Here is a 57,671-nt window from a genome sequence, read left to right as displayed (position 1 = left end):
ACCGCGATCATGAGCAGACCCGTGGTGATCAGCACCGAGATGACGACCAGCGCGCCGAGCTTGGTCTTGATCGAGAACGGGCGAACGCCGCCCCAGGGTTCCCCGGGGCTTCTCCGTGCGGCCGGCCCGGAGCTCATGGCGTCGGGGTCTCCAGCGCGTAGCCCACGCCGTGCACCGTGCGGATCCGCTCGGCGCCGATCTTCCGGCGCAGCGCCTTGATGTGGCTGTCGACGGTCCGGGTGCCGGAGGCGTCCGCCCAGTCCCACACCTCCGCGAGCAGCTGCTCGCGGGAGAGTACGGCGCGGGGCGTGTTCGCCAGGCATACGAGCAGGTCGAACTCGGTGGGCGTCAGATGGACGTCCTCGCTGCGCACACGGACCCGGCGCTGGGCGTGGTCGATCTCCAGTTCGCCGAGGCGCAGGATGCCGCTGCGCGGCGTCGAGGCGGCCAGTGCGGCCCGCTCCACCCGGCGCAGCAGCACGTGCACCCGCGCCGCGAGCTCGCGCATCGAGAACGGCTTGGTCATGTAGTCGTCGGCGCCGACGCCGAGCCCGACCAGCATGTCCGTCTCGTCGTCGCGTGCGGTGAGCATCAGCACCGGCACCGGGCGCTGTGCCTGCACACGGCGACAGACCTCCAGGCCGTCGAAGCCCGGCAGCATGATGTCGAGGATCAGCAGGTCCGGCTGCCATGCCTCGGCCGTATCGACGGCCGCCGGGCCGTCGCCGGCCGTTTGCACGAGGAATCCTTCGGCGCGCAAGCGGGCGGCGATGGCCTCGACGATCGTCGGGTCGTCCTCGACCACCAGAACCCGCCGCTGAGCGCCCGGGGTCGCCGTCGTGCCGTTGTGCGCGGTGTGTGTCTGCTCCATCGCCCGCCCCTGGGGTTGCTTTCCGGAATCCGTGGGGTGATCCCATGACTGCGTTTGACGCTTGAATGATCCGCGTCAGGGATGCAGCGTACGGGGAGTTACCGCGAGTCGGCTATCCAGGTCTGACGGCGAGGTGCACGACGTCGGGAACGCCCCGGGCAACGGGCACCTCTTCGGTACGCACCTGCTGGAACCCGGCATTCCAGAGGGATCCTTCAAATTCGGGAGAGGGCTGCGCCGACCACACCGCCAGTACCCCGCCGGGCCTCAACACCCTTGCGCAGCTTGCCAATCCGGCCGTCGAGTACAGGCTGTCGTTGTCCTCCGTGACCGTCCAGCCGGGCCCGTTGTCGATGTCCAGGCACAGCGCGTCGTACGTGTCCGATGTCTCATGCACGTAAGTGACCAGATCGGCGGCGAGGATGCGTGTGCGCCGGTCGGCGAGCGCATCCGCGGACAACGCGGACAGCGGGCCGCCCAGGTGCCAGTCGATGATGGCGCGCTCGCGTTCGACGACGGTGATCCGTCCCCAGCGCGGATCGGCCGATGTGTGGGCGAGCGAGAAGCCGACGCCGAGCCCGCCGATCAGCACATCCGGCTCGGGGCGTCCGTCCAGGGCGTCGTACGCGGCGTCGACGAGCAGCCGCTCCGAGCGTCCGTCGGAGGTGTCCATCAGGAAGCAGCCGTTGGCGATGATCTGCAGCAGCGCGCCGTGGCGTCGCAGCACGACCTCACCGTGGGGACCCTCGCGTCGGTCCAGGACTTCCGGGGTCTCGCAGGTGTCGTACGGATGAGGCATGGGCCTCATTCTGGTGACGGAGTACGCAACGGACGAGGGATTTTCCCGGACGGAGGGCGCGCGCGACGAGCGCCCGCGCCCCCGGCGTACAGGCCTCGCGCCCCCGTTGCCCGTGCCTGGGTTCGAAGGGGCGAGAGGACGGGCATGGTGGACGGCTGCCCGTTTGCCGGGCGCCCCGGTGTCGCGCTCGCCCTCCCGGCCGCACGGTGTTGCCGCCTCGACGGGGCCGCGCGGCGGTTCCCGACGGTGGCCCCGCGGCTGCCCGGCGTGCCCCGGGACCGTCAGTGGCTGCCGATGCCGGCCGAGGTCCGAGGCCGAACTCCCTGTGGTCGAGCCGGTCATCGAGGATCGGGGCACGGAACTCGCCGCATGCACCGCCGTGTTGAGACGTACGCGCACCCGAGAACGTATCCGGACGCGTAAGCAGGCCACGCCGCCCTGATTCCGAACATGCGTTCGCAGGTTGGCCCCGGACGCAGAAAGCATCTGAGAAGTTGCTATGAATCGCGTCTCCGGTGGCGTCGGTCATAGACAGCGACCCGCGCGGCACGAAGGGTGGAGCGTGACGGAAGGAGTTCCTCGCCTTGGAACGTACGGTCTCGGCGGCTGACGCCACGCTCACGGCCCCCGGGACGGGCGCGCCACTCCTGGACGGCATGCCGCGCCAGCGGACGGTGCTGCCCCCGGAAGACCAGGCCCCGGCGCAGGCCACGACCGCAGTCGTTCCGGACGCGGCCCCGGCACCGGCCCCCAGGACGGTCCCGCGCTCCTGGCTGCTCCTGCCGACCCCCACGGGAACGCCCTTCACCTTCGGGTACGCGGCCGTGCTCGTTGTGACGTCCCTGTTCGCCGAGCACGCCGACCCGACGCTCGTGCACACCCTGTACCAGGACTCCAGCACCGACGTCGCCCATCTGGTCCAGAGCCCGGTGCTGGTGCTGGTAGCCAGCGCGCTGTGGATCGCGGGCGGGATGATGTCGTCGTACTCGCTCGTCTTCCTGATCGTGCTGACGTCGCTGGAGCGGCGGATAGGCGGCCGGCGCACGGCCGTCGTCTTCCTGCTCGGCCATGTGCTCGCCACCCTGGCCACCGAGGTCCCGATCGGGCTCCTGGTGCTGGCGGGCCACCTCCCCGAGAGCTCCCTGCACCGCCTCGACTACGGCATCAGCTTCGGCGTCGCGGCGAGTGTCGGCGCACTGGCGGGCCTGCTGCGGCCGTGGCTGCGCTGGCCGGTGCTCATCGTGTTCGGCGGAATGCTGCTCCAGGACCTGGCCGAGTTCGCGGATCCGCTGAGCGACTGCGGCCACCTGCTCTCCCTGGCGATCGGCATCGCGACCTGGCCGCTGGTACGCCGATGGCGGCAGACCGGCCCCGAGGCCCTCTCGGCGTCGGCTGCGTAACTGAGGCCCCGGCGGACGACCCTCGGCGACAACTGCCTTTCTCCGCAGCTCAGGAGGCCGTCCGACGTGATCGCTCACAGCGAACACCCGTGAGGGAACAATCGAATCCTCTCAGGCATTGAGTCGGCATAACTCAACTTGACTGCCGAAGGGGAGATCATGGCTTCGACGTCCACACCGCTCACCTTGCCTGTGCTGCCGCTCGACGACGAGGTCGTGCTGCCCGGGATGGTGGTACCTCTGGACCTGAACGACGCCGATGTGCGCGCCGCCGTGGAGGCCGCCCAGGCCGCCGCGCGGTCGGAGCCCGGCAAGCCGAAGGTCCTTCTGGTACCCCGCATCGACGGGACGTACGCGAGCACCGGCGTGCTCGGCACCGTCGAGCAGGTCGGCCGGCTCGCCGACGGCGACCCGGGTGCGCTCATCCGGGGCCGGGGCCGGGTGAAGATCGGTGCCGGCACGACGGGGCCCGGTGCCGCGCTGTGGGTGGAGGGCACCCGGCTCGACGAGACCGTGCCCGACCCCCTGCCCGGACACATCGCCGATCTGGTCAAGGAGTACAAGGCCCTCGCCACCAGCTGGCTGCGGAAGCGGGGTGCCTGGCAGGTCGTCGACCGGGTGCAGGCCATCGACGACGTGTCCGCGCTCGCCGACAACTCGGGCTACTCGCCCTTCCTGACCACCGAGCAGAAGGTGGAGCTCCTGGAGACCGCGGACCCGGTCACCCGGCTGAAGCTCGCCACCCAGCAGCTGCGCGACCACCTCGCCGAGCAGGACGTCGCCGAGTCCATCGCCAAGGACGTCCAGGAGGGCGTCGACAAGCAGCAGCGCGAGTTCCTGCTGCGCCGTCAGCTGGAGGCCGTCCGCAAGGAGCTGCGCGAGCTGAACGGCGACAGCAAGGAGGGCGAGGAGTCCGACGACTACCGGGCGCGCGTCGAGGCCGCCGATCTCCCCGAGAAGGTCCGTGAGGCCGCGCTCAAGGAGGTCGACAAGCTGGAGCGGTCGAGCGACCAGTCGCCCGAGGGGTCGTGGATCCGGACGTGGCTCGACACCGTGCTGGAGCTGCCCTGGAACGAGCGCACCGAGGACGAGTACGACATCCGCGGCGCCAAGGCCGTCCTCGACGCCGAGCACGCGGGCCTGGAGGACGTGAAGGAACGCATCACCGAGTACCTGGCGGTGCGCAAGCGGCGCTCCGACCGGGGGCTGGGTGTCGTCGGCGGCCGCCGCGGCGGGGCGGTGCTCGCCCTCGTCGGGCCGCCCGGCGTCGGCAAGACCAGCCTCGGCGAGTCCGTCGCGCACGCCATGGGCCGGAAGTTCGTCCGGGTCGCCCTCGGCGGCGTACGCGACGAGGCCGAGATCCGCGGCCACCGGCGTACATACGTCGGTGCCCTGCCCGGCCGGATCGTCCGCGCCATCAAGGAGGCCGGGTCGATGAACCCGGTGGTCCTGCTGGACGAGATCGACAAGGTCGGCTCCGACTTCCGCGGCGACCCGGCCGCGGCCCTGCTGGAGGTCCTGGACCCGGCGCAGAACCACACCTTCCGGGACCACTACCTGGAGGTCGAGCTCGACCTGTCCGACGTCGTGTTCCTCGCGACCGCGAACGTCCTCGAAGCCATCCCGGAGGCCCTGCTCGACCGTATGGAGCTGGTCCGTCTGGACGGCTACACCGAGGACGAGAAGGTCGTCATCGCCCGTGACCACCTGCTCCCGCGCCAGCTGGAGCGGACGGGTCTGAACAAGGACGAGGTCACCCTCGACGAGGGCGCGCTGCGCAAGCTCGCCGGCGAGTACACCCGGGAGGCGGGCGTACGGAACCTGGAGCGGTCGATCGCGCGCCTGCTCCGCAAGGTCGCGGCCCAGCATGAACTGGGCGAGCGGGAGCTGCCGTTCACGGTCCGGGACGAGGACCTGCGCGGGCTGCTCGGGCGTCCGCACCACGTGCCCGAGTCCGCCCAGGACCCGGCCGAGCGCCGTACGGCCGTTCCCGGTGTGGCGACCGGTCTCGCGGTCACCGGTGCCGGCGGTGACGTCCTCTATGTGGAGGCGTCGCTGGCCGACCCGGAGACGGGCGCGGCGGGCCTGACCCTGACCGGTCAGCTCGGCGACGTGATGAAGGAGTCCGCGCAGATCGCGCTCAGCTTCCTGCGCTCCCACGGCGCCGAACTCGAACTCCCGGTGGGCGACCTGAAGGACCGGGGCGTGCACATCCACTTCCCGGCGGGCGCGGTCCCGAAGGACGGCCCGAGCGCGGGCATCACGATGACGACCGCGCTGGCCTCGCTCCTGTCGGGCCGGCTGGTCCGTACGGACGTGGCGATGACGGGTGAGGTCTCGCTGACCGGCCGTGTCCTGCCCATCGGCGGGGTGAAGCAGAAGCTGCTCGCCGCGCACCGGGCGGGTGTCACGACCGTCATCATCCCCAAGCGCAACGAGCCCGACCTGGACGACGTCCCGGCCGAGGTGCTGGACAAGCTGGACGTCCACGCCGTCACGGACGTCCGCCAGGTCCTGGAGCTGGCGCTCGCGCCGGCCACGAACGGTGCGACGCCGGAGGTTCCGGTGGCGGCGTGACGGACGCTACCGGATCAAGGGAAGGCCCGGGTTCCGTGAGGGAGGCCCGGGCCTTCGCCTTGCCCTGCGTCCGGAGCGGTCACCGGTCGCCGCCCTCCGGCGAGCCGCCGACCACTGCCTGTTCGCCGGGGCCGGAGGCTGCCGTTGGTCCACGCCTGCGAAATACTGACGGAGCTGCGGCGATGGAGACGTTTCGGCAGAAACTTTCAGGATCGGGAAACCGGGTCAGGGGTACTGAGGTGCACGTGGACGGAAACGGCGAGGGGCGCCTGCCCGGTGCGCCGGCGAGCGGCGCCGGGTCGGCGGGCGCGCCCGGCGGTGGTGCGGACCGGGAGTTCCTGTCGCTGGAGCGGGAGCTCACCGTATTCCTGCGCCGCGCCCGTGCCAGCCAGGGCGAGATGGCCCGCGAGGTCCACCCGGACCTGGAGTCCGCCGCGTACGGCCTTCTCGTACGGCTCGACGAGTGCGGCCGTCAGCGCGCCACCGAACTCGCCGCCTACATCGGGGTCGGCAAGGCCACGATGTCCCGCCAGCTCCGTGCCCTGGAGGACCTCGGCCTGGTCGCCCGGGAACCCGACCCGGCGGACGGACGCGCCTGGCTCGTCCACCTCACCGACGAGGGCCGCAGCCGCGTCGGCCGCGTGCGCGAGGCCCGCCGCGCCCGCTATGTGAGCCAGCTCGCCCACTGGGACCCGCGCGAGGTCGCGGAACTGGCCCGGCTGCTGCACCAGTTGAACCTGGGCATGGAGAAGTAGTCCGCCCGGGCTGCCCGGCCCGCTCTCACAGTTCCACGTACACCACGGTCGCGTCGTCGTGCGTCTTGCTGCGGCCCAGGTGCGCCCGCTCCTCACGGTCGGCGGTCTCCAGGGCCCGTACGCGCTCGACGAGCGCGGCCGCCCCCTCCTTGCGGACGAATGTGAAAAGGTCCGTCCAGTCGCCCTGGTGGAACTTCTCGCTCCAGCGGGTCGCGCCGTCCGTCAGTGCCGCGAGGGCCCGTACCTGCGTGCGCGGGAGTTCGCCCGTGACCGCGCGGGCTGCGACCGAGGGGTCCGCGGCCGCCGTGAAGAAGCCGCCGTCCTTGTTGCGGACCGTGGCGTCGGCTGTCGCGTCCGTCGCCAGACTGGCCCGTGGGACGCGGGCCAGGCGGTCGTCCAGCAGGGCCGTGATCGTGCCGTCGGGGGCCTCGGCCAGGAAGGCCGAGTCCGACAGGACCAGGTACTCCACCGTGACCCCGGACCAGCGGGCGAGCACCGCGGTTGCCTGGGGGGTACGCGGGTGAGAAAGGTCACAGGTGGTCTTGTGGGCCTCGGCGGTACGACGAATGGCGTGGGAAAGGATCTCCGGCAGCGTCAGATCACGGCGGGAAACGGACAGTTCGGTCAGTGTTCCGCCGAGATGTGCGCAGAACCAGTGGACGGAATGAAGACAGCCGTCGTCGCCCGGCGGCGGAGTCACGCCGTCCAGGACGACCAGCGCCCCGCCCTGTCCTGAAGCCGGAAGGACGAGTGCCGCGAAGTCCTCGTTGGGACGGGCCGGGTCGCCGGGCTCGGAAATCAGTTCAGTACGCATTCGGCCAGTCTGCACGACCCCTTCACACGGTCCACGAAAGGCTGGCAACGGTTGCGGAAACGGTGCGAGTCGGCAGGTCAGGCGCCTGGTTTGGTACGGAATGATCTATTCCGGTGAACCGTGGCGGCGAATACTGCCAAAGTGTGCCGCCTGCGTGCAACCGGCCCGCCCTGTGCGTGCCCCGAACGGGCCGGAGGAACTTGCCCGCCAACTCCCCGCCGAGGTTCACTCCTTCGGGTGGCGGGTCAGGCGAAGCGGGACCTCTGCCCACCGGCACTGGGAGGGTCGGAAGCCGTCGTACCGGGATGACGCCCCAGTTGACGGACCGTCACCCGGGCCCATGGGTACACGAGTCAGGAATGCGAGCACCGGTGCAGAAGATGCGGCCTCGGCGCGCAGGCAAGCAGACGGCCCCCGAACGGGACACCTCGTCCGAGTCCGCGGGCAGCGGCCGTCGTCCTGCCCATGTGCGCAACCGGCTCATCGTCGCGGTGGCCGTGGTCGCCGCCGCGATCGCCGGCGCCGGGGCGCCGGGCATCGTCGCCGCCTCCGGTCAGCTGAACGACTCCCAGAACCTGGTGACGCTCGCCGAGCAGACCCAGGACGCCCTCGCCCTCGCCCACTCGCTGGCCGACGAGCGTGACGCGGTGACGTCGTACGTGGCCGCCGGGCGCCCCAAGTCGAAGGTGCCCGCCGAGCAGCAGAGCGCCCGTGTCGACCGGGAGATCGAGGACCTGCGCGCCAATGCGGACATCTCCGCCGCGCTCCGCAGGGTCCTCGACGAGGTGGGTTCCGTACGGAGAGCGGCGCTCGTCGAGAAGAGCACCGCTCTCGAAGCGCACCAGGCGTACTCCGCCACCATCACCGAGCTGCACGCCCTCGCCGAGGAGCTGGCGGAGAAGATCCCGCCCCGCGCCGGGTCCGGCACCCATGCCCTCGCCGAGCTCGACAGCGCCGTGCAGCAGGCCGCCGCCGCCCGCGGACTGCTCCTTGCGGCCCTGAACATCCCGCACACCACCCAGACCGTCATCAACCCGGTCACCGGCCTGGCGACGACCACCACCGGCTCGTCGGACGCCGACACCAAACAGCGCGACGCGCTCAGCGCCGCCGCCCAGCAGGCCGCCGTCAGGTCCGACGCGGCCGTCGCCGACTTCCGCGACACCGGGGCCAAGGAGGCCCGGGCCTCGTACGACTCCACGGTCACCGGCCCCGAGGTCAACTCGGCCGAGAAGTACCTCACGGCCCTCACGGACCAGCCCACCCTCTCCGACAGCGACCTCGGCCTCAGTACCAAGAAGGTCGACGCGGCCCTCTCCGCCCGTGTCGACCTGATGCGCGGAGTCGAGGCCTCCCTCTACGAGAGCCGCAGCAAGGACCTCGCCCGGCTGCGCGACGACGACGTCACCGCGCTGGAGATCCGCATCGCCGTCCTCGGCGCGCTCCTGCTCGTCGCCGTCGGCATCGCCATGGCGATGGCCCGCAGCCTCACCCGCCCGCTCGCCGTCCTCCGCCTCGGCTCGGCCCGCGTGGCCGCCGATCCGGCCACCGAGGAACCGGTGAAGTTCACCGGGCGCAACGACGAGTTCGCCCAGGTCGTCCGCTCGGTCAACGCCCTGCACGCGCATGCCGTCGCCCTCCGGGAACGCCTCTCCACCCTGGAGGCCGACCGCAAGCACCTCGTCGGCCAGCGGCAGACCATGGCCGACGAGCGGGCCAGGCTGCGCAGCGAGCTCGCCGAGGCCGCCACCCACCTGGAGCAGGTCCGGCACAGCATCCACTCCACCTTCGTCAACCTCGCCCTGCGCACCCTCGGTCTGGTCGAGCGCCAGCTCACCGTGATCGAGGGCCTGGAGGAGCGGGAACAGGATCCGGAGCGGCTCTCGACGCTCTTCCGGCTCGACCACTTCGCCACGGTCATGCGCCGGCACAGCGAGAACCTCCTGGTCCTGGCCGGTGCCGAGCACGTCCAGCAGCACGCCGGGCCCGTACCGCTCGTGGACGTCGTGCGCGCCGCGGTCAGCGAGATCGAGCGGTACGAGCGCGTCCGTATCGCCGCGCTGCCGCCGCACGCGCACATCGCGGGTTTCGCCGCCGACGACCTCTCGCATCTGCTGGCCGAACTCCTGGAGAACGCCACCTCCTTCTCGCCGCCGGACGTCGCCGTCGAGGTCTCCGGCTGGCTCCTGGAGAACGGCGAGGTGATGCTCTCCGTGCAGGACGAGGGCATCGGCATGAGCGGCGAGCGGATGAGCCGGCTCAACACCCGGCTCTCCGATTTCGACCCGGACGACCCCTACGACCAGGAGAGCGGCGAGGGCCTCGGGCTCGGTCTGTACGTGGTGGCCCGCCTCGCCCACCGGCACCACGTCCGCGTCCGGCTGCGTGAGCAGAAGCAGGGCGGCGTCACCGCGGTCGTCGTCCTGCCCGAGCCGCTGCTCGCCCAGGCCCCGGCAGCCGCCGTTCCCACCGCGGGACCGGTCGCAGGCGGTGCGTCCTCACTGTCCCTGCCGGGCGCCGACGCGGAGGCCAACTCCAACGTCCTCAGCAGCCGTCCGCGGATCACCGTCCCTCCGCCGAAGGGCGACGAGGACCCGCTGATCGCGGCCGCGGAACACGCCGTACGGGAGCGGGAGACGAGCGAGGAGCCGCAGACGCCCGTACGGGAGGGGGACGCCGTACGCGAGGGTGCGTCCGTACGGACGGAAGACGCCGTACGTGAGGACGAGCCCGTGCTGGACGACGCCTCTGTGCCGGACGGCGACGAGCCTGCCCGCGAGCAGCTCGCCCAGGCGGACCCGGAGCCGCACCCGGTCCCGGGGCCGGGTGCCGTCGAGTCCGGCCCGGAGACCACGATGGAGCTGCTGCTTCCGTCGCCCCGGGTGGACGAACCCGCCCCCGCTCCCGCGGGTTTCCCCGCCCAGTCCTCGGCCGACCCGTACGCCATAGGACCCGACAGCCACGAACGCACCGCCGACGAAGGCGGGCAGCCGCCCGCGCCCGAGCTTCCGGGCGATTCCCAGGAGCAGCCCCAGGCGCCCGAGGAGCCCGAGGTCCCCCGGCTCACCGCCAAGGGCCTGCCCAAGCGCACCCCGAAGATCTCCGCACCCGTCCCGGCCCCACGGCCGCGCGTGGGTGGTGTGGACGCCGAGGCGCTGCGTCGCAGGCTCGGCGGGTTCCACCGGGGTGCCAAGGAGGGCCACCGCCATGTCGAGGCGGAGATCGCCGAGAGGACGGGGGAGACGAAGGCGCCCGCGCACCGGCCCACGGAACCACCCCAGAGCGCAACACCCGGCACAGCACAGGACGTAGAACCATCGGGGGGCACAGTCGAGGAGGCAAGCAGTTGACCGCGCCCAGTACCTTCGGACTGAGCAGTGAGGCCCGCAATCTGCACTGGCTGCTGACGAACCTCGTCGAGGAGGTGCCGGGACTGCTGTCGGTCGCGGTGGTCTCCTCCGACGGCCTGCTCCTGCTCTCGTCCGACCCCGGACGGAACGCAGAGGCCCGCGCCGGCCGGGACGACCGGCCCCGCGGCCCGAGAGGGTCCTCCGCCGACCTCGCCACCATCGTCTCCGGCGTCGGCAGCCTCACCATCGGCGCCGCCAAGCTGATGGACTTCGGCAGGGTCAAGCACACGATGGTCGCGATGGACGAGGGCAGCCTCTTCGTCATGTCCATCAGCGACGGCTCGCTGCTCGGCGTGCACGGGTCCGCGGACTGCGACATGAGCGTGGTGGCGTACCACATGGCGCTCTTCGTCGGCCGCGCCGGACACGTCCTGACGCCCGAACTCCGCAGCGAGCTGCGCAGGTCCCTGGAGGCCGAGTCGGCGGGTGGCGTCCGATGAGCGGCAAGCACAAGAAGCTTCCGGTGCGCGGCGGCGACCGCAAACCCGCCCGCGTACGCCCCTATTCGCTCACCGGGGGCCGCACCCGCTTCGGCCATGTCCTGCTCGTCGAGACCTTCGTGGCGGCCCTGGAGGCCCCCGAGGAACGGCGTGAGCTGACCAATGGTTCACTGGCCACCCGGGTCATGCCCGAGATGCGGGCCATCGTCGAACTCTGCCGCCGTATGCGCACGGTGGCGGAGATCGCGGCTCTGCTGAGGATGCCGCTCGGGGTGGTCCGCGTGCTCCTCAGCGACCTCGCGGACCAGGGAAAGATCCGTGTGTACGGAACCGGTCACGGCCCCGGACAGCCGGACCGCGCTCTGCTGGAAAGGGTGCTGAGTGGACTCCGTCGTCTCTGACGCCTCCCCGGGCGTCGACCGACTCGTCGAGCCCGGCGAGGATCTGAAGGCCTGGCAGACGGACCGCACGCGGGCCCCGATCGCCACGAAGATCGTGGTGGCGGGCGGCTTCGGCGTCGGCAAGACCACCCTGGTGACCGCCGTCTCGGAGATCACGCCGCTCCAGACGGAGGCGCTGATGACCGAGGCCAGCGAGGAGACCGACGACCTGACCGGGACGCCGGGGAAGCTGACCACCACGGTGGCCATGGACTTCGGCCGCATCACGCTCGACGACGACCTGGTGCTCTACCTCTTCGGCACGCCGGGTCAGCAGCGGTTCTGGTTCATGTGGGACGACCTGGTGCGCGGAGCGATCGGCGCGGTCGTCCTGGCCGACACCCGGCGGCTCGCGGACTGCTTCCCGGCGCTCGACTACTTCGAGAGCAGCGGGCTGCCCTACATCGTCGCGGTCAACCACTTCGACGGCAGCGAGCGGTTCGATCCCGAGGATGTGCGCGACGCCCTCACCGTACCCGCACATATACCTGTCATGATCATGGATGCGCGCCGCCGGATCTCGGTGATCGAGACCCTCCTGGCCCTCGTCGGCCACGCGCTGGACGTCACCCCCGAGTGAGGGGGTGTCTTATGGATCTTCGCGGCGTTCATGAGACACCCCCTCGTCCTGACTAGGAGCACCACCCGCATGCGGAAGATACTCGTCGTCGGAGCCGGCCAGTCCGGACTCCAGCTCGCCCTCGGCCTCCAGTCGCACGGCTACGAGGTCACCCTGATGTCCAACCGGACCGCGGACGAGATCCGCACCGGCCGGGTCATGTCGACGCAGTGCATGTTCCACACCGCGCTGCAGCACGAGCGCGACCTCCAGCTGAACTTCTGGGAGTCCCAGGCCCCGAAGATCGAGGGGCTCGGGGTGTCCGTGGCCGGTCCGGAGTCTGGGGGCACCCCCAGCGGTAGCTGGGGGAGCGTGATCGACTGGGTGGGCAGGCTCGACGGGTACGCGCAGTCCGTGGACCAGCGGGTGAAGATGTCCGGCTGGATGGAGACGTTCGCGCAGCGCGGCGGCCAGCTGGTCATCCACGGCGCGGCGGTCTCCGACCTCGACTACTTCTCCCGCACCTACGACCTGGTGCTGGTGTCGGCGGGCAAGGGCGAACTGGTCTCGATGTTCGGCCGCGACGCCTCGCGCTCCCCGTACAGCGAGCCGCAGCGCGCCCTCGCGGTCGCCTACGTCCACGGCCTGGGCCCCCGCCCGGAGCATCCGGACTACGACGCGGTCCGCTGCAACCTGGTCCCCGGCGTGGGCGAGCTGTTCGTCATGCCGACCCTGACCACTGCCGGCCGCGCGGACATCCTCTTCTGGGAGGGCATCCCCGGCGGCCCGCTCGATGTCTTCCACGGCGTCAAGGACCCGGCGGAACACCTCTCCCTGACCCTGGAACTCATGGAGAAGTTCACGCCGTGGGAGTACGCGCGTGCCACCAAGGTCGAACTGACCGACGCGAACGCCACGTTGTCGGGGCGGTACGCGCCCACCGTCCGCAATCCGATCGGCCGGCTGCCCGGCGGCGGCCTGGTGCTCGGTGTCGCCGACGTGGTCGTCGCCAACGACCCGATCACCGGGCAGGGCTCCAACTCGGCATCCAAGTGCGCCGCCTCGTACCTCGCCTCGATCCTGGAACACGGGGACAAGGAGTTCGACGAGGCCTGGATGCAGCAGACCTTCGACCGTTACTGGGACGTGGCCCAGCACGTAACCAAGTGGACCAACGCGATGCTCGGTGTCCCACCGGAGCACGTCCTCAACCTGATCGGCGCGGCGGGTGCGCTCCAGCCGGTCGCCGACCGCTTCGCCAACGGTTTCAACGACCCGGCGGACTTCGAGAACTTCTTCTACGAGCCCGAGAAGACGGAGGCATATCTGGCCTCGGTGTCCGGAGCCTGACGCTCGCGGAGGCGAGTTGCCGGGTGCACAGGTACTGCTGGTGGTCGTATCACCGGGTTTCGGATCGGGTAAGTTACGGGCTGTGCGTCGCGAGAACCAAGCGTGTACACCGTGCTGAGCCAGAGCCAAGCCAGCACATGCACCTCCAAGCTGTGCCGTACCAAACCGGGCTGGTTCCAACCCGGCTGGTGTTGATCGTGTAAGACCTGTTGGGCCGCTGGCCTGTAGGCGACGTGAGCCAGGAATCCCTGCTTCAGCTGGGGGAGGGTTCAAAAGAAGTACTGTCGCTGGGTGAGGTCCTGATCCGGCAGTTCATAGTGCCGTAGGGGTCTGCTCAGGGGGTCGGGGCGGACCGCGCCCAGGATCGGGTTCGCGGCGATCGGTGACACCCTGACCCGGTCGCCGGTGCGCGGGGCCTGTACGACCATGCCGTCCCCGAGGTACAGCGCCACGTGCGTGGCCTCGGGGTAGTAGACGACGAGGTCGCCGGGGCGCAGGTCCCGCAGCCGTACATGCGGCAGCTCGGCCCACTGCTCCTGGCTGGTGCGCGGGATGGTCCGTCCCGCGTGCCCCCAGGCCTGCGAGGTCAGCCCCGAACAGTCGTACGCCCTAGGGCCCTGGGCGCCCCACTCGTACGGCTTCCCGATCTGCTCGACGGCATACCGCACCGCCATGTCGCCCTCCGCCGTCGGTGTGCGTTCCGGGCCCAGCGCCCCGGAGTCCAGGAGCTTCTGCTGCGCCGCGGCGGTCCCGTTGCGCTCGAACTCGGCCAGCAGGCCCCGCTGTTCGGCGGTGAGCGAGGACAGCAGCTTCTCGACGTCCGTCAGCCGCCGCTGGACCTCGTCCCGTTCCTTCTGCTGCTGTCCGGCCAGGGTGAGCTTCTCGTCGAGGGCCTTGCGCGCCTTGCGGGCCAGTTCGTCGGCGCGCTTCTCGGAGCCGGACAGCCGGCGCACGTTCTCGGCCCGCTCCCGTGCCAACTGCCCGATCACATGACCCTCGTCGAGCGCGTGCTGCGGATCCCGGGCCATCAGAAGGCGTACGTACGGGGAGATGTCCGTGCTGTTCTGGTACTGCTGCCGGGCGAGCCGGCCGACCGCGCCACGGCTCTCCTGCAGCGCGAGCCGGGCCCCGGACAGCCGTCCTTCGAGCCGCGCCACGTCGGCCTGCTGCTTCTTCAGCTTCTCGGCGGTGGCGTTGAAGGTCTCGGTGGCCCGCTCGGCCTGCCGGTACTTCAGCTGAAGATCCGTCAGGAGCTCTGATACGGGGCGGCTCTTCGGCGGGGCCTTCTGGGCGGCACCCGGGTCGGGGGCGGCCGTCGAGCGTGCGGGGACGAGCACGGCCGAGGCGGTCACCGCCGCCGTACAGGCCAGGCGGAGCAGCATTCCTGACACGTCATCACCTCCGGTGCGGGGATGGTCGGTCCATCTCGCACCGGCAGGATCAGGCGTATGCAACCCGGGTGCCCGCCGGGTGGTCGGTTCGGCCCAGGGAGGTCACTCGTCGGCGGTGTCCGGCCCGCCGCCCGGCGTGGCGCCTGGCTTCGGACGCGGCTTGGACCACGGCCACCGCAGACCCCGGCCGGTGTCCCCCTCGGGGTCGTACTCGTACTTCCACCCCTGGGGGATGCCGAGCCGTTTGCTCTGACCGGCCTGGACGCGCCGGTAGACGAGGACGGTGGGCGGGCCGCCGGCCGCGTCGGGGACCGGGACGCGATACGTCTTCGGCGGATGGCCGGTCGGACCGAGCAGAATCGGCAGGACGCGCCCGTCCAGGGGGCCGCCCACGAACGGGGTGTCTTGGCTCTTCACCGCACCAGTGTCCTCCGCAGGGGACCGGTGTCCGTCGGGTGGCTCCGTGTCACAGCAGGTGTCCCGCGTCGCCGACCACGGGCAGGACGCGCCGGGCCAGGGCGCCGGCCGGTCCCTGCGGGCTTTCCAGGGCCAGGGCGCCCCGGACCACGGCGACGGTCTGCGGGTCCCGCGTCGCGGTGGTCACCAGGCATGCCACGAACTGCTCCACGAGCCAGTCCCGCAGCTCCTCGACCGGCGGCTCCTTGTCCTCGTCGAGCCAGATGAGGGAGGCGGCCTCGACGGCGGTGATCCACATCCGTACGGTCATCCGCAGCCGCGGGCCCGGCTTGTCGACGTCGAGGTGGCTGAGGATGTGCCGGGCCGCGGCGCGCCGCACCCCGTCCACGATGGCGGTGGTGCGGGATGTCTCGACCACACTGCCGCCCTGGAGCAGGGCGCTGAAACCGGCGTCGTGCCGCCGTACGAAGGCGAGGTAGCGGTCCAGGGCCCGGCTCAGCCGGGGGAGGAGGGGCCCCTCGCGCGGCTCGTCGAAGCACTGCTGGAGTTCCTCCGCCGCGGAGCGCAGGGCGGCCTCGTACAGCTGCTGCTTGCCGCCGGGGAAGTAGCGGTAGACGAGGGGACGCGAGACCCCGGCCGCCTCGGCCACGTCGTCCAGGGAGACCTCCTCGGGAGTGCGGTGCGCGAACAGGGACAGCGCGGCGTCGAGGAGCTGGGTGCGGCGTTCCTCGACGCTGAGCCGACGGTAGGCGCGGGTGGGGGCCTCGGAGGTCATGTCCCGCAGCGTAACCGTGTTGTCCTGCGAAACGGTGCCGCAAGCCGTCCGGACGCTCAGGCCAGCAGCCCCGACGACCTCCACAGCCGTCGGCCCACCCCCCGTAGCACCCCGATGTCGTCCAGGAAGTCCGTCAGCCGCTTCGCGCCCGTCTGCATGACCTCCCGGCGGTGGCCGCTCGCCTGGACCTGGGCCATGGCCTCCCGTTTGTCCAGGCCCACGTTCGTGTAGACCTCGGGGTTCACGAAGGCGACCGAGAACACCCGTGCGAACTCGCCGGAGGTGATCCGTGTGAACTCCTGCGACCAGCGCGGAGCGGTCAGCATCTGGCGGCGCAGTTCCTCGCGTGCGTAGCGGACGTGCCGGGCCTCCTCGACCACGTGGATGCGCGTGACCCCGCGGATCAGCTGCTGCACCCGCTCGTCGGGGAAGGTGAGCCGCTGCATCCAGTCCAGGACCTCCTCGCCCAGCAGCGTGGCCGTGAACGACCCCGGCGTCGTCGAGATCGTCTTGAAGACACGGCCCAGGTTCCGGTGCACCCGGCTCACCGGGTACCAGGGCGTGTCACCGTGCGCGATCAGCCGGGCGAACATCTTCGAGTGCCGGCACTCGTCCTCGATCTCGGTCAGCGCGTACCGCACGTGCGCGCTCGTCGCCGCCTTGTCGTAGATGTGCCGGACCAGCAGCTGCATCAGGATGAGCTCGAACCAGATGCCGAGCGAGGCGAGCGCCGCGGCCTCGTGCCGGGAGAGCAGGATCCGCTGCTCCTCGCTCATCCGCTGCCACAGCGGGGTGCCGTACAGCGACACCAGCTCCGGCGGCCAGAACCACTTGCCGTCCTCGAAGGGCGCGTCCCAGTCCAGTTCCCTGTCCGGGTCGAAGGAGTGCTTGGCGGAAGAGTCCAGCAGCCGCTCGGCCACCTGTTCCCGGTCCTTGAGCAGGCCCAGCGCGTCGCGCAGCACCTCGGCCTCCGTCACGGTCGTCATCGCTGTCCCACCTTGTCGTACGGGCCGCTGTTACCCGCGGTCGCGTCTTATGAGACTGCTTGTCAGCAAGGACGTCAATCCCTTGCGCCGCACTTGTTGACGCCGCGTCTACCGCGTGTGAGCGTGGGCGTATGCCGACTCATGACCTGTACGCCATGGACCCGGGCGACCCCCTCTGGCAGGTGCCGGCGAGCGGCTCGGCCCGCTTCAGCTGGGAGTACGACGACGGACGCGACCGGCTGCTCGCCCTGTACCAGAAGGGCAAGGACAAACAGTGGGACGGGCAGAAGCGGATCGACTGGGACCTGGAGGTCGACCCGTACGACCCGCTCGGCACGCCGGACGAGGCCATGACGCTCTACGGGACGCCGTACTGGGCGAAGATGACCGACCGGGACAAGGGCGAGCTGCGCAGGCACTACGCCTCCTGGCAGTTCAGCCAGTTCCTGCACGGCGAGCAGGGCGCCATGGTGTGCGCGGCGCGGATCGTGGAGTCCGTCCCCGATCTGGACGCGAAGTTCTACTCGGCCACCCAGACGATGGACGAGGCGCGGCATGCGGAGATCTACGCCCGCTTCCTGCAGGAGAAGGTCGGGATGCTCTACCCGATCAACGACAACCTCCAGTCACTGCTCGGTGACACCCTCCGCGACTCCCGCTGGGACATGCCGTACCTCGGGATGCAGGTGCTGATCGAGGGACTGGCGCTGGCGGCCTTCGGCATGATCCGCGACACCACGGACAAGCCCCTGCCGAAGCAGATCCTGGCGTACGTCATGCAGGACGAGGCCCGGCACGTGGCATTCGGGCGTATGGCCCTGCGCGACTACTACAAGCAGCTCACCGACGCGGAACTGCGCGAACGCGAGGAGTTCGTCATCGAGGGCTGCTATCTGATGCGCGACCGACTGCGCGGGGTCGAGGTGCTGGAGAACTTCGGCATCCCGAAGGCCCAGGCCGAGGAATTCAGCGAGAACTCCGAATTCCTGCGGCTGTTCCGGCAGTTGCTCTTCAGTCGAATCGTCCCCTGCGTCAAGGACATCGGCCTGTGGGGCAAACGCCTGCAGCAGGCGTACGTCGACATGGGCGTCTTCGAGATGGGCGACTCCAACCTGGATCTGCTGATGGCCCAGGACGAGGAGATCGCGGAGAAACTGGACGCGGAGCGGTTTGCGGTGGAGGAGAAGGAGCGGGTTGCGGAGGTGGAGGAGGCGATCGAGGTGGGTCAACGCCTCGGCGGCTGATCACTCGATCGACGGGCGAATCGGCATATTCCTCTGGGTAGGCTGACTGTGCCAGGCAGACTCCGGCACATGGGAGCAATCATGAGCGCCGCGCGTGACCACGGGCTGGACGAGGACTACGAGTGGCCCCGTCCGCCTGAGGGCGGCTGGACGGCGGACGACCTGGACCGACTCCCGAACCTTCCTCCGCACACGGAGCTGATCGACGGGAGCCTCGTCTTCGTGAGCCCGCAGACCCGCTTTCACCTGCGTACGATTCGGCTTCTGGAGTACTCCCTGCTCAGCCAGGCGCCTGAAGCGTACGACGTCGACCGGGAGTTCAGCGTCAAGCTCGACCGGCGCAACCGGCCGGAGCCTGACGTGCTGGTGTACCGCGCGGACGCCGACACGGGCCCGCACCAGACCTGGCACCACTCCGATGCCGTCGTCCTCGCCGTCGAAGTTGTTTCCGAGGACTCGGAGGAACGTGACCGAGAGGCCAAGCCGCGCAAGTACGCTGCGGCGGGTATCCGGTACTTCTGGCGTGTGGAGGAAGGCAGCGACGGCCTTCCGGTGGTCTACACCTACGAGCTCGATCCGTCCACCAACACGTACGTCAGCACAGGCATTCACCATGCCCGACTGAAGCTGACCGTTCCGTTCCCCCTCACCATCGACCTCACCGCCATCAATCGCCGACCGCCGGTTGCGCCTCCCCCCGAGTGAACGACGTCCGCAGGGTGAACGCGTACTCGGTCGGACCGTGTGCGCGGAGGTGCAGCTCAGTACGCGGACCCCTCAACCCCCCTTGTGATGCCGTGACTTCAGCACCGCCTCCATCACCGCCTTCGCGATCGGCGCCGCGTCGCCGCCCCCGCTGATCTCCGTGCGCCTGCCCGCCGCGTTCTCCACCACCACGGCGACCGCCACCGCCGGCTCCAGCGCGTCGTCCGGCTGCGCCCAGGAGATGAACCAGGCGTAGGGCCTACCGGTGTTGGCGACGCCGTGCTGGGCCGTGCCCGTCTTGCCGCCCACCGTGGCGCCGGGGATCACCGCGTTCTTGCCGGTGCCCTCCTCCACCACGTCCCTCATCATCTCGCGCAGTTGCTCCGCGGTCGCCGCGCTCATCGCCCGGTGCAGTTCACGCGGGGCGGTCGTCGAGACCGTCTCGCCGTCCCTGGTCGTGGTCCGTTCCACCAGGTACGGCGCCTTCACCGAGCCCCCGTCCGCCACCGCCGCCGCGATCATCGCCATCTGGAGCGGTGTCGCCCGGGTGTCGAACTGCCCGATCGAGGACAGCGCCAGCTGCGACTTGTCCAGCTTCCGGTCGAAGGTGCTCGGTGCCACCGCGAACGGGATCCTCAGCTTCCGGTCGTTGAAGCCGAACCGGGCCGCCGTGTCCGCCATGGTCTTCAGCCCCACCTCCGCGCCGAGCTTCGCGAACACCGTGTTGCAGGACCACTCGAAGGCGTACCGCACGGACGCGTTCGCACAGCCCTCCACCTCGTTGGTCAGCCGGGTCGAGCTGCCGGGCAGCCGGTAGGGGTCCGGGGACGTCGTCGGCGCGTCGAGGTCGAGCACCGCGCCCGCGTCCAGCGCCGCCGCGGCCGTCACCACCTTGAACGTCGAACCCGGCGGATAGGTCTGCCGGATCGCCCGGTTGAGCATCGGCCGCGCCGTGTCCCCGTTCAGCCGCTCCCAGGCCCCGGTGACGGACTCCCGCGCCCCGGACAGCTGCCCGGGGTCGTACGACGGTGCCGAGACCAGCGCCAGGATCCGCCCGGTCGACGGTTCGATCGCGGCCACCGCGCCCGTGCGTCCGGCCAGCCGCTGGTACGCCGCCCGCTGGGCCGCCCCGTTGAGGGTGGTGACGACATTGCCGCCGGGGTTGCGGGACCGTACGACGTCGTTCCACAGGGGCACCGGCGTCAGCAGCGGGTCGGTGCCCGCGAGCAGCGCGTCCTGCGTGTCCTCCAGCAGCGTCGTCCCGTACACCTGCGAGGCGAAGCCGGTGACCGGCGCGTACAGCGGGCCGTCCCGGTACGTGCGCTCGTAGCGGAACAGCCCGCCCGTGTCCCGCGAGCCGGTCACCGGACGGTCGTCGACCACGATGTCGCCGCGCGCCTGGGCGTACCGGGCGATCATCTGCCGGCGGTTGCCCGGGTTGTCGTCGTAACGGGAGGACTCGAAGATCTGCACCCGGGTCGCGTTCACCAGCAGGGCGATCAGGAGCACCGCGCACAGGGCCGCCGCCCGGCGGATGTACCGGCTCACGGCGCCGCCGTCCCGTCGTACTGGCTGCGTGCCGAGTCGCTGATCCGGATCAGCAGCGCCACGATGATCCAGTTGGTGACGACCGACGAGCCGCCCTGGGCCAGAAAGGGCATCGCCATGCCGGTGAGCGGGATCAGGCCCGTCACCCCGCCCGCGATCACGAACACCTGGAGCGCGACGATCGACGCAAGGCCGATGGCGAGCAGACGCCCGAACGGATCGCGCAACGCCAGGCCCGCCCGGTAGCCCCGCTCCACCAGCAGGGCGTAGACCAGGAAGAGCGCGGACAGGCCCGCGAGACCCAGCTCCTCGCCCGCCGTCGCGAGGATGAAGTCCGACTTGGCGGCGAAGCCGATCAGGATCGAGTGGCCGAGGCCGAGACCGGTGCCGAGCGCGCCGCCGGCGGCGAAGGCGAACAGGGACTGGGCGAGCTGGTTGGGGCCCTCGCCCGCCTCGATCGACGCGAAGGGGTGCAGCCAGTCCTCGACCCTGGCGTGCACATGCGGTTCCACCCGGCCCACGGCGAGCGCGCCGAGCACCGCGAGCAGCAGTCCGACGGCGATCCAGCCGGTGCGGCCCGTGGCGACGTACAGAAGCACCACGAACAGGCCGAAGAACAGCAGCGAGGTCCCGAGGTCGCGCTCCAGGACCAGTACCCCGACGCTCAGCAGCCAGGTCGCCACGACCGGGCCGAGCACGCGTCCGGTGGGCAGCTGCAGCCGCCACACCCGGCGGCCCGTGAACGCCAGCGCATGACGGTTGGCGGCCAGGTAACCGGCGAAGAACACCGCGAGCAGCACCTTTGCGAACTCGCCCGGCTGGATGGAGAACCCGGCGGCGCGAAGCCAGAGCCGGGCACCGTTCACCGGCGGGAAGAAGATCGGCAGGATGAGCAGGACGAGGGCGGCGACCACGCAGACGTATGTGTAGCGCTGGAGCACCCGGTGATGGCGCAGCAGAAGCACGACGGCGATGAAGAGCGCCACGCCGAGCGTCGACCAGTACAGCTGGGCGGGCGCCGTCCGGTCGCCGGGGGTCTCCAGGTCGAGACGGTAGATCAGCACCAGGCCCACGCCGTTGAGCAGGACGGCGATGGGCAGCAGCAGGGGGTCGGCATACGGGGCCCGCAGACGGACCGCGCAGTGCGCGAGCAGCGCGAGCACGCCGAGCCCGGCGCCGTAGCGGGTGATGCCGGGCGGGACGGTGCCGTGTTTCGCAAGGCCGACGGCGCAGTAGCCGTACACGGAGAGCAGCACGGCGAGGACGATGAGGGCCAACTCGGTGCCACGGCGCCGGGGCAGGCGCAGGGCGGGAGCGGGGGCGTCCGCCACCGCCGTCCTCGCGCCTGGCACTCCTGACGTTCCGGGCTGGATCATGTGCGGAACGTAGCAAGCAGGCGACCGCGATGTCCCGTTATGTGACGGTAAACGAGCCGTTCCGGTACACCTCTCCTATCTCTCTTCGTTCGTCTCTTCGTTCATCTCTTCGTTCTCCGTGTGCTGGGGGAGGATCAGCGTGGCCACCGCGCCGCCGTCCGGGGCGTTGGCGAACTCCAGCCGGGCGCCCAGCACTTCCGCCTGGCCGAGCGCGATCGTCAGACCCAGACCGTGCCCCTTGCCGCCGCTCTCGGTACGAAAGCGCTGCGGCCCGTGCGCCAGCAGGTACTCCGGATAGCCGTCCCCGTGGTCGCGTACGGTGATCCGCGGACCGTCGACCGTCAGGACCACCGGGCCGCGCCCGTGCCGGTGCGCGTTCGCCACCAGATTGCCGAGCACGCGCTCCAGCCGGCGCCGGTCCGTCTCCACACGCGTGTCCCGCCCGACCCGGACCTCGGTCGCAGTGCCGGATGCCTGCACCACCCGTTCGACCAGCGGCGCCAGCTGCTCGGTGGCCGGCTCCAGGCGTTCGCTCCTCGCGTCCAGGCGGGAGATCTCCAGCAGGTCCTCGGTGAGCGTGCGCAGCGTGGCCACCCGGTCGCGCACCAGCTCGGTGGGCCGACCGGGCGGCAGCAGTTCGGCCGCCGCGTGCAGTCCGGTCAGCGGGGTGCGCAGCTCGTGTGCCACGTCCGCGGTGAACCGCTGCTCGCTCAGCAGCTTGCTCTGCAGTGTGGCCGCCATGGTGTCGAGGGCCCCGGCTACCGCAGCCACCTCGTCCTGGGGGCGTTTCGGCTCCCTCGCCCGGGGATCGTTCACCCGCGCGTCCAGGTCGCCCGCGCTGATCCGCCGGGCCACCTGCGCGGTGTCCCGCAGCCGCCGGGTCACCCCGTTCACCGCGAACGCCCCGACGAGCAGCGTCGCGCCGATCGCCAGGCCCGAGGAGAGCAGGATCGCCCGGTCGAGGGCGTCGATGATGTGGGCGCCCTGCGCATAGTCGACCTGCACGGCGAGCACCCGTCCGCCGTCGGCGGGGCCCGCCGCCCACATCGTGGGCTGCGGGTCGTTCGTGCCGACCATGGTGCCCCGGCGCCCGTGCGTCGCCAGCTTCCTCAGCCGCGCGGGCAGCCCCGGTAGGTCGATGCCCGCGCCCAGGGGCAGCCGGTCGCCCGCCTCGTACGCACCCGCCGCCTCGGTGAGCCGGGCCAGTGCCCGGTCGCGGGCCTCGCCGACGGTCTGGTCGGTGACCTGGACATGGACGAGCACGCCGAGCAGGGCGGCGAGGCCGCAGCACATCACGATGATGAAGGCGGCCGCCTTCCAGGTGAGCGTGGCGGTCCAGTGGGGCAGCCGGCCGAGGGCTCGTCGCATGGGGGTCACCGGGCGCTTCATGGGGATCATCGGGCGCTCTCCGACGGGACGGGCCGCACCGGCCGGCGCGGGGGCGCTGTACCCACCCGCAGGATCTCGTCCCGGGTCGCCAGCATGGCGTGCTGGCGCGGATCCCAGGTCCACTCCGTACGGAACTCGTACCCCGGCAGCGTGGAGGGCGAGCGGATGATCACCTCACGGCCGGCCAGCTCCACACTGATCACACTGTCCGTGGTGCCCATGACCTGGACCAGCCTGTGGTGCTCGAAGGTGTAGACGCGCACCGCCAGCTGGTCGCCCGGGAAGCGGATGCCGAGCACCATGTCGTCCTTCCCGTCACCGGTCAGGTCGCGGTAGTACGCCCGCAGCACCGGGCACGACCGGCCCCGGGCGCCCTTCTTCCCGCAGTCCTCGAGCTGCTCGCGCGTCCGGGCGTAGGGCGCGGTGGGGCCGGAGTACGCGTCCGGGTGCGCGGCGACCTCGGCGCGTACGACGTCCAGTGGGTTCACCCGATGGATATCGTCACCCGGAGCGGTGACGCCCTTGACGGTCTCGGTGTCCGCCTCGCCGTAGTCGAGGGCGGGGGTGGCGGCGGGCGGCAGCTGGGGCCACAGCTTCACCGGGCCCACGGCGGTGGCGGTCGGGCCCGCGCCGCGCAGGGCGCCGGAGTCGCCGCAGCCCGCCAGCAGCAGGGCGGTGGCGGCGAGGCCGAGGGCTGCGCGCACGGGGCGGCTGGGGAACACTGCACACGTCCTTTTGATCACTGGGTGGCCGGCGCACGTGATGGCCGGGTCGGTCACGTGACGGCCGGGCAGCGACGTTACTCCGCGAGCTCCTCCAGCAGTCGGGCGGTGTCCAGACCGGCCTGCAGATACTCCACGAACAGCTCGTTGTGCAGCGCCCAGGGACCGCGGCGGGCGCGAATCATCATGATCGCCTCCTCGGCAGTGTGACCGGCCCGGATCAGGGCGTGGGCGACGACAAGACCCGAGCGGTTGTACCCGTGGTAACAGCGGACGAGAACCCGGCGGCCGTCCTCCAGGGCGTCGTCGGCGGCCTGCGCGAGCCGCATCACACCCGCGAGCTGCGTCCCGTCGAGCGGCCCGTCCGGAATCGGCCACACATGGTGTTCGACACCGTCGTCCGGACCGTGCCCCGGCAGTCGCAACAGGGTCAGCACCAGATCGAACTCATCACGTACGACGGCGAACTCCAGCCCTCCGGAACGCCCCGTGAACTCGTGCCCGCCCATCCACAGGCCGGGGACGATCTCGCTCCACGGACTGTCCGGAGCGGGAACATCGGGTTGCTCTCCGCGGGTCCGCAACGGCACCTCCCACCAACTCCCCCAACTGCTGACAAAGGTAACCGGGTTCTTGCCCCTGGAGCACCCCGCCTGTTCCCATGGTCGAGGGGTGATGGTGCATGAGCGGACTGCGCGTCATACCGGCCTGGCGGCACGGACAGGAACGCCTGTACGTGTGCGACACCGACGGGAGAAACGTCGCCTGGTACGACCGTGAGGCGGGCCGGGTCAACCTGCTCAGCGAGGACCGGCGGGAGGAGGTGCTCGACGCCCTCGGCCCGTTCCTGACCGGCCCGGTGACGGTGGGGCCGCCGCCCGTCCCCACCCCCGCGGAGCTGGCGCGGCTCGCCCTCCACCCGGACGACGACCTGGCGCCCAACCGGCCCGGCGAGGCGCTGATGATCGCCATCGATCGAGACCCGGGGCCCGCGCACCGGCTGCGCCCGGACCCACGGCGCCGCGCCCTCGCCGCCGAGCAGACCGTCGGCGACGCCCTCGACCGGCTGGAGGGCGGGGGCTGGCACACCCTGCACTCGGTGCCGCTGCCCGGCGGTGACCGCATCCACCACTTGGTGATCGGCCCCGGCGGCCTGTTCGCGGTGCGGTCGCTCTACGCCCGCAGGCAGCGGATCCTCGTCGCCGACCCGATGGTGACGGTGGGCCGCCATGAGCCGCAGCCGTTGCTGCGTCGGGTGCGGGCGGACGCGGACCGGGCTTCCTACGCCCTGACCGCCGAGGTCCACCCGGTCCTGGTCCTGGCCGAGCCGGCCCGTCTGGAGGTCACGACCCCGCTCCGGGAGGTCCGCGTCCTCAAGGACACCGACCTCGCCGGCTTCGCCCGACTGGGCGGTGTGCTGAAGCCGGCGGACGTGGAGGCCCTGCACGCGATGGCACGGGACCGGCACACCTGGTCGAGGGTGTGACGAGGGCGGGGCAGTGGTGGCGGGTGTGAGTTGGGCGGGGCAGTGGTCGAGGGTGTGACGGGGTCAGGGCAGCGGCTTCGCTCGGGCGGGGTCGAGGAGCGGCGCCAGTAGGTCGCCGTAGGCCTGGAGGCGGGGGCCGATGTCCGGTGCGCGGAAGACGAGGCTGCCGGGCGACCCGCAGTCCTCCACCTCCTCCCACATCACCGGCGCCGACACGGTCGGTTCCGCCCGGGCGCGCAGGGTGTAGGGCGTCGCCGTCGTCTTGCGCGCCGCGTTCTGGCTCCAGTCCACGAAGACCTTCCCGGGCCGCAGACTGCGGGTCATACGGTGGACGACGAGGCGGGGCAGCGCCTTCTCCGCCTCCACTGCGAGCTGTTTGGCGTACTCCGTCGTCCGCTGCGACGGCGTCGGCTCCACGGCCGCCAGCAGGTGCAGCCCCTTGGAGCCGGACGTCTTCGCGTACGCCTCGATCCCGTCCGCCGCGAGCCGTTCCCGCAGCCACAGGGCGACCTCACAGCAGTCGACGACGGTCGCCGGCGTCCCCGGGTCGAGGTCGAAGACCAGCCGGTCCGCCTCGTCGGGCGCGTCGATGCGCCACTGCGGGGTGTGGAACTCGGTGACCAGGTTGGCCGCCCACATCAGGCTGGCCAGGTCCTGGACCAGCACCATGCGGGCCGGTCCCTCCGAGCGCGGCACCTCGGCCGTGGTGACCCAGTCGGGCGTGCCCGGCGGCACGTTCTTGGCGAAGAAGAGCTGGCCGTCCGGGCCGTCCGGGTAACGCAGGAACGACAGCGGGCGGTCGTGGAGATGGGGCAGCAGTGCGTCCGCAGTGGTCGCGTAGTAGTGCAGCAGCTCGCCCTTGGTGAAGCCGGTCGCGGGATGGAGGACCTTCTCCAGGTTGCTGAGCGCGAGCCGCCGTCCCTCCACCTCTGTGATCGGCGTCATACGATGAGAATCTCACGAAATCCGATAAAACATCTGGAATGCATCTGAAAGGTGCTGAACGTGCGATCCATTTGGAACGGCGCCATCTCGTTCGGCCTGGTCAGCATCCCCATCAAGCTGGTGAACGCCACCGAGAGCAAATCGATCTCCTTCCGTCAGATCCACACGGAGGACGGCGGGCGCATCCGCTACCGCAAGTTCTGCGAGCTGGAGGACCGCGAGGTCTCGGGTGCGGAGATCAGCAAGGGGTACGAGGACGCGGACGGCACGATCATCCCGATCACGGACGAGGACCTGTCCCACCTGCCGATCCCGACGGCCAGGACGATCGAGATCGTCGCCTTCGTTCCGTTCGACCGGATCGACCCGCTCCACATGGACAGCGCGTACTACCTCGCCGCGAGCGGTGCCCCGGCCGCCAAGCCGTACACGCTGTTGCGCGAGGCCCTGAAGCGCAGCAACAAGGTCGCCATCGCCAAGTTCGCGCTGCGCGGCCGCGAGCGCCTGGGCATGCTGCGGGTGGTGGAGGACGCCATCGCCCTGCACGGACTGCTGTGGCCGGACGAGGTCCGCGCCCCCGAGGGCGTCGCCCCGGACACGCACGTCACCGTCAATGACAAGGAACTCGACCTCGCGGACGCCCTCATGGACACGCTCGGCGAGGTCGACATCGGCGAGCTGCACGACGAGTACCGCGAGGCCCTGGAGGAGGTCATCGCCGCGAAGGCCGCGGGAGAGGCGCCCCCCGAGGCCCCCGAACCGGCGCCGGGCGGCAAGGTTCTCGACCTGATGGCCGCGCTGGAGAAGAGCGTTCGCGCCGCGAGGGAGTCGCGCGGCGAGGAGCCTGCCGAGGCGGCGGAGGTCAGACCCCTGCCGGCCCGGAAGCCGGCGGGTGGGGCGCCGAAGGAGGTCGGCGGCAAGAAGTCGACGGCGGCGAAGAAGACGGCCGCCAAGAAGACCGCGACGAAGACCGCGACGAAGACTGCGACGAAGACCGGGGAGAAGGCCGCGGCAAAGAAGACGACGGCGAAATCGGCGTCCGCGGCGAAAACGGCGTCCACGGCGAAGAAAACGGCGGCGAAGAAGACCGCGGCGAAGAAGACGACGGCACGTAAGCGCACGGCGTGAGGCCGCGTGGCCGGGTGGCCGCAGTCTCCTGCCCCGGGCTGTCTACGCCATGCTCGTCCTCCGCAGCGCCAGCACCGCGTTGTGCCCGCCGAAGCCGAAGGAGTTGCTCAGGGCAAGGTCGCCCGCGGAAGGCAGGGGTCGTGGGGTGCCCCGGACCACGTCCAGTCGGATCTCCGGGTCCTGTTCCGAGCCGCCGATCGTCGGGGGGATGACCCCGTGGTGCAGGGTCAGGACCGTGGCCACCGCCTCGACGCCGCCCGCCGCTCCCTGGAGATGGCCCAGGTGCCCCTTGAGGGCCGTGACCGGTACCGCGCCGCCCAGGACCGCCCGGAGCGCGGTCGCCTCCGCGAGGTCGCCGTCGGATGTGGCGGTCGCGTGGGCGTTGACGTGGACGACGTCCACGGCGTGCGCGTCCGCGTCCCTGAGCGCTCGCCGCAGCGCGAGCGCGATCCCGCTGCCCGACGGGTCCGGGGCCGCCATGTGGTGGGCGTCGGCGGAGAGCCCCCAGCCCGCGGCCTCGCAGTAGATACGCGCCCCGCGGGCTCGCGCATGCTCCTCCGCCTCCAGCAGCAGGAACCCGGCACCCTCGCCGTTGACGAAGCCGTCGCGGTCCTTGGCGAACGGGCGGGAGGGGGAGACGTCGCCCACCCCGTGGGCCGACAGGGCGCGCATCGACGCGAACGACGCCATGATCGCCGGTGTGACCACCGCCTCCGCGCCACCCGCCAGGGCCAGGTCCACATGTCCGTACCGGATCCGGTCGATGGCCTGCCCGATCGCCTCCGTCCCCGACGCGCAGGCGCTCGTCACCGTGCGTGCCTCACCCGTGATGCCCAGGTCGAGCGATATCTGGGAGGCCGCCTGGGAGGGCACCGTCATGGGGGTGGTGAGCGGGGAGACGGCGCGTGGGCCCTTGTCGCGCAGCTTGCGGTCGCCGCCCACCAGGATGGACGCGTCGCCGAGGATCGCGCCCACCGAGACGCCGACGCGCTCGGGGTCGAGGCCGCTCTCGACCGTTCCCGCCGTGGAGAACCCCGCGTCCTGCCAGGCCTCCCGCGCCGCGAGCACCCCGAACTGGGCGGCGCGGTTCATCCGGCGCGCCTGCGGTCCGGGCAGCAGTCCGACGGGGTCGACGGGCACCGTGCCGGCCACCCGTACGGGCAGTCCGGCGAACTCCTCGTCCGCCAACTCCCGTATGCCACAACGACCTTGGACGAGTCCCTCCCACAGCTCGGGCACGCCGACACCCAGCGGGGTGACCGCCCCGAGCCCGGTGACCACGACCCGCCGTGCAGCCGCGCCGCGGGACGGGCGGAGCGGGCGCGGGTGGTGCCGTACGAGATGGCCCCGCCGCGCGGCGTCCTCGGCCAGCTTCCGCAACTCCTCGTCGGTCAGCGGCCGTTCGGAAGGGTTCTCCAGGTCGCGGTGCCAGACTCCCCAGCGGCGTACGTACGTCTCCTCCTGCGCCCGGGGGTCAACGGCACGCAGGGAGGTGACCCGGTCCCCGTCGCATAAGGAGGTCCGGGCGAGGTCGCTCGACGTGACGAGCGGGACGGCGGCCACGTCCGTCCGGTGGCCGGCGACCGTGACGCGCCGGGAGCGGGCGACGACCTCGTCGTGGTCGGTGCCGCCCAGCGGTGGCCGCAGGGTCAGCCGGATCGACTCCGGGCCCTCCGGCACGGTGCGCATGACGACGTACCAGGTGTGCTCGGCGATGTCCTGCTCCGCCAGGGCGAGCAGATCCCCGGGGACGACCTCGGCGGCGGTGACGGTGTGGGGCTGGGGGGTGATGCCGGAGGAGTGGCGCATGGTTCGTCCGCTGCTCTCTGGGAAGCGCAACTCGGCTTCCTCCCAGACAAGTTTACGCTTGAATCTGTCAACAGGCGTGCGCGAACGGGGCGGGCCGCCGGTGGATCCGGCGGCCCGCCCCGCTCGTCTCGGCAGGTCTGCTCAGTCGACGTCGGAGGCATCCAGGCGGTAGAGGCCGCCGCTGGACGTCGAGGACGTCGAGGACGTCGATGACGACGAGGACGTCGATGACGACGAGGACGTCGATGACGTCGATGACGACGATGACGACGATGACGACGAGGAACTGGAGCTGTAGGCCGAGGCCTTGACCGCCGTGCCGTGCTTCTCGACCCAGGTGGCGATCTCGGAGTCGGTGCCCCGGCCGCCCTCGCTGCTGATGACGATGTAGTGCAGCTTCCCGGACTTCACGAGGCTCTTGAGCTTGGCGAGGGTCATGGCGTTGTCGCTGCCGGACCAGCCTCCCATGGAGATCACAGGCCGGCCCGACTCCAGGATGATCGAGGAAGCGGTCTGGTCGGTGGACACCGCCACCAGCCAGGTGGCGCCGTCCTGGTGCTTCTTCAGGTAGGTGATCATCTCGGAGGTGACCTGGGTACCACCGCCCATTCCGCCGACCGTCCCACCGCCGCCGGTCCGGCTGCTGTTCTCGGACGAGGACGAGGAAGTCGAGTTGCCGGACCCGGCGGAGGACGGTGCCCCGCCGCCGGACGGCGGCTGTCCCAGGCTGCGACCGCTACCGGAGCCGCCCGGAGCGCTGCCGGTCCTGCCGGAGGAGCCGCTCGGGGCTCCGCCCGTACCGCCGCCCGGCCCACCGCCCATGCCGCCCCCGGTGTTGGGACCGGCCGTGGGGTTGGTGCCGTTGCTGCTGACGGAGGTGGCGGCCGAGACGGAGTACGCGGCCGGCCCGGCCAGCAGGGCGACGACCGCGGCCAGCGTGGCGAAGCCGAGGAGCCGCTGCCGTCGCATGAACCGCCCGGCGAGCAGCCCGATCACGGAGACCGCACCCGCGACGCCGACCACGGCCTCCGCGACGGTGTAGACCGTGCCCGAGCCGGAGACCCGCTGGAGCAGCACGATCGCCCAGACCGCGCTGACCGCGACGGCCGCGGGCAGCACCCAGCCCCACTTCGCCGCGGACCGCTCACGGAACGCCTGGTGGAGGGCGACGCCGCCCGCACCGGCCAGTGCGGCGATGCCGGGGGCCATGGCGGTGACGTAGTACGGGTGGAAGGTGCCCTCGGCGAGGGAGAAGGTCAGGTAGTGGAGCACGAACCAGCCACCCCAGAGCATGAGCGCCGCACGCCGCAGGTCGGTTCGCGGAGCCCGCCCCCGCAGCACGAGCCCGCCGGCGAGAGCGATGGCCGCGAAGGGGATGAGCCAGGAGATCTGCCCGCCCATGATGTCGTTGAACATCCGGTAGATGCTCGCGCTGCCGCCGAAACTGGCCCCGTTGCCCTGTGAGCCCACCGACGAACCGGCGCCGAAGATGCGCCCGAACCCGTTGTAGCCGATGACCAGGTCCCAGACGGTGTTGTCGGTCGAACCCCCTATGTACGGGCGGGAGGAAGCGGGCCACAGATCGACGATCACCATCCACCAGGCACTGGAGACCACGAGGGCGACGGTGGCGACGGCGAGGTTGCGGATCCGCCTGCCGAGCCCGGTGTCGGCGGCCCACAGATAGACGAGGAAGAAGGCGGGCAGGACGACGTACGCCTGCATCATCTTGGTGTTGAAGGCGAACCCGATGGCGACGGCGGACCACACGAGCGGCCCGAGCCGCCCGGTGCGGACGGCCTTCAGCAGCCCGGCCGCACCCAGCAGCATCAGGAAGACGAGGATCGGATCGGGGTTGGTGTCGCGATTGATGGCGACCGTGATCGGGGTGAGGGTGAGTACCAGCGCGGCGACGGTGCCGGCCACAACTCCGAAGTCCCGCTTGACCAGGCGGTAGAGCAGTCCGACGGACCCGACGCCCACGGCGACCATGGGCAGCATCAACTGCCAGGTGCCGTAACCGAGGACACGGGCGGAGAGCCCCATCACCCACAGGGCGAACGGCGGTTTGTCGACGGTGATGAAGCTGCCGGCGTCCAGGGCGCCGAAGAAGAGCGCCTTCCAGCTCTTGGTGCCGCTGTAGACCGCGGCGTTGTAGAAGGAGTTTCCGGTGATGGAGGACAGGTTCCAGGCGTACAGGCCGGCCGCGAGCACGAGGATCGCCCAGAGGGCGGGCCGGGCCCAGCGAGGGTCGTCGGGAGAACCGGCGAACAGCGCACGGGCGCGCGAGGCGAGGCCGCCGTTGCCGTCCGGGGCCGCCCGGTGCGAGTGGCGGACCCCGTCCTTGCGGGGCGGTGGGGCGAGGGTCGTCATGACGCGTACTCCAGGTGCTCCGGGGAGGAAGAGGGATGGCTGACCAGGACCGCACGGGGCGCGGGCACGTGAGGGACGGGAACCCTGCGCGGCACACCTGCGACCCGCACCCGCCGCGTGGCGATACGCCGGACCATCCGCGCCATGCCCTTGAGGTCGTCAACTGCCGTACGGACGATGTCGACCCGGCTGTCGGGATCGTCGACCCAGTCGACGGGAACCTCGTGGATGCGCAGCCGATTGCGCTCGGCGAGCACCAGCAACTCCGTGTCGAAGAACCAGGCGTTGTCCTCGATGTGCGGGGCGAGCGCCAGGAAGACATCGGTGCGCACGGCCTTGAACCCGCACTGGGCGTCCGAGAAGCGAGCGGCGAGCCCCAGCTTCAGCAGCAGGTTGTAGGACCGCGAGATGAACTCCCGCTTCGGCCCGCGCACGACGTCGGCCTGCCGGTGCAGCCGGCTGCCGATGGCGAGATCGCTGTGCCCGCTGAGCAGCGGCGCGACGAGCGGCAGAAAGCCTTCGAGCCCGGTGGAGAGATCGACGTCCATATAGGCGACGACGTCGGCCGTCGACTGGCTCCACACGTGCTTCAGGGCCCGGCCCCGGCCCTTGAGGTCCAGATGCACGGCGTGGACGTGCGGCAGCCGGTGCCCCAACTCGACGGCCCTGCACCAGGTTTCGTCGGTACTGGCGTTGTCCGCGATGGTGATCCGGAACGGGAACGGAAAGGACTCTTCGAGGTGTGAGTGGAGGCGTCCGATGCTGTCGTCGAGGACATGCGCCTCGTTGTGAACCGGCACCACGACCTCAACCGACCGCTGCCGGACGCCTCCCGCGTTCGTTTCGTTCATGCCGGCGACGATCCGGGCCCGATCTGGGGGACCGCTGAGCCGGTGCTGAGGGAAGGATGAGAATCAGGGAACTCACAGGCTGGGCACAGGGGAGTTGGGGCCTGCTCCCAGGAATCGGCCTGGGAGCAGGAGTCGGCTCGGAGCAGAAGCCGGTCCGGGAGCGGGAGTCGGACCCGGGGAAGGCAAGAGTCCCTCCGACGGCGTGCCGCGCAGTGCGGGAGCCGTCGGAGGGATCCGGTGCGTTCAGCAGGCGGTTTGCCCTAGGGCCTGTCACCCGCCGGTGGAGGTTGCGCCGGTCACGGCCGCTCCGGTGCTGGTGCCTCCGAAGCCGCCGGTGGAGGTTGCGCCGCTGACGGCTGCGCCGGTGCTGGTGCCGCCGCCGATCTGGCCGCCGGTGGAGGTTGCGCCGGTCACGGCCGCTCCGGTGCTGGTGCCTCCGAAGCCGCCGGTGGAGGTTGCGCCGGTGACGGCTGCGCCGGTGCTGGTGCCGCCGCCGATGGCGCCGCTGGTGGAGGTTGCGCCGGTGACGGCTGCGCCGGTGCTGGTGCCGCCGCCGATGGCGCCGCTGGTGGAGGTTGCGCCGGTCACGGCCGCTCCGGTGCTGGTGCTGGCGCCGGTCGCGGTCGAGGTCGCGCCGGTGACGGACGCTCCGGTGGTGGTGCTGGCGCCGGTCGTGGTCGTGGTGGCACCGGTCACGGCCGCTCCGGTCGTGGTGCCGCCTCCGATGCCGCCGATCGTGGTGGCGCCGGTGACGGCCGCGCCGGTAGTGGTGCCGCCGACCCGGCAAAGCCCGACGATCGCGCCGTTCTGGGTGTTCACCAGGCGAGCCACGAGCCGGCCGTTCACATTGACCAGCCTGCAGACCAGGGCCGACGGCACGTTCGCCGAGTTGGTCGCAGCCTTCGCTGTTTGAGGCGTCGCCCCCACGCTCAGTACGCCCGCCGTTCCGGCAAGCGCAGCAGCCAGGCAGGACGCGCCGATCGCGCGTGCAAGGTGCCTCCGGATGCCCGTCGCCATGATGCCTCCTTGAGGGATGGGCTACATACCTCCCCCAGCCTGGGAGACCGGCCATGACCGCGGCGTTGATCCGGCGTGACCCCGGCGTGACCGCGCCCGGCCACCATTCGGCCCAACAGAAGATTCGTACTGGTATGGGGGTTTTTATCTTGGTTTTGCGATGATCCGCTCAACGAGCCGGGTGATTCGCCACTGCATTCGCCGAATGTCCCGGGACCCCAGATCGGGGGAGCGTTGTGGAGCAACACGAGGCCTTGGACGAGACCTGCCTGGAGGGTGCGGCGCTGCGCGAGTCCGCCGAAGCGGATGTGCTGCCGCCCTCTCCGAGCGGGTCCTGGTCGCTGCTGTCGCGGATCGTGATCACTGGGGCCATCGTGGTGACGGCGATCGCCGTCACCGTCCACCTGCTCCTGATCTGCCTGTATCTCGCACCGTCGAATGCCATCAACAGGGAACACGGCGAGCTGGTACGCGCCTACGTCTATCCGGAGTTCGATCAGAACTGGCAGCTCTTCGCCCCGAACCCGCTCCAGACGAACATCACCGTGCATGCGCGCGCCGAGGTCAGGATGCCCGACGGCTCACTGCGCACGACGCCCTGGGTGTCCCTGGCCGACCAGGACTTCGCCCACATCAGGAACAATCCCGCGCCCAGCCACACCTACCAGAACCAGCTGCGCCAGGCCTGGGACTTCTACACCAGGCAGCACGACATCAACGGGACTGCGAACGGTCTGCGCGGCCGGCTCTCCGAGGACTACCTGCGCCGGATCGCGGCACAACGGCTCGGACAGCGGCTCGACGGCGGCCAGGTGGTGAAGGTGCAGATTTACGCGGCATATGCCCCCATCGTTCCGCCGAAGTGGAGCAATGAGCCCGTGGACGCCCGGACGACCAACCAGGCCCTCCCATGGTGGCCGGTCTCGAAGGAGGACTTCCGTTGAACGTCGAGAAGGACACCGCCCGGGTGCCCTCGCCCTTCGAGGGCATGGGCGCGAAACTCGATGCGGGGATCACCAGGGGGATGCAGAAGATCACGGGAACGGCGCTCTTTCCGTACCAGGCCGCGATCGTCCGGATCGGCTTCGCGCTGACCTTCGGGCTCTACCTGATCCGGGAGTGGCCGCACCGACTGGTGCTGTACGGACCCGCCAACCCCTGGGGATTCGGCCTGGCCCGGCGCCTGATCGATGAAAACGGCGCGTTCTCGATGCTGGTGTGGACCAGGAGCGAGCTGTGGTTCGAGCTGGTGTACAACGGCACGATCGTCGTGAGTCTGCTCCTGTTCCTCGGGTGGCACACCCGCACGATGTCACTGCTGTTCATGGCCGGCGTGTTGTCGCTCATGAACAGCAGCGTCCTCCTTGGCGACGGCGGCGACACCCTCATCCACCTGGTCGCGAGCTACCTGGTGCTCACGCGGTGCGGGCAGGTGTGGTCGCTGGACGCGCGGCGGCGGGAGCGCGCGGCGGTGCTGGGCCGGGCGGGCGGCGATCGGGTGGGCGTGGCCCTCTGGGTGTTCTTCGGCCTGGCCCTCGCCATCGGGCAGATGACGGGATTCGCTCAGCTCCTTTGGGGCTGGGCCCTGTTCTTCTGGGGGATGTGGATCGTCCACGCCTTGTGGTTCCTGGCCGAGCGGCGCCCCCTCTCCCAGTTGCGGGCGACGTCGGACGTCATCGCCAACCTCGTCCACAACGCGGGGATGCTGGTGATCGCCGCCCAGGTGTGCATCCTCTACACCACGGCCGGCTGGTACAAGATCCAGGGCGCGCGGTGGCAGGATGGAACCGCCGTGCACTACCCGCTCCACCTTCACTACTTCGAGCCGTGGGCCCCGCTGTCCCGGGCGCTCGACAGCAACTCCACGATGCTCACGGCGATCACCTACGGCACGGTGATCGTGCAGGTCGCCTTCCCCTTCACCCTCCTCAACCGCCGGGTGAAGAACGTGCTGCTTCCCATCATGATGGCCGAGCATGCGTCCATCGCGGTGATCTGCGGCCTGCCGTTCTTCTCCATGGCGATGGTCTTCGCGGATGCGATCTTCCTGCCGACGGGCTTCCTGCGCTGGGTGGGCTCGAACGTGGTGGCGGCACGCGACCGGATGATCGGCCGAGTCCGCCGCAGAGGGGCCCCTCAGACGGAGACGGCCGGTGCGGGGGCCGGCGTATGACCGTCCGGCGCCCTGCGTGAGGGCGCGTGTCCGGATGTGGGTTCACGGCCGCAGCGACCCGTTGCCGGGGCGTGACCGCTGCAGTTCGGCCACGAGCTGGCGCAGCCGCTGCGTCGGACGGAGTCCCAACTCGTCGCGGAGGCGCTGTGCATAGCGTTCGAAGTGGTGCAGCGCCTCGGACGGGTTGCCCTCGGCCAGGTGGGCGCGGATCAGCGACGCCTGGCTGCTCTCCCGCAGGGGATCGGCCTGAACGGCCGCGTGGGCGGCCGACACCGCTCCGGCGAACTCCTTGGCGTCGATGAACTCCCCTGCCAGGGCCTCCAGGGCGTGCAGCCGCAGCTGCCGCCAGTGCTCCGCCTCCAGCAGCGCCCACTCGTCGTACCAGCCGGGCAGCAGGTCGGCCGAGAGCTGGTCGACGGTTGCCGCGTTGAGGCGGAGCTCCTCGGCCGGGGCGCGGGGATCGACCAGATGCTGGGCCAGCGAACGGGAGTGGTAGAGGTCCACCGTGACATCCCGCGCGAGACGCACCTCGGTGGGGGTGACGTCGAGCGCCTTCCTGCCGATGCCGCGCAGACGCGAGAGTGCCGCCCGCAGGTTCGTGTACGCACTCTGCTCGGACGCCTCGGGCCAGAGACTTCCGGCGACCAGGGCTCGGGGTACGGAAGCACGGTAGTTGAGGGCGATGAACGCCAGAAGCCGCTTCGAGCCGGCCGGAACCGTCACGGGAACATCGCCGACCATGAGATCGAAGCCACCGAGAAGAGCGATGTGCACCGAGGGCTTGGTCCTCACGGCCGGCGAAGAAGAAGCGAGATCAACTGTGCTCATGGCTGTGTGATCGCGTAGGGGTCGGTCCAACCAGGCGCCCGCCGGACGGCTGCGCCGCCGTTGCCCGAAGGCTTACGATCTTCACACTTTCCATAGATCCATGCTGCTTTGTCCCCTGAGGGTTGTCGAATCGTCATGATTCGGACAAGTGGGGCCTGGGGTGTGGGGTGGTGCGGCACCCCTCCGGCTCCATGGAGTGCGGGTGATGTCGGGCATGGTTCTCACCGCTGTGCAGTCCTGTCGATACGTGGAGTGACGAGCTGCCGTACGGCCGGCGCAAGCCGCTGCGCTCGCAGGTCCCCGTCGCCGATGCCAGACTGACGGCGTGGGCGTCTTGCCCGAGCTGGTCACCGACATCCGCACGGTCAGCCATACCTGCACACCGCCACCTCCTCGTCGCCGCTCCGTCGGCGCCCTCCCGTTCGCTGCCGGTCATCGTCCGCAACCACGTGCGGCCACCCCGAGGCCCCTGATCGGGCCTCGTTCCGGTGGAAGGGCCAGGGAGGTCTCTCAAATGAAGACCTGCATACGGGACGTCGTCCTCGTCGTGGCAGCCATGTCGACGGCCGTCGCCCTCGCGGCCTGCGGACAGGGCGGAGGCGGCGCCGGCGGCGGGAGTGCTCCGAAGATCGGTCTGCTGATGCCGGACGCCACCACGCCTCGCTGGGAGACGAACGACAGGCCCCTGCTCGAGAAGAAGATCAAGGAGCTGTGCCACGAGTGCACGGTCTACCACGCCAACGCCAGGAGCGATGTGGCGACCCAGCAGCAACAGTTCGACTCCATGATCACCAAGGGGGTCAACGTGCTGGTGCTCGTGGCCGTGGACGCCCGTTCACTCGGCGCCGCGGTCAGGAAGGCGCACGACGCGCACATCTCCGTGATCTCCTACGACCGCCTCGCCGAGGGCCCGATCTCGGGTTTTGTCTCCTTCAACGGCGAGGAGGTCGGCCGGCTCCAGGGCCGGTCACTCCTGAAGGCCATGGGCGCCAAGGCGAAAGGCGGCCAGATCGTCATGATGAACGGCGACCCCACCGACCCCAACGCGATCTGGTTCAAGAAGGGCGCCCTGTCCGTGCTCAAGGGCAAGGTCAAGATCGGCAAATCGTACGACACGCTCATGTGGCGGACCGAGGCCGCCAACATGAACATGTCGGGAGCCATCGCCGACCTGGGCGCCAACAACATAGACGGCGTCTACGCAGCCAACGACGGCCTCGCCGCCGGCAGCATCTCGGCCCTCAAGGCGAACAAGGTCACCCCGCTGCCCCCCGTCACCGGTCAGGACGCCGACCTCGGAGCAGTACGGCGCATCGTCGACGGCGAGCAGTACATGACCGTCTACAAGCCGTTCCCGCCCGAGGCCTCCGCGGGCGCCGCCATGGCCGTGGCCGCGGCCCGCGGTGAGAGTCTCGACCGCATCGCCACCGGCAAGGTGAGGACCCGCACCGGGCAGGAGGTTCCGGCCGTCCTGCTCACCCCGATATCCGTGACCGTCCGCAACATCAAGAACATCCTGGTCAAGGACGGCGTGTACACGATCCGGCAGATCTGCACGCCCGAGCTCAGGGCGGCCTGCGACAAGGCCGGACTCACCGGATGACTCCCGGATGACTCACTGGATGACTCACCGGACAACTCAGCGGACAGGACTCACGGACAAGACCCACCGGATAGGAAGGTATGCCCCTATATATAGAGGTATAGGTCGTTTCACTGAGGCCGGGCGCGGGGAAGGAGATGGTTCGCGTGTCGCCCTCACCCCTGCTGGCTCTGCACGGCGTGTGCAAGCGCTTCGGTGTCGTCCAGGTCCTCTCCGACATCGACCTGGAGGTTCGCGCCGGTGAGGTCGTCGCACTCCTGGGCGACAACGGGGCCGGCAAGTCCACCCTGGTCAAGGTGATCTCGGGCGTCGCCCCCGCGGACACGGGCGTCATCGAGTGGGACGGAAGGGCGGTTCACATCAGGCGCCCGCACGACGCCCGGGCACTCGGTATCGCCACCGTCTACCAGGACCTTGCGCTGTGCGGGAACCTCGACGTCGTCGGCAACCTGTTCCTCGGGCGGGAGATCCGCAGGTTCGGATTCCTCGACGAGGTGGAGATGGAACGCCGCAGCCGGGACCTGCTGAAGCGTCTGGCGATTGGCGTCCCCGATCTGCGCGCACCCGTCGTCTCCCTGTCCAGCGGCCAGCGGCAGACGGTCGCCATCGCCCGCTCGCTCCTGGGCGACCCCCGGGTCCTTCTGCTGGACGAACCGACCGCGTCTCTGGGATTCGAACAGACCAGCGAGGTTCTGGACATCGTCGACCACCTGCGTGACCGCGGCGTGGGGGTCCTGCTCATCAGCCACAACATGGGTGATGTCAAAGCGCTCGCGGACCGGGCCGCGGTGCTGCGACTCGGCCGCAACAACGGCTTCTTCAACGTGGGCACCGCGTCTCAGGAAGAGATCATCTCCTCCATCACCGGCGCTACGGAGAACGTGCCCCGCCGGACGGCTCCCTAGGAGGCGGAGTGGTGAAAGGGATGCGCAAGCGGGTGGGCAACGCGCAGGCCGACTCCGCCACGCCCGCCGCCGAGCCCGGTCGGACCCAGCCCCGGCGGGGCATCGTCCGGGCCCTGGAGGGCTGCGCCGCCACGTCCCGGCGCAGGCTCAGGGCGGGCGATCTGGGCTCGCTCCCGGTCGTGTTCGTCCTCGTCGCGGTATGGGTCGTCTTCCAGATCCTCAACCAGAACTTCCTCTCACCCCGGAACCTGTCCAATCTCAGCGTGGACATCGTGGGCACGGGCCTGATCGCGGTCGGCATCGTCTTCGTGCTGCTGATCGGCGAGCTCGACCTGTCGGTCGGCTCGGTCAGCGGTCTGTCCGCGGCCGTCTTCGCCGTGCTGAACGTGAACTACGGCGTGCCGGAATGGCTCGCCGTCGTCGTCGGGGTCCTCACGGGTACCGCGGCAGGGGCTCTCCAGGGATTCTCCTTCGCGAGGACCCGCGTGCCGGCGTTCGTCGTCACCCTGGCGGGGCTGCTGACCTGGAACGGCCTCATGCTCTACATCCTCCGCACCAGCGGCACCATCAACCTCGACGAAAACGGCTTCGTCGCCAAGCTGACCAGCTACTACTTCAGCAACGACGGCGTCGCCTACGGTCTGGCGGCGCTCGGCGCGGGCCTGGTCTTCCTGACGTCCTACCGGGACAGGCGACGTCGTATGGCCCTGGGCATGCCGCACCACTCGCTCCGCTGGATCGTGGCGCGCGCCGGAGTGCTCGCGGTGATCGCGTTCGCCGCCGCCTACGTTCTGAACCGGTTCCAGGGCCTGCCGCTGGCCCTCCTGATCTTCCTCGTCGTGGTGGCCGCCCTGGACGTCGTCCTGCGTCGCACGCACTACGGGCGGCAGATCTACGCACTCGGCGGCGGTGTCGAGGCGGCCCGCCGCGCCAGCCTCAACGTGGTGGGGGTACAGACCGCGGCGCTCGCGGTCTCGGGCGCGATGGCCGCGATCGGCGGCCTGTTCCTCGCCTCACGGATCACCTCGGTGAGCCAGTCCTCGGGCGGGGGCGTCCTGCTCCTGAACGCCATCGCGGCGGCGGTCATCGGCGGCACCAGCCTGTTCGGAGGCCGCGGAACGACCTGGTCCGCGGCCCTCGGCGCGCTGATCATCCAGTCGATCGCCTCGGGAATGGCGATCACGGACACCCCGATCGCCGTCCAGTTCGTGATCATCGGAGGGGTGCTGTTCGCCGCAGCGGTCATCGATTCGCTGTCACGGCGCTCACAGGAGGCGCACGGCAGAGCCTGACGTGTCCCTTCAGCCTCGATGACGGTGACGCGTCCACCGCACAGGGCGGAAAGGCCCTCGGGATCCGAGGTGAGGACCGTGACCGGCCCGTGGGCTGCGAGGGCCGTGGCGCCGGGCACGTCGTCGATGGCGTACCTGTGTACCTGTGGCCGTGCAGCCCGGCGTCGGCGAGCAGGGCGGCGGCGTGGCGGGCGACGGGCTTCGTGAGTGGTTCGACGGCGAGGCGTGACAAGGCTCCACTCCAGGGCCGGGCGGTTGATCCGGGGATGGATGACCTCGGCCGGGGCGGCCGTGGACGTGATCACCCGCGGTCGTCCGCGCGGGCGCGAGCGAGCCAGATCGTGACCGTAGGGTCGCGCAGGACGGCCTTGGCCGGCCCTTCGCCGTCCAGGACGAGGGTGCCGCCCGGAGTGGCGGGGGAGCGGGTCACGCGGTGTCGGCGGCCCCGCCGTCGGCCGGTGCCGACGGGCTTGCCGGAGCTGGTCGTGCAGGGCCGGGCCTCGGGCTCCTCGTGGATCGTGCGGAAGGTCGCGCCGGCAGCCACGCGCCGTCGAACGGCGGCCGGCCGGTGGCCGCGAAGGCCGGGAGGCAGCCCAGGGAGAAGACGTCGCTGGGCGGGCCGACCTCCTCGTCGCGGGCCCGCGCATGTTCGGGCGGGAGATATCCGGAGGTGCCGATGACGACGTCGGTCGCGGTCAGAGCGGTGGCGCCGCTCATACGCGCGATGCCGAAGCCGATGAGGGGCGGTCCGTCGAGGGCGAGCAGCGCATTGCCGGGCTTGATGTCGCGGTGGACGAGCACCGCCGTATGCACGGCTGCGAGCGCCTCGGCGAGCCGGGCCCGCCCGCACGGTGACCGGGGGCAGCGGGCCGTGCTCTGCGACGGTCTCCGCGAGCCAGGGGCCGGGGACGAAGGCGGTGGCGATCCAGGGTTCGGCGGCCTCCGGGTCGGCGGCCGTGACCGGCACGGTCCAGCGGCCGTCGACCCGGGCCGCGACGCGGGCCTCGCGCCGGAAGCGGGCCCGGAAGCTGGCTCGGAAGCCGGGGTCGGCGGCGTGTTCGGCGCGGAGGACCTCGAGGGCGGCCAGAGCGCCGCCCTCGGAGCGTGCGAGGTGGACGACGCCCATCCCCCCGCCCCGTCCGGGCGAGCAGTCGGTGGCTGCCGATCGACTCCGGGTCATCCGCAGCGAGCTGTCGCATCGTCACTTCACCTTCGGCTGCGGCGCCTTGTCCGGTGCCGGGCCCGGGCAGCGGAAGGCGCCTGCGCGCACCTGGAGGATGAAGCCGGCGGGGGGCGAGCATGGGGGTGCCCGTCATCTTGAAGTCGAGGGCGAAGTCCCGTGTGATGCCCCGGAACCTGGCCTTCTCCAGCGGGGCGACGAGCGGCCGCGCGCCGGGCGCTTCCCCTTGGCCGCGGTGAGCTGACGACGGCCGTGGTGCCGACGCCACGCATGTCGTTGACGATGGGCGCGAAGTCGGTCGTCCCGGCCGGGACGACGCGGGGGTGGGTGGCGTCGCCGTACTGCCGAACCACCCCTGTCAGAAAGGCCCTTCCCGCCGTACGAGGCTGACCATTGTCTCCCGGTGCGCGTAGCGCATTTTCGGGGCGGCAGCGCGTACGGGGAATGGGCTCGTCATCACGCGCCGCCCGCGGTCATCGCGGTACTCGGCCGTCTGCCCGCGGCACCTTCCGGAGGCGGGCGCGTGGGACAGTTCATTCGCGAACTCGACGCCGCTCTCCGCGCCTGAGGGCGATCCTCTTTTCGGTGGGTAATTCTTCTCGCGCTGCAGGCAGTTCAGAACGCCAACGCCAACGCCAACACGAACCAGAACGCGAACGTCGACCTGAGCAGCGTCAAACCAGAGCAGGGCTGACACGGGCAGTGCCGACACGGGCGGCATGTGATGGAGCGACCGGTCAGCGAGGCGCCCGCGACTGATCCGCCGGCCGTGGGCCGAACTGATATCGCGCTGACATATGGCGCGTTCCGCGTCGATCGGTCTTTACACGGTCGAGCGGAGGGCATTAACTATTACCAGAGCGCAGGAGCTCGGAGGGAAAGAAAGAGAGCCTGCGATCTGGGAGAGGTACCCGTAGTGGCCTAGCGGGGACCGTTCACGGTCGGGTTTTACGCCCGCGCAGGTTCGAATCCTGCCCTCTCCGCGCAAGTGCAATGCTGGGAGAGGTACCCGTAGTGGCCTAGCGGGGACCGTTCACGGTCGGGTTTTGCGCCCGCGCAGGTTCGAATCCTGCCCTCTCCGCCGAGTTTTTGTATACGCAGGGATTGTTACGGCTGCCGGGACGGTCCCAGCCGACGGCGTGCCCCCGGACGGACTCCGAAGAGGACGCCGTCCGCGACGACCTCCGCCCCCGTGGGGCGGACAGCCGCTCTGTCCAAGTGAGCGGTGCCGGACGGCATCGGCAGGCCCGGATCACTCTGCAGACCGGCTCGGCGATGGGGCGACGGCTGCCATTCCCCTGGTCGGATCCGTGAGCATCACCGCCACGTCCACCCGACCCGGAACGGCAGACCGCGTCAGGGCCGTCGGCCGGGACGGCGAGCCCGGGGCCCGACCAGGCTGTGCGCACGCGGTAAGTGCCTTGACAGCAAGGCCGGGTCGTGAACTCGGCGAAAGTGGCCTGCCCTGCGGTGAGCCGGTGATGACGTGGAGGGCCTTCACCTTAGTGTTGATGTCCACGCGGTCGGCGCGGCGTTCCTTGATCCTGTCAAGGGACCGTTGCTGTCAGCGGCGCGTCATAGTGCGGTCAGGATCGAGCCGTTAGGGTGAGATTCGACAGAGCGGAATTTCGGCTCCCGGGACGTTCCTCTTCAACGTCTGGACCGGAACGGAGCGACGCGAGGGTGAACGCGGCGTTTCATAGCGGGAGTCACAGTTCCGTTTTTGCCCAGGGCGTGTTTTCGTCAAGATGGTCGCGCGCTGGTCGTCAGCCGCGCAAGGTCGTGAACAGAAAGCGCATTCACTGGTACTCAATATCAGCAACGGGGGTTCTGAGAGTGCTTTATTTCAAGGTTCTGGGACCGTTAGAGATCGACACGGCGGACGGCAAGACGCAGGTCCGCGGCGTGCTCCAGCGGAAGCTGCTCCGTACGCTCCTCATCAAGTCGTCCGAGCTCGTTCCCAGCGAGGCTCTGATCAACGAACTTTGGGGCGAGGAGCATCCTGAACGGGTCGAGAACGCACTCCAGGCTCACATCAGCCGGATAAGGCGCCGACTGTCGTCACTCGAGCCCGAGCGGGCCGCATCCCGGCTGCGCACCCACATCTCCGGCTACCAGTTGATGGTCGCGGAGGACGAGGTCGACGCGCTGTGGTTCCTGAGCAGTCTGGAACGTATCCGGGGCCGGCTGGACGAAGATCTGCCCGCAGCCATCCGGGACCTGAGGGCGATACTCGACGCCTGGCGGAGCCCGGTGCTGCCGGAGGGCGAGGGCGGCGTGATCTGCAAGGCCGCCGTGTCCCAGTACGAGGAGTCCCGATTATTGGCCATCGAGACACTGTTCGACGCAGAACTGCGCGTGGGCAACCACGCGGGCATCGTGGGAGAGTTGAGGGGCACCCTGTCCCGCGACCGGTTCCACGAGCGCTTCTGGCAGCAGCTGATGACCGCGCTCTACCGCTCCGGCCGGCAGTCCGAGGCGCTCGCCGCCTACCAGCAGTTGCGCCGTCGGCTGAATGACGAACTCGGCTTGGAGCCCTCACCGTCCACCAGTGCGTTCGAGCAGGCGATCCTCTCACACAATCCACTGCTGAGTCTGTCGTCCGGCGCCGAGATCGCCCTGGCGGCCGCGGCCCCCGAGCCCACAGCCATCGACAGGTGGTCATCGGACGGGGATCCGGCCCGTCACCTGTCGAGGCGCTGATACTCCGAGCACGAAGGAACGTATCCCGGCCACAGAGACCGAATATCAACACCTCGCTGCTTCGGCCTGCCCGTGCGCGATGCCAGGCAAGGCCGACGAAGAGCGAACCGAGGCGGCACGCTGGTGGTAAGCGTCATGATCGTACTCAACGTGCTGGGCCTTATGGAACTGCAGGGCCCGTACGGAACTCATCACATCGAAAGCACGGCGCAGACGACACTTCTTGTACCTCTGTTGGTCAGTCGGCGCTCGTTCGTTTCCGCGTCGGTGCTGGCGAACGAATTATGGGGCGACAGCCGTCCCAGAAGAGCAGAGAACGCGCTGCACGCGCATATCAGCAGGCTCCGTAAATGCTTCAAGCGGGTGGACCCCGGTGGCCCGCAGGGCCGGCTCCGGTCGGGACCCAACGGATACCAACTCGTGGTGGGCGACGAAGAGGTGGACGGCGAGCGGTTCGTACGCGCCGTACAGGAGGCGCAGAAGTTCTCCGGCATCTGCCATCCCGCGGAGACCAGCGTCCGTATGCGCCGGGCACTCGCCATGTGGCGTGGGCCGGTGTTCGGCGGCATCACGGGCGGGGCGATGTGCCAGACCGAGGCGGCCCGCTACGAGGACGCCCGGCTGCGAGCCTTCGAGATCCTCTACGACAGCGAACTCGCCCTGGGCCGACATGCGTTGATCATTGGTGAACTCAGCTCGCTGGTGGACGGCAGTGCCCTGCCGCGGGAGCGGTTGTGCGCACAGTTGATGGTCGCCCTCTACCGCTGTGGACGGCAGGCGGAGGCGCTGGGCGTCTACCAGAGGGTGCGTGAGCGCATGATGGAGGCCGCCGGATGCCTGCCGTCGGTGGGGTTGCGCAGGTGCGAGCGGGCGATCCTGGAACACGATCCGGCCCTGGACACCGTCGCGTCGGGGTTCGTCGAGATCTGCTGACCGCGCGACACCGACGAGACCGCGCGCCGATCGGCTGTGCAGCCTGGCGCGCGGTGCCGGGTTTCATGCCGGCTGCCGTGCCGTCCGGCGAAAGACGTCCGCGGTGTGCTCGTCGGCCGGGTGGAAGGTCTCCAACGACAGCTCCGCCACGGTGATGTCCGTGGAGGCGCCGAAGGTGGTGACGGTGCTGAACAGGCGCAACTCCGTACCGAGAGCGCGCAGATGCAGAAGGGTGACCACCTCGTCGGTGGTCTCCGGCTCGGCCTCCACCCCCGGATAGCCGGACACCTCCTCGTACAGCCGCCGCAAGGACGGCCGGCCGGAGTGGATGACCTGGCGGTGCAGTCGCCCCAGCATGTGCTGGCGGAAGTGGGCGGAGTTCACCATCAGCCCCGACAGGCCGTCCGGGTGCAGGGTCAGCCGCATCAGATTGACCGGCGGTTCGCGCAGGTGGTCCGGCAGCTCGCGGGCGAGCAGCCGGGCCCCTCCGTTCATCGTGACGATGTTCTCGTCGGCGTCCAGGGCGAGCGCAGGGAACGGCTCATGGGCGCTGAAGAGCCGGTCGACCATGGCCCGGACCGCCGCCATGCGGGCCCCGTCGAACGCGGATTCCTCAAACACCGGGGCGTATCCGGCTGCCACCAGCAGGGTGTTGCGATTGCGCTGAGGGACCTCCAGATGTTCGGCCAGCCGCAGCAGCAGGTGACGGCTCGGCTGAGCCCGGCCGGTCTCCACGAAGCTGACGTGCCGTGCGGAGATACCCGCCCGCTGAGCCAGATCGAGCTGGCTCAGACGGCGGCGATGCCGCCACTCTCGGATGAGTGGCCCGACTCCGGCCGGTCGCTCAACTGTGGTCACGCACGTCATGCTATGAGGCTCACCTGGTTTCTGAAAGCCCGTTCAAATGCCCGCCGCGGACGGCTGGTTGACGCTGTGACCGCGGCTGCGACGGCGCTCATGGAGTAACTGCGCGCCTGATGTGCCGCACCAGGTCGGAGGTGACGCCGATGGTGTTGTCGATGTTGTTCATATAGAAGTGGTCTCCGGAGAACTCGGAGTTGCCGAGGTAGCTGCTGGTGCGGTCCACCCAGGACGCCATCGCCCCGCGCTCCATGAGCTGGTCCTCGTTGCCGCTGTAGCTGACGATCGGGCAGCCGATCGCGGCGCCGTCATCGAGATAGCTGGCCACGACGGCCAGGTCGGCCCGCATCGCCGGGATGATCATTTCGAGGGCCTTGGGGTCGTCCATGATCTCGGTCGGCACCGAACCGAGCGCGCGGATCCACCCCTTCAGCTCCTCGATCGGCATGTACGCCTGCTCCAGGGTCGGGGTCTTGAAGTCCTTCGGGGCCCAGCCCGAGACTCCGACGAGCACCGGTGCGGGACGACCGCTCTTCTCCAGTGCGACCGCCAGCCGGTAGGCGAGCTGCGCGCCCATGCAGTGCCCGAAGAACGCGTACGGACGATCGTCCAGCTCCTGCGTGATCGCCTCCTGGAGCGCCTCCACCAGCGGCTCCATCTCGGTGAACGTCTCCTCGGACGCGCGGTCCTGGCGTCCCGGCAGTTGGACACAGTGGTGCGCGACATCGGCGGGCAGCAGGTCGGGCCACTCCTTGTAGATCGATGCCCCGCTGCCGGCGTGCGGGAACAGGAAGAGCCGCAGTGCCGCGTCCGGGCCGGCCTCGCTGGGCTGGAACCAAAGGCTCGACGGCGAAGTGATTCGATCGGTCATCGCAGGATTTTTCCTCACTGGAGGGGCTGTTCGGCATGCACCGGTCCGGCCGGCCGCGCGGCGCGCAGCGCGGGCAGGACCGCCTCGGCGATCTGCCGGAGGTAGGGGCGCGAGTCGAGTGAACCGATGCGGATCACCAGGTGGCGTGCGCCGGCCGCGACATACTCGGCCAGCCAGGCGGCGCACTCGTCCGGGGCGCCCCAGCCGTACGCCTGCACCGTGTTCATCAGCGCGAGCGGCCGGCCGTAGTAGCCCTGGACGTAGCTGTCGAGGGCGGCCTCCGCGCGGCCGCGGTCGGCGTCCACATTGAGCGTGGCGTACAGGCCGGGCGTGATGGAGTGCGGCGACCGGCCTTCCTGCTCGGCCAGTTCGGTGATCCGCTCCCAGGCGACGCGGTACGCCTTGGGGTCTGGCAGGAACGGAAGCCAGCCGTCGTAGAGCCGCGCCACGCGGGAGAGCACCCGGGGAGTGTCGCTGCCGGCCAGCCACAGCGGCGGGCCACCGGGGACGGCGGGCTTGGGCAGCCGGTCGACGCCGTCGATCTGCCAGTAGCGGCCGGTGAATTCGCCGGTTCCGTCCTTGGCGCCGGTGCGCCATGTCTGCCGCCACAGCCGTACGGTCTCGTCCAGGCGGCCGACACGGCTCTCGAAGGGCACTCCCACGGCGGCGAACTCCGCCGCCGACTCCGGGACCGGGAACCCGGACCCGAGCCCCAGGCTCAGCCGCCCGCCCGAGGCGTGGTCCAGGCCGACGGCCATGCTTGCGCCGATCAGCGGGTGGCGCAGCGGCGCGGTGAGCGCGGCCGTGCCCAGCCCGATCCTGCTGGTGACGGCGCTCACCGCGGCGAGCACCACCAGTGGGTCCAGACGGGGCCGGGCGGTGAGCGAGTCGCCTGCCCACAGCGAGTCGAAGCCCAGGTCCTCCGCCTCGCGGGCGAAGTCGAGCAGCGGTGCGATGGAGTAGTCGCCGGTCACGGCCATCTCCCTGGTGGGCAGGAGAACGCCGATGCGCAACATTGGTGACGGCGGTTCGAGGGGCGGCATCCAGGGCTCCCTTGTGGTCTTCTCGGTCGTCTGCCGGGTCAGCTGGAGGGCTGCCGGTCGCCGTACTGCTCGCGCAGGATCCGGCGCAGCACCTTTCCGGAGGGGTTGCGGGGCAGGGTGTCCACGAACACATAGCTGGTGGGGATCTTGTAGTCGGCGATCCGTCCCCGCAGGTGCAGCATCAGTTCCCGGGGGGTGGTGGCCGGGGCTCCCGGTACGAGCACCACGCAGGCCCGTACCGACTCGCCCCACTGCGGGTCGGGGACGCCGATCACGGAGCTCTCGGCCACCGCCGGGTGCTGGTCGAGGGCGCCTTCGACCTCGGCGGGGTAGATGTTCTGCCCGGCCATGATGATCGTGTCGTTGATCCGGTCGCGCAGGTAGAGATAGCCCTGCTCGTCGAGGTAGCCGACGTCGCCCATCAGGAGCCAGCCGTCGACGAGCGTCCGCTCGGTCTCCTCCGGCATCCCCCAGTACCCGAGCATGCGGGCCCCGGTCCTGATGCACACCTGGCCGGTCTCCCCGGCCGGCAGCGGCCGGCCCTCCCGGTCGCAGATCCGGATCTCACTGCCGGGGCAGGCACGTCCGGCGCTGCGCAGCACCGGGCTGCCGGCGTGGTGGTCGGCCGGCGGCAGCATCGTGGCCACGCTGCCGCTCTCGGTGCTGGCATAGACCTGCGCGAACTGGCAGTTCATCACCTTCACACACTCGTCGAGCAGCGCCTCGGGCATCGGCGCGGCGCCGTACGCCACCTTCCGCAGCGACCGGAAGACCGACTGGAGGCCCCGTGACTCGGTGAGCATCAGATGCAGCATCGCGGGCGCCGCGAACGTGATGGTGACGCCGTACCGCTCGATGAGACGCACAGCCTCCTCGGCGACGAACATCCGCATGACGACGTTCGGGATCCCGGCGATGAAGCTGTGCATGAACCAGGCCATGCCGGCGACGTACGAGCCGGGGAAGGAGACCAGGCTGACGTCGTCGGGCAGCCAGTCGAACCAGTCCGCCCCCTCGCGCTCCATGGCTTCGACGAACGAGTAGAAGCTGCGGTGGGCGAGGACGACCCCCTTCGGCAGGCCGGTGGTACCGCTGGTGTACACCTGCAGCACCGGGTCGTTGGTGCCCGTACCGGGTTCGAGGTCGGTGTCCGCGGCGCCTTCCCGCCACGCGTCGAAGCCTTCGCCGCCTTCCCCCGTCGCCGCGGACGCCGCGCCGGGACCGCCGTCCAGTGTGACGAGGGCGGTCAGTCCCGGCAGCGACCTGGCGACCCGCCGTGCCACCGGCAGGAACTCCGGTTCCACGAAGGCGAGCCGGGCGCCGGAGTCGCGGAGGATGTGGTCGACCTCCACGGCGGACAGCCGCCAGTTGACGGGCACCAGCACGGTGGCGCTCTTGGCGCAGGCGAGCGCGATCTCGAAGTACAGGGCGCTGTCCTTGCCGAAGTAGGCGACCCGGTCGCCCCGGGTCAGCCCGGCGCGCAGCAGTGCGTGGGCCGTCCGGTTGCTGCCCAGGTGCAGTTCGCCGAAGGTGGTGTGGCGGTCCTCGTGGATGACGGCGGTCAGGTCGGGGCGGACTGCGGCGTGACGGGCCGCGGCCGCATTGAGGGTCGAGGGATCGGCCTGCGGGGTCGGGGGATCGGCCTGAGGGGTCGGGGGATCGGCCTGCGGGGCCGGGGGATCGGCCTGCAGAGTCGACGGATCGGCCTGAAGAGTCGACGGATCGGCCTGCGGGGTCGGGGGATCGGCCTGCGGGGTCGGGGGATCGGCCTGAGGGGTCGAGGGATTTGCGTACCGCGGATGGGAATCCGCAGGGCGCGGCCCGCCGGCCGCGGGCTCGATCGACATGTCTTTCATGGGCTCACTCCGGTCTGGGGGCAGGCCGCGGTGCGGCCGGGGTGCGGACGGTCATGCCGGGGTCGGGACGAGCCGGGTGTCGAGGAACTCGGCGAGCTGCTCGGCGCTGGGGTGGTCGAAGACGACCGAGGCCGGCAACGGTGTCCGGAAGGCGGCTTCCAGGGCGTTGCGCAGTTCCATCGCGACCAGGGAGTCCAGACCCAGCTGGGCGAACTCCACATCGGAGTCGACGGAGTCCGCGTCCTCGATGTACAGCACGGCCGCGACCCTGACCCGGACGAACTCGTCGATCACCGTGAGCCGTTCCTCGCGGGGCCTTGAGCGCAGCGAGTCGATGTCGAGGGCGCGAGCCGCCCCTTCGCGCGGCACATGGAGGTACTCGTAGAGAGCGTTGGGGATCGGCTTGGCGGGCACGAAGCGGTCCCAGTCGCATTCACCGGCGCCGATCTGGACCACCGGGCCGCCCAGCAGCGAGGCCAGCGCCCGCATGCCCTTGGCCGGCGAGAAGAAGCGGATGCCCTGATCCAGCCAGGCGTTGACGATCTGCTCGCTGAGCCGGGCCGACATACCGACCGTCGCCCACGGGCCCCAGTTGACGCTCAGCGCCGGCAGGCCGTGAGCCGCGCGCCAGTGCATCAGGTGGTCCATGAAGGAGTTGGCGGCGGCGTAGTTCGACTGGGTCGCGCCGCCGAGGACCGCCGCGGCGGACGAGTAGCAGACGAAGAAGTCGAGGTCGGGAAAGAGCTTCGCCGCCTCGTGCAGCAGCCAGGTGCCGTAGACCTTCGGCTGGAACACCGTCTCGAAGGTCTCCCACGTCTGCGCGGAGACCGCGCCGTCGGCCAGCACGCCCGCGGAATGGAAGATGCCTGCGAGCGGATGCGGGGCGGCCAGCAGTTCGCGGGTGAGCCGTGCCATGTCCTGCGGGTCGCAGATGTCGGCCTTGACGTCGGTCACTTCGGCGAGGCCGTCCAGCTCCGCCCTGAGGTGCGCGACATCGGCGGGCGGGGCGCCCCGGCGGCTGACCAGGGTCAGGTGCCGGGCACCGAGGTCGATCAGCTTACGGGCGGTGACCAGGCCGATCGCGCCGAGACCGCCGGTGATCAGGTAGTTGCGGTCGGGCCGGACGGTGGCGGCTGCCGGGCTCGCGGACACCTCGCTGGGTGCCAGCCGCCGGACGTACCGTGTGCCGTCCCGGTAGGCCACCTGGAACTCGTCGCGGTTGCCGCTGCGCAGTTCGTCCAGCAGACGGGCCGGGCCGGTCCCGTCGGCGGGCAGGTCGACCATGGTCGCCCGGAGCGTGGGCGACTCGTTGAGCAGGACGTGGCCGAAGCCCCACAGGGACGCCGCAGCCAGGTGCTCGCCGGTGCCGGCGGTGTCCGAGGGCAGCCACTGCCCCCGCTCGGTCACCAGATAGAGCCGCTGGTCGCGGCCGAAGCCCTCGCTTTCGAGTGCGGCCACGAGGTCCAGCAGGTCGCGGTAGTTCGTCTCGCTCTCCGTGCGTAACCCCTCGACCGTGGTGGCTGCTGCATCCGCGGCGGGACCCGGGCGCCAGAACCAGCACAGATCGGTCGGACGCCACTCGCGCATGATCTGTACGGCCTGCTCGACGCTGCCGGCGAAGCTCAGATGGGTGCCGGCCGGAAGGTCGGCCCCGGCGGGGAAGCCGGCGCCGTCCGCGTGCACGACCAGTACGTGCCGCTCCCGGGGATGGTCCTCCTCGACAGGCGTCACCGGCTGCTCCACCCAGCGCTGCTCGTGGAACCAGTGCCGGCGGGCATGGGCCGGGTCGGCAGAGGACGTGAACCGCAGCCCCAGAGCCTCGAACACCGGCTCGTCGCCCTCCAGGGCGAGCAGATCGGCGGCCGGACCCCCGTCGGCGTCCGGGAACGGGCGCAGCAGGACCCTGAGCCGCCCCGACCGGGGCTTCTTGAAGAACCGGAAGGTGTCCACGCCGGTCGCGAGCAGACCCGGCCCCTCGTCGGCGAGGGCGGGCAACAGGCGCAACGCGCTCTCCAGGGCCGGCGGCGGCAGGAACTCCGGAGCACCTGTGGGCAGTCCCGAGATCTCGCCGACGACCAATCCGGCACCGTGCCGGGACGCGTGCGCCAGCTTGCGGAACGCCGCGCCGTGCTCCGTGCCCGTGGCGGACAGCCCGCTGTAGAGCTCGTCGGCGTCGCGTTCCTCCGTCGGCGCGCCCGCCGCCCGTTCCAGGGCGGTCAGTTCGGACGCGACATCGTCCAGTGCATCGGTCCGGTCCCCGGCGGACGGGGGAAGCACGGTGGCGGTGGCGTGGCGGACCTCGCCGTCGCCGCTCAGGCTGACCAGCTCGAGGACCGCGCCGCCGTCCGGCGAGAGAACGGCGCGGGTGCGCACCTCGGCCGGCTCGTCCTCGGTGAGGAGCAGCGGCTCCTCGAAGGCGAGCTGGGAGATCGGTCGGCGAGCCTCGCCGAAGACGGTGTCCTGGAGCGCCAGGAAGGTCTCCACATGGGCCGCGACCGGCACGGTGATCCTGCCGGCGACGACGTGGTCGGTCAGATACGCCGGGTACGCCGAGGGATCGGCGGTCAGCTGGAGCGCGAACTCGCGTACGCCCGCCGCGGTCTGCTCCGGGGTGCTCACCTCCTGGCCGAGCAGCGGATGCTGGAAGCCGCCCACGGCCCGTGCCCCGCGGTGCCGGTTGCGGTCGTTGGGCATCCAGTAGCGCTTGCGGTCGAACACGTAGCTCGGCAGCGGCACTTTGCGTGCCTCGCGTCCGGCGTGGAAAGCGGTCCAGGACACCGGAAGGCCCTCGCTGTACATCTGGGCCACCGCGCGCAGGATCGTGGTACTGCTGCGGTCGGAGGCGGACAGGCTGCGCAGCCAGCTGTGGTTCTGCACGGCGACGCTCTGCTTGGCCAGCGAGGTGAGGGCCGAGGACGGGCCGATCTCGACGAAGACGTGCTCACCGCGGCGTTCCAGAGTGGCCATGCCGGCCTCGAACAGAACGGGTTCGCTGATGTGCCGCGTCCAGTACTCGGCGTTGGAGACCACGCCGGGCTTGGCGGGCTCGCCGGTGACATTGGAGATCAGTGCGATCCTCGGCTCCCGGAAACGGATCGCCGAGATCGAGTTGCGGAACACCTCGCCCACTTCGTTCATCAGCGGCGAGTGGAAGGCGTGCGAGACCGTCAGCTGCTTGACCTGCACCCCGCGCTCCTCCAGCAGGCGGGTCAACTCGGCCAGCGACTCCACGCCGCCGGAGACGACGCACTGCTTCGGCGAGTTGACCGCGCCGATCGCCAGGTCGGGGTAGCTCGCCACCAGCGGCTCGACCACCGACACCGGGGCACTGGCGGCGGCCATACCGCCGGGGACGGTCACCGACTGCATCAACTTCGCGCGGATGGCGACCAGTTCGACGGCCTCGGCGAGGGTGAAGACCTCCGCGACGGTGGCGGCGGTCACCTCGCCGATGCTGTGGCCGATCACCGAGTTGGGCCGTACGCCCCAGGACATCCACAGTTTGGCGAGCGCGTATTCGAGTGTGAACAGGGCCGGCTGGGTGTACAGGGTGCGGTGGATGTCCTCGGTGTGGTCGTCGGTGCCGAGGATCATCGCCTTGACCGAGCGGCCGAGCAGCGGCTGGAAGAGCCGGTCGCACTCGTCGATGTGCTCCCGGAAGACGGGGAACCGGTCGTAGAGAGGGGCGCCCATCCCCGGGTACTGCGCTCCCTGCCCGCTGAAGAGGAACGACACCTTGCGGTTGCGGCGTGAGCGGCCGCGGCCCCCTCCTCGGTCCTGCTCCAGGAACTTGCCGAGCTGGGTGCGCAGCTGCTCGCGGTCGGTGACCACCGCGGACATCCGCACGTTGAAGTGGGTGCGCCCTACGTTGCCGGTGTAGCACAGGTCGCGCAGCGGGGTGCCGGGGTGCTCGTCGAGGAAGGCGTGGTAGCGCTCGATCTGGCGGCGCAGCGACTTCTTCGTGCGCGCCGAGACAGTGAAGATGTGCGCTTGTTCCTCGTCACCCCCGGCGGTCTCGGCGGGGGATTCACCGGTGGGCGCACGCAGCAGCGGCGGTGCCTCCTCCAGGACGGCTGCCGCGATCGTCCCCGCGAAACCGAAGCTGTTGACCACCGCCCGGCGCGTCGGCGCCTCCCAGGGCCGTACCTCCGTGGGCACGGTGACCGGGTAGATGTTCCAAGGGATACGCGCGGACGGCTTGTTGAGATTCAGATGCGGATAGACGACGCCTTCCCGCATCTGAAGCACGGTCTTGATCACACCGACGATCCCGGACGCCGGCTCCATATGGCCCAGGTTGGTCTTCACCGAGCCGACCATCAGCGGCTCTTCCTTCGAGTGGGAGCCGGCGAACACGTCGTTGATCGCGCCCATCTCGATCGGGTCGCCGAGCGGGGTGCCCGTGCCGTGTGCCTCCACGTACTGGATGTCGGCCGGCCCCAGCCGGGCGTTGGCCAGCGCGGAGCGGATCACGGCCTCCTGGGCGATCCCGTTGGGAACGGTGAGCCCGGCGCTGTCGCCGTCCTGGCCGACCGCCGAGCCGCGGACCAGTGCGAGGACGGTGTCACCGTCGCGCTTGGCGGCAGACAGCCGCTTGAGCACCAGGACGCCACAGCCCTCCGCCCGCACATAGCCGTCGGCGGCCTCGTCGAAGGTCTTGCACTGCGCGTCCGGCGCGAGCATGTTCGCGTGGCTGAACGTCACGAAGACACGAGGGTGGTGGAGGGCGTTGACCCCGCCGCACAGCGCGATCTCGCACTCGCCGCGCCGCAGGCCCTCCACCGCCAGGTGCAGCGCGGTCAGCGCCGACGCGCAGGCGGTGTCCACACTCATGCACGGGCCGTGCAGACCGAGGAAGTACGACAGCCGGCCCGACAGCGGGAAGGCCGTGGTGCCCGAGGCGAGATGGCCGTCCAGGTCCTCGTAGGCGAGGTCGGTCATCTCCAGCGCGTAGTCGACGGAGCTGGCGCCGACGTACACCCCGCCATTGCCGTTGCGCAGCGCGGTGGGGTTGATGTTGGCGTTCTCCAGGGCCTCCCACGCGGTCTCCAGCAGCAGCCGCTGCTGCGGGTCGACGTACTGGGCCTCCTTGGGCGAGATGTTGAAGAACTGGGCGTCGAACCGGTCGACCTGGTCCAGGAATCCGCCGCCGGTGGTTCGTATCCTGCCGAGCTCGGTCTCCTCGTCGGCCGCGAAGGCGGGCACGTCCCAGCGGTCCTCGGGGACCGGACCGATACCGGACCGTCCGTTGCGCAGGAAGTCCGCGAATCCGTCCAGGTCGGTGTTGCCTCCGGGGAACCGGAGGCCGACGCCGACGACGGCGATCGGTTCGTGCTTTTCCAGCAGCAGTTCGCGAATCGTTCCGCGCTGCTTCTCGATGGTCTCGAGGGCCGAGCTGAGCCGGTCGTCGCCCGCGTCGTTCGTCGGGGCGCCCTCGGGGCCGGGGCTCGCTGTCATCACGCTGCTTCCTTTCGCCTCCCGGAGCGGGAGTCCTGGGGTCACGGCCGGTACAGCTCGTCGAGCAGATCGGTCCACAGCTCCTCCTCGGGGGCCGCGTCGGCCGTGGGGCCGCCGACCGGACCGTCGAAGACGTCCGTCAGGGCCTCCTCCACGAGGTGGTTCATCAGCTTCTCGACGGTGGGGCTGTTGAACAGGAGATTCGCGCTGATCACGCACTCCAGCAGCGTCTCCAGACGCTGCCTGACCTCGGTGAGCCGCAGCGAGGTGAGCCCGATGTCGAAGAAGTTCTCCCGCAGCGGCAGTTCGTCGGTGTCCGTCATGAGCAGAGCGGCCTTGAACTCGGCCACGACGACGGCTTCCAGTGCGTCCCGGCGTTCGGAGAGCGGCAACTCCCGCAGCTGTCCGATGATCGACGTGCTCTCAGTCATCGCAACCCGTTTCGCTCGGACGTCAAAGACGCAATGCCGGAGGATTCAGTGGAAGGAGATTCAAGCAAGCGAGGCTGACCCGATCCTGACGCCCGCCTGATACACCGGCCGCCGCACCGCGCATCCGTCCGGCATTACCCGTGACGTAATTGACCCGCCGCGCCGAGGGGTGGGACGTTCCTACGGTGAATATCGAACCGGTCATCACGGAATCAGCGGACGCGATTCCCGAGGAGGCGGAAAATGACCACTGAAGCCACCACTGCGCAATCGGCGCAGGCCGACCGGTCGGGACCGGGCTCGGCCACGCTGCTGGTGGTCGTGCTGCCGGTCTTCATGGTCTCCCTGGACTTCTTCATCGTGAACGTGGCGGTGCCCTCGATCACGAAGGACCTGCACGCCAGTTCTGCGGCGATCCAGTTCCTGGTGGCGGGGTACGGCCTCGCCTACGCGTCGATGCTGATCACCGGCGGCCGTCTCGGCGACATCGTCGGACGCCGGCGGATGTACATCATCGGCCTGGTGCTGTTCACGGCGGCCTCGCTGCTGTGCGGTGTCGCGCCCAACTCGGGCAGCCTGGTGGTCGGCCGCATCCTGCAGGGCCTCGCGGCGGCGATGATGTCCCCCCAGGCCCTGGCCCTGGTCAACATCCTGTTCACCGGCGCCGCACGGGCGAAGGCATTCGCCTTCTACGGGCTCGCGGTGGGCCTCGGTGGGGTGCTCGGCCAGCTCGTCGGCGGCCTGCTCATCCAGGCGGACATCGCCGGACTCGACTGGCGCTCCTGCTTCCTGATCAACCTTCCCTTCGGGATCGTGGCCCTGGTGGCGCTGCCCAGGCTGGTGGCGGAGTCGAAGGCACCGGAACGGTCCCGGCTGGACCTGGTCGGCTCGTTACTGCTCGCGATCGCGCTGACCGCCGTGATCCTGCCGCTGGTGGAAGGCCGCGAGCAGCACTGGCCGCTGTGGTCGTGGATCCTGCTCGGTGCGGCGGCGCCGCTGCTCGCGGTGTTCGCGCTCCACCAGAACCATGTGCAAGGGAGCGGGGGTTCGCCCCTGATCAGCCTCGGCCTGTTCCGCGAGCGGTCCTTCACCGTCGGCATCGTCACCGAGCTGGTCTACTTCTCCTCCTCGGCGTCCTTCTTCCTGATCCTGGCCATCTACCTGCAACAGGGCTGCGGTCTCGATGCGCTGGAGGCGGGTCTGCTGGCGCTGCCGATCGGACTCGGCTTCCTGGTGAGCTCGATCTACGCCTCGAAGCTGGCCGCCAAACTCGGCCGCCAGGTGCTCGCCCTCGGTGCCGCCGTCCAGATCGTCGGCCTGCTGGCTCTGCACCTGCTGGTGTCGCACGTGGGCGTCACCGGGGAGCTCGCCGAACTGGCGCCGGCGCTGCTGGTCTACGGCCTCGGGTCCGGCCTGGTGATGGCGCCGCTGGTGTCGGTGGTGCTCTCCCGGGTCTCCCCGCAGCACGCCGGTGCGGGCTCGGGCGCCCTGTCCACCGCGCTGCAGGTGGGCAACGCGCTCGGCGTCGCCGTCATCGGCATCATCTTCTACGGCAAGCTCGACCACGCCTCACCGACCGCGGGACTGGGCGTGTTCGCCACCGCGTTCAACTCCGCGCTGGTGTACCTGACGCTCTTCAGCGCGGCCGTCGTCGCCCTGGTGCAGTTCCTGCCGGGCAGCCGCAGCGACACATCCGGCTGACCGCGCGGCCCCGTCAGCCACGTAGGCGACAGACGGCGTCCGCCACGACGGCGCCAGCCGCCAAGACGGCGCCAGCCGCCAAGACGGCGCCAGCCGCCAAGACGGCGCGAGCCGCCAAGACGGCGCCAGCCGCCACGACGGCGCCAGCCGCCACGACGGCGCCAGCCGCCACGACGGCGCCAGCCGCCACGACGGCGACAGACGACAGGACGGCGACAGACGACAAGGAGGCGGGCCGCCACGGCCCACTCGTGGGC

45 protein-coding genes, 2 tRNA genes and 3 pseudogenes (1 of these 50 running past the window's edge) are annotated in these 57,671 nt (G+C 70.3%); 22 read left to right on the top strand and 28 right to left on the bottom strand.

Annotation, left to right across the window (positions count from 1 at the left end; all coding sequences use genetic code 11):
- From ABT186_RS33000 to ABT186_RS32990, 3 genes are all read right to left on the bottom strand, one after another.
- A protein-coding gene (locus ABT186_RS33000) for a HAMP domain-containing sensor histidine kinase (protein WP_351221670.1) crosses the window boundary here: on the bottom strand, positions 1-137 show its 5' portion. 970 nt of this gene lie to the left of the window's left edge; only the first 137 of its 1,107 coding nucleotides appear in the window; it begins with the start codon at positions 135-137; its stop codon lies off the left edge, out of view.
- Positions 134-871 carry a response regulator transcription factor gene (locus tag ABT186_RS32995; RefSeq protein WP_351221671.1) on the bottom strand — a complete coding sequence of 246 codons (738 nt, stop codon included), beginning with the start codon at positions 869-871 and terminating at the stop codon, positions 134-136. The genes ABT186_RS33000 and ABT186_RS32995 overlap by 4 nt, the downstream gene beginning before the upstream one ends.
- 112 nt (positions 872-983) lie before the next feature.
- Positions 984-1,670 carry a spermidine synthase family protein gene (locus tag ABT186_RS32990; protein ID WP_351928196.1) on the bottom strand — a complete coding sequence of 229 codons (687 nt, stop codon included), beginning with the start codon at positions 1,668-1,670 and terminating at the stop codon, positions 984-986.
- A 584-nt stretch (positions 1,671-2,254) separates the two neighbouring features.
- Between ABT186_RS32990 and ABT186_RS32985 the strand changes: the two genes are divergently transcribed.
- The 3 genes from ABT186_RS32985 (at position 2,255) to ABT186_RS32975 (ending at position 6,402) form a co-directional block, all read left to right on the top strand.
- Positions 2,255-3,070, top strand: a complete 816-nt coding sequence (locus tag ABT186_RS32985; RefSeq protein ID WP_351928194.1) for a rhomboid-like protein — start codon at positions 2,255-2,257, stop codon at positions 3,068-3,070.
- A 159-nt stretch (positions 3,071-3,229) separates the two neighbouring features.
- Positions 3,230-5,647 (top strand): endopeptidase La, encoded by a 2,418-nt coding sequence (gene lon, locus ABT186_RS32980; RefSeq protein WP_351221674.1) that lies wholly within the window; start codon positions 3,230-3,232, stop codon positions 5,645-5,647.
- 239 nt (positions 5,648-5,886) lie between these two features.
- Positions 5,887-6,402 (top strand): MarR family winged helix-turn-helix transcriptional regulator, encoded by a 516-nt coding sequence (locus tag ABT186_RS32975; protein ID WP_351221675.1) that lies wholly within the window; start codon positions 5,887-5,889, stop codon positions 6,400-6,402.
- A gap of 25 nt (positions 6,403-6,427) precedes the next feature.
- Here ABT186_RS32975 and ABT186_RS32970 read toward each other — a convergent pair whose 3' ends face one another.
- Positions 6,428-7,216 carry a protein phosphatase 2C domain-containing protein gene (locus tag ABT186_RS32970; protein ID WP_351221676.1) on the bottom strand — a complete coding sequence of 263 codons (789 nt, stop codon included), beginning with the start codon at positions 7,214-7,216 and terminating at the stop codon, positions 6,428-6,430.
- Between the two features lie 371 nt (positions 7,217-7,587).
- On the opposite strand from ABT186_RS32970, the gene ABT186_RS32965 reads away from it, so the two are divergent.
- From ABT186_RS32965 to ABT186_RS32945, 5 genes are all read left to right on the top strand, one after another.
- Positions 7,588-10,566, top strand: coding sequence for a sensor histidine kinase (locus ABT186_RS32965; RefSeq protein ID WP_351221677.1), 2,979 nt, complete (start codon positions 7,588-7,590; stop codon positions 10,564-10,566).
- Entirely contained in the window at positions 10,563-11,066 is a 504-nt protein-coding gene (locus ABT186_RS32960; protein WP_351221678.1) for a roadblock/LC7 domain-containing protein, read from the top strand. The genes ABT186_RS32965 and ABT186_RS32960 overlap by 4 nt, the downstream gene beginning before the upstream one ends.
- Positions 11,063-11,467 (top strand): DUF742 domain-containing protein, encoded by a 405-nt coding sequence (locus ABT186_RS32955; RefSeq protein ID WP_351928192.1) that lies wholly within the window; start codon positions 11,063-11,065, stop codon positions 11,465-11,467. The genes ABT186_RS32960 and ABT186_RS32955 overlap by 4 nt, the downstream gene beginning before the upstream one ends.
- Positions 11,448-12,086 carry a GTP-binding protein gene (locus tag ABT186_RS32950; RefSeq protein WP_351221680.1) on the top strand — a complete coding sequence of 213 codons (639 nt, stop codon included), beginning with the start codon at positions 11,448-11,450 and terminating at the stop codon, positions 12,084-12,086. Before ABT186_RS32955 ends, ABT186_RS32950 begins: the two co-directional genes overlap by 20 nt.
- Positions 12,087-12,155: 69 nt before the next feature.
- Positions 12,156-13,415 (top strand): styrene monooxygenase/indole monooxygenase family protein, encoded by a 1,260-nt coding sequence (locus tag ABT186_RS32945; RefSeq protein ID WP_351221681.1) that lies wholly within the window; start codon positions 12,156-12,158, stop codon positions 13,413-13,415.
- 269 nt (positions 13,416-13,684) lie between these two features.
- Here ABT186_RS32945 and ABT186_RS32940 read toward each other — a convergent pair whose 3' ends face one another.
- The 4 genes from ABT186_RS32940 to ABT186_RS32925 all read right to left on the bottom strand — a co-directional run bounded on the left by ABT186_RS32940 (position 13,685) and on the right by ABT186_RS32925 (position 16,984).
- Entirely contained in the window at positions 13,685-14,806 is a 1,122-nt protein-coding gene (locus ABT186_RS32940; RefSeq protein ID WP_502973393.1) for a C40 family peptidase, read from the bottom strand.
- A gap of 102 nt (positions 14,807-14,908) precedes the next feature.
- Entirely contained in the window at positions 14,909-15,223 is a 315-nt protein-coding gene (locus ABT186_RS32935; protein ID WP_351221682.1) for a DUF8847 domain-containing protein, read from the bottom strand.
- A gap of 49 nt (positions 15,224-15,272) precedes the next feature.
- The gene (locus tag ABT186_RS32930) at positions 15,273-15,998 is read right to left on the bottom strand and encodes a TetR/AcrR family transcriptional regulator (RefSeq protein ID WP_351928190.1); all 726 of its coding nucleotides are present in this window, start codon (positions 15,996-15,998) and stop codon (positions 15,273-15,275) included.
- Positions 15,999-16,054: 56 nt separating this feature from the next.
- A complete protein-coding gene (locus ABT186_RS32925) occupies positions 16,055-16,984 on the bottom strand; it encodes an AurF N-oxygenase family protein (RefSeq protein ID WP_351221684.1) in 930 nt (309 codons plus the stop codon).
- A gap of 131 nt (positions 16,985-17,115) precedes the next feature.
- Here ABT186_RS32925 and ABT186_RS32920 point away from each other — a divergent pair, with 131 nt between their 5' ends.
- Both ABT186_RS32920 and ABT186_RS32915 read left to right on the top strand, forming a co-directional pair.
- A complete protein-coding gene (locus ABT186_RS32920; protein ID WP_351928188.1) occupies positions 17,116-18,228 on the top strand; it encodes a ferritin-like domain-containing protein in 1,113 nt (370 codons plus the stop codon).
- 81 nt (positions 18,229-18,309) lie between these two features.
- Complete coding sequence (locus tag ABT186_RS32915) at positions 18,310-18,933, top strand: Uma2 family endonuclease (RefSeq protein WP_351221686.1); 624 nt, start codon at positions 18,310-18,312, stop codon at positions 18,931-18,933.
- Here the strand turns inward: ABT186_RS32915 and ABT186_RS48080 are convergent.
- The 6 genes and pseudogenes from ABT186_RS48080 to ABT186_RS32890 form a co-directional block, all read right to left on the bottom strand.
- Positions 18,896-18,988, bottom strand: a pseudogene (locus tag ABT186_RS48080) (DUF3291 domain-containing protein); the annotation flags it as partial. The gene ABT186_RS32915 and the pseudogene ABT186_RS48080 overlap by 38 nt on opposite strands.
- Before the next feature lie 17 nt (positions 18,989-19,005).
- Positions 19,006-20,481 carry a penicillin-binding transpeptidase domain-containing protein gene (locus tag ABT186_RS32910; protein ID WP_351928186.1) on the bottom strand — a complete coding sequence of 492 codons (1,476 nt, stop codon included), beginning with the start codon at positions 20,479-20,481 and terminating at the stop codon, positions 19,006-19,008.
- Positions 20,478-21,857 (bottom strand): FtsW/RodA/SpoVE family cell cycle protein, encoded by a 1,380-nt coding sequence (locus ABT186_RS32905; RefSeq protein WP_351221688.1) that lies wholly within the window; start codon positions 21,855-21,857, stop codon positions 20,478-20,480. Before ABT186_RS32905 ends, ABT186_RS32910 begins: the two co-directional genes overlap by 4 nt.
- Positions 21,858-21,932: 75 nt before the next feature.
- Positions 21,933-23,225, bottom strand: a complete 1,293-nt coding sequence (locus tag ABT186_RS32900; RefSeq protein ID WP_351221699.1) for an ATP-binding protein — start codon at positions 23,223-23,225, stop codon at positions 21,933-21,935.
- Positions 23,226-23,251: 26 nt separating this feature from the next.
- Positions 23,252-23,968 (bottom strand): hypothetical protein, encoded by a 717-nt coding sequence (locus tag ABT186_RS32895; protein ID WP_351221689.1) that lies wholly within the window; start codon positions 23,966-23,968, stop codon positions 23,252-23,254.
- 77 nt (positions 23,969-24,045) lie between these two features.
- Complete coding sequence (locus ABT186_RS32890) at positions 24,046-24,552, bottom strand: protein-tyrosine phosphatase family protein (RefSeq protein ID WP_351928184.1); 507 nt, start codon at positions 24,550-24,552, stop codon at positions 24,046-24,048.
- Between the two features lie 98 nt (positions 24,553-24,650).
- Between ABT186_RS32890 and ABT186_RS32885 the strand changes: the two genes are divergently transcribed.
- Positions 24,651-25,454, top strand: coding sequence for a nuclease-related domain-containing protein (locus ABT186_RS32885; RefSeq protein WP_351221691.1), 804 nt, complete (start codon positions 24,651-24,653; stop codon positions 25,452-25,454).
- Between the two features lie 63 nt (positions 25,455-25,517).
- On the opposite strand, the gene ligD is transcribed toward ABT186_RS32885, so the two are convergent.
- On the bottom strand, positions 25,518-26,399 hold the full coding sequence (gene ligD / locus ABT186_RS32880) for a non-homologous end-joining DNA ligase (protein ID WP_351221692.1): 882 nt from the start codon (positions 26,397-26,399) through the stop codon (positions 25,518-25,520).
- 60 nt (positions 26,400-26,459) lie between these two features.
- Here ligD and ku point away from each other — a divergent pair, with 60 nt between their 5' ends.
- Positions 26,460-27,527 (top strand): non-homologous end joining protein Ku, encoded by a 1,068-nt coding sequence (ku, locus tag ABT186_RS32875; RefSeq protein ID WP_502973392.1) that lies wholly within the window; start codon positions 26,460-26,462, stop codon positions 27,525-27,527.
- Positions 27,528-27,569: 42 nt separating this feature from the next.
- On the opposite strand, the gene ABT186_RS32870 is transcribed toward ku, so the two are convergent.
- The 4 genes from ABT186_RS32870 to ABT186_RS32855 form a co-directional block, all read right to left on the bottom strand.
- The gene (locus ABT186_RS32870; RefSeq protein ID WP_351928180.1) at positions 27,570-29,336 is read right to left on the bottom strand and encodes a beta-ketoacyl-[acyl-carrier-protein] synthase family protein; all 1,767 of its coding nucleotides are present in this window, start codon (positions 29,334-29,336) and stop codon (positions 27,570-27,572) included.
- 141 nt (positions 29,337-29,477) lie between these two features.
- Positions 29,478-31,709: an ArnT family glycosyltransferase gene (locus ABT186_RS32865; RefSeq protein WP_351928178.1), complete on the bottom strand. Its 2,232-nt coding sequence runs from the start codon at positions 31,707-31,709 to the stop codon at positions 29,478-29,480.
- Positions 31,706-32,560 carry a glycosyltransferase gene (locus ABT186_RS32860; protein ID WP_351928176.1) on the bottom strand — a complete coding sequence of 285 codons (855 nt, stop codon included), beginning with the start codon at positions 32,558-32,560 and terminating at the stop codon, positions 31,706-31,708. Before ABT186_RS32860 ends, ABT186_RS32865 begins: the two co-directional genes overlap by 4 nt.
- Positions 32,561-32,830: 270 nt before the next feature.
- Positions 32,831-33,577, bottom strand: coding sequence for a hypothetical protein (locus ABT186_RS32855; protein WP_351928174.1), 747 nt, complete (start codon positions 33,575-33,577; stop codon positions 32,831-32,833).
- A 236-nt stretch (positions 33,578-33,813) separates the two neighbouring features.
- On the opposite strand from ABT186_RS32855, the gene ABT186_RS32850 reads away from it, so the two are divergent.
- Positions 33,814-34,521 carry a DUF5819 family protein gene (locus ABT186_RS32850; protein ID WP_351928172.1) on the top strand — a complete coding sequence of 236 codons (708 nt, stop codon included), beginning with the start codon at positions 33,814-33,816 and terminating at the stop codon, positions 34,519-34,521.
- Positions 34,518-35,750, top strand: a complete 1,233-nt coding sequence (locus ABT186_RS32845; RefSeq protein WP_351232479.1) for an HTTM domain-containing protein — start codon at positions 34,518-34,520, stop codon at positions 35,748-35,750. Before ABT186_RS32850 ends, ABT186_RS32845 begins: the two co-directional genes overlap by 4 nt.
- 42 nt (positions 35,751-35,792) lie before the next feature.
- Here ABT186_RS32845 and ABT186_RS32840 read toward each other — a convergent pair whose 3' ends face one another.
- Complete coding sequence (locus ABT186_RS32840) at positions 35,793-36,578, bottom strand: AfsR/SARP family transcriptional regulator (RefSeq protein WP_351232477.1); 786 nt, start codon at positions 36,576-36,578, stop codon at positions 35,793-35,795.
- 514 nt (positions 36,579-37,092) lie between these two features.
- Here ABT186_RS32840 and ABT186_RS32835 point away from each other — a divergent pair.
- The 3 genes from ABT186_RS32835 (at position 37,093) to ABT186_RS32825 (ending at position 40,378) form a co-directional block, all read left to right on the top strand.
- Positions 37,093-38,181 (top strand): sugar ABC transporter substrate-binding protein, encoded by a 1,089-nt coding sequence (locus ABT186_RS32835; protein ID WP_351928170.1) that lies wholly within the window; start codon positions 37,093-37,095, stop codon positions 38,179-38,181.
- Positions 38,182-38,318: 137 nt separating this feature from the next.
- The gene (locus tag ABT186_RS32830) at positions 38,319-39,086 is read left to right on the top strand and encodes an ATP-binding cassette domain-containing protein (RefSeq protein ID WP_351928168.1); all 768 of its coding nucleotides are present in this window, start codon (positions 38,319-38,321) and stop codon (positions 39,084-39,086) included.
- Positions 39,087-39,106: 20 nt separating this feature from the next.
- Positions 39,107-40,378: a sugar ABC transporter permease gene (locus ABT186_RS32825; RefSeq protein WP_351232471.1), complete on the top strand. Its 1,272-nt coding sequence runs from the start codon at positions 39,107-39,109 to the stop codon at positions 40,376-40,378.
- A 14-nt stretch (positions 40,379-40,392) separates the two neighbouring features.
- Here ABT186_RS32825 and ABT186_RS32820 read toward each other — a convergent pair.
- A pseudogene (locus ABT186_RS32820) lies at positions 40,393-40,808 on the bottom strand (DNA-binding protein); the annotation flags it as partial.
- 69 nt (positions 40,809-40,877) lie between these two features.
- Positions 40,878-41,577 (bottom strand): annotated as a pseudogene (locus ABT186_RS32815) (serine/threonine-protein kinase); the annotation flags it as partial.
- Positions 41,578-42,459: 882 nt separating this feature from the next.
- On the opposite strand from ABT186_RS32815, the gene ABT186_RS32810 reads away from it, so the two are divergent.
- From ABT186_RS32810 to ABT186_RS32790, 4 genes are all read left to right on the top strand, one after another.
- Positions 42,460-42,541: transfer RNA gene (locus tag ABT186_RS32810), tRNA-OTHER, on the top strand.
- Between the two features lie 16 nt (positions 42,542-42,557).
- Positions 42,558-42,639 (top strand) — tRNA-OTHER (locus tag ABT186_RS32805).
- A gap of 755 nt (positions 42,640-43,394) precedes the next feature.
- The gene (locus ABT186_RS32800) at positions 43,395-44,261 is read left to right on the top strand and encodes an AfsR/SARP family transcriptional regulator (RefSeq protein ID WP_351232469.1); all 867 of its coding nucleotides are present in this window, start codon (positions 43,395-43,397) and stop codon (positions 44,259-44,261) included.
- 423 nt (positions 44,262-44,684) lie between these two features.
- Complete coding sequence (locus ABT186_RS32790) at positions 44,685-45,194, top strand: AfsR/SARP family transcriptional regulator (RefSeq protein ID WP_351232485.1); 510 nt, start codon at positions 44,685-44,687, stop codon at positions 45,192-45,194.
- A gap of 63 nt (positions 45,195-45,257) precedes the next feature.
- Here the strand turns inward: ABT186_RS32790 and ABT186_RS32785 are convergent, their stop codons facing one another.
- The 6 genes from ABT186_RS32785 to ABT186_RS32760 all read right to left on the bottom strand — a co-directional run bounded on the left by ABT186_RS32785 (position 45,258) and on the right by ABT186_RS32760 (position 55,713).
- Positions 45,258-46,052 (bottom strand): helix-turn-helix domain-containing protein, encoded by a 795-nt coding sequence (locus ABT186_RS32785; RefSeq protein ID WP_351232467.1) that lies wholly within the window; start codon positions 46,050-46,052, stop codon positions 45,258-45,260.
- A 97-nt stretch (positions 46,053-46,149) separates the two neighbouring features.
- Positions 46,150-46,926 carry a thioesterase II family protein gene (locus tag ABT186_RS32780; RefSeq protein ID WP_351928166.1) on the bottom strand — a complete coding sequence of 259 codons (777 nt, stop codon included), beginning with the start codon at positions 46,924-46,926 and terminating at the stop codon, positions 46,150-46,152.
- Positions 46,927-46,940: 14 nt separating this feature from the next.
- Complete coding sequence (locus tag ABT186_RS32775; RefSeq protein WP_351928164.1) at positions 46,941-47,969, bottom strand: LLM class flavin-dependent oxidoreductase; 1,029 nt, start codon at positions 47,967-47,969, stop codon at positions 46,941-46,943.
- Positions 47,970-48,007: 38 nt separating this feature from the next.
- Positions 48,008-49,825: a long-chain-fatty-acid--CoA ligase gene (locus ABT186_RS32770; RefSeq protein ID WP_351928162.1), complete on the bottom strand. Its 1,818-nt coding sequence runs from the start codon at positions 49,823-49,825 to the stop codon at positions 48,008-48,010.
- A 51-nt stretch (positions 49,826-49,876) separates the two neighbouring features.
- Positions 49,877-55,282, bottom strand: coding sequence for a type I polyketide synthase (locus ABT186_RS32765; RefSeq protein ID WP_351928160.1), 5,406 nt, complete (start codon positions 55,280-55,282; stop codon positions 49,877-49,879).
- 41 nt (positions 55,283-55,323) lie between these two features.
- On the bottom strand, positions 55,324-55,713 hold the full coding sequence (locus tag ABT186_RS32760) for an acyl carrier protein (RefSeq protein WP_351232457.1): 390 nt from the start codon (positions 55,711-55,713) through the stop codon (positions 55,324-55,326).
- A 243-nt stretch (positions 55,714-55,956) separates the two neighbouring features.
- Here ABT186_RS32760 and ABT186_RS32755 point away from each other — a divergent pair, with 243 nt between their 5' ends.
- Positions 55,957-57,414 carry an MFS transporter gene (locus ABT186_RS32755; RefSeq protein WP_351928158.1) on the top strand — a complete coding sequence of 486 codons (1,458 nt, stop codon included), beginning with the start codon at positions 55,957-55,959 and terminating at the stop codon, positions 57,412-57,414.
- Positions 57,415-57,671 lie beyond the last annotated feature (257 nt).

Origin of the sequence: Streptomyces sp. NPDC001634 (genome assembly GCF_040298185.1) — a bacterium.
Classification (GTDB): domain Bacteria; phylum Actinomycetota; class Actinomycetes; order Streptomycetales; family Streptomycetaceae; genus Streptomyces.
Note: the sequence above shows the minus strand (reverse complement) of the source record. Positions and strands in the feature narration are given on the sequence as shown.

Coding starts and splice junctions, on each gene's coding strand:
- ABT186_RS32995 (WP_351221671.1), bottom strand. CDS start 871: ATGGAGCAGACACACACCGCGCACAACGGCACGACGGCGACCCCGGGC.
- ABT186_RS32990 (WP_351928196.1), bottom strand. CDS start 1,670: ATGCCTCATCCGTACGACACCTGCGAGACCCCGGAAGTCCTGGACCGA.
- lon (WP_351221674.1), top strand. CDS start 3,230: ATGGCTTCGACGTCCACACCGCTCACCTTGCCTGTGCTGCCGCTCGAC.
- ABT186_RS32970 (WP_351221676.1), bottom strand. CDS start 7,216: ATGCGTACTGAACTGATTTCCGAGCCCGGCGACCCGGCCCGTCCCAAC.
- ABT186_RS32955 (WP_351928192.1), top strand. CDS start 11,063: ATGAGCGGCAAGCACAAGAAGCTTCCGGTGCGCGGCGGCGACCGCAAA.
- ABT186_RS32945 (WP_351221681.1), top strand. CDS start 12,156: ATGCGGAAGATACTCGTCGTCGGAGCCGGCCAGTCCGGACTCCAGCTC.
- ABT186_RS32930 (WP_351928190.1), bottom strand. CDS start 15,998: ATGACCTCCGAGGCCCCCACCCGCGCCTACCGTCGGCTCAGCGTCGAG.
- ABT186_RS32925 (WP_351221684.1), bottom strand. CDS start 16,984: ATGACGACCGTGACGGAGGCCGAGGTGCTGCGCGACGCGCTGGGCCTG.
- ABT186_RS32920 (WP_351928188.1), top strand. CDS start 17,116: ATGCCGACTCATGACCTGTACGCCATGGACCCGGGCGACCCCCTCTGG.
- ABT186_RS32915 (WP_351221686.1), top strand. CDS start 18,310: ATGAGCGCCGCGCGTGACCACGGGCTGGACGAGGACTACGAGTGGCCC.
- ABT186_RS32905 (WP_351221688.1), bottom strand. CDS start 21,857: ATGATCCAGCCCGGAACGTCAGGAGTGCCAGGCGCGAGGACGGCGGTG.
- ABT186_RS32900 (WP_351221699.1), bottom strand. CDS start 23,225: ATGCGACGAGCCCTCGGCCGGCTGCCCCACTGGACCGCCACGCTCACC.
- ABT186_RS32885 (WP_351221691.1), top strand. CDS start 24,651: ATGAGCGGACTGCGCGTCATACCGGCCTGGCGGCACGGACAGGAACGC.
- ligD (WP_351221692.1), bottom strand. CDS start 26,399: ATGACGCCGATCACAGAGGTGGAGGGACGGCGGCTCGCGCTCAGCAAC.
- ABT186_RS32870 (WP_351928180.1), bottom strand. CDS start 29,336: ATGCGCCACTCCTCCGGCATCACCCCCCAGCCCCACACCGTCACCGCC.
- ABT186_RS32865 (WP_351928178.1), bottom strand. CDS start 31,709: ATGACGACCCTCGCCCCACCGCCCCGCAAGGACGGGGTCCGCCACTCG.
- ABT186_RS32860 (WP_351928176.1), bottom strand. CDS start 32,560: ATGAACGAAACGAACGCGGGAGGCGTCCGGCAGCGGTCGGTTGAGGTC.
- ABT186_RS32855 (WP_351928174.1), bottom strand. CDS start 33,577: ATGGCGACGGGCATCCGGAGGCACCTTGCACGCGCGATCGGCGCGTCC.
- ABT186_RS32840 (WP_351232477.1), bottom strand. CDS start 36,578: ATGAGCACAGTTGATCTCGCTTCTTCTTCGCCGGCCGTGAGGACCAAG.
- ABT186_RS32835 (WP_351928170.1), top strand. CDS start 37,093: ATGAAGACCTGCATACGGGACGTCGTCCTCGTCGTGGCAGCCATGTCG.
- ABT186_RS32830 (WP_351928168.1), top strand. CDS start 38,319: ATGGTTCGCGTGTCGCCCTCACCCCTGCTGGCTCTGCACGGCGTGTGC.
- ABT186_RS32825 (WP_351232471.1), top strand. CDS start 39,107: ATGCGCAAGCGGGTGGGCAACGCGCAGGCCGACTCCGCCACGCCCGCC.
- ABT186_RS32780 (WP_351928166.1), bottom strand. CDS start 46,926: ATGACCGATCGAATCACTTCGCCGTCGAGCCTTTGGTTCCAGCCCAGC.
- ABT186_RS32775 (WP_351928164.1), bottom strand. CDS start 47,969: ATGCCGCCCCTCGAACCGCCGTCACCAATGTTGCGCATCGGCGTTCTC.
- ABT186_RS32770 (WP_351928162.1), bottom strand. CDS start 49,825: ATGAAAGACATGTCGATCGAGCCCGCGGCCGGCGGGCCGCGCCCTGCG.
- ABT186_RS32765 (WP_351928160.1), bottom strand. CDS start 55,282: ATGACAGCGAGCCCCGGCCCCGAGGGCGCCCCGACGAACGACGCGGGC.
- ABT186_RS32760 (WP_351232457.1), bottom strand. CDS start 55,713: ATGACTGAGAGCACGTCGATCATCGGACAGCTGCGGGAGTTGCCGCTC.
- ABT186_RS32755 (WP_351928158.1), top strand. CDS start 55,957: ATGACCACTGAAGCCACCACTGCGCAATCGGCGCAGGCCGACCGGTCG.